We start from the raw sequence: 57671 nt of genomic DNA, 5'->3' as shown, positions 1-57671 counted from the left end.
GCGTAGCCACAAACGGCGGCGATCACCGGTTTGGGGCAGTGCTGGATCGGTGCCCAGACACGCTCGGTGTGGCGCTGGAGAATCTCGATGGGACCGACGCCGGCCATGCTGGAAATATCGCCGCCGGCAGCGAACACCCGCTCGCCGCCGGTGAGCAGGATGCACCGCACCGCGGAGTCCTGCGCCAGTTCGCTGAAATGCCGCGCCAGCGATGTCTGCAGTTCCAGGCTCAGGGCATTGTTGACCGCAGGGCGGTTCAGGCGCAGGCGGGCCACGCCCTCGGAGGGCCAATCCGCAAGGACCGTTGGTTGTTCTGCTTGGCTCATGCGTGCAGCGCTCCTCGGGCGCAGGAAGATGCAGCGATTGTTGGGGCCGGCAATGCCCGACTCATCGTCCATTCAGACGACGAGCTGCTTGTGCCGGCTCAATACAGTGGGGCCATTGCTCGAACGAGGACACAGTGATGAATGCCCTTAGCAGCCTGAATTTTTCCGATAAGACCGTGCTGGTGACTGGCGGCACCAAAGGGATCGGCGCGGCCATCGCCAGCCGCTTCCTTGAGGCTGGTGCGGACGTGGTGGTCTGCGGGCGACAGGCCCCGGAGCGCCTGCCGGAGGCCGGTGGCCGCGCGGCCGAATTCATCCCGGCCGATGTGCGCGACGTTGATTCGCTGGTGGCTCTGTTCGCTGCTATCGAAGACCGTTATGGGCGTCTGGACGTGCTGATCAATAACGCCGGCGGCAGCCCGGCGGCCGAAGCTGCGACCGCCTCCCCGCGCTTTCACGAAGGCATCATCCGCCTGAATCTGATCGCCCCGCTGAATGTTGCCCAGCAGGCCAACCGGCTCATGCAGCGCCAGACAGAGGGCGGAGTGATCCTGTTCATTGGCAGCGTTGCCGCGCTGCGCCCTTCGCCCGGCACCGCCGCCTACGGCGCGGCCAAGGCCGGTGTGCTGGCACTGGTCAGCTCGCTGGCGGTGGAGTGGGCGCCCAGGGTGCGTGTGGCCGCCATCAGCCCCGGACTGATCCGTACCGAGCAATCACATCTGCATTACGGCGACGAAGCCGGCATCGACGCGGTGGGCCGGACCATTCCGGCCGGGCGTATGGGCGAGCCGGACGACATCGCCAATGCCTGTCTTTATGCCGCCTCGCCGCTGGCGGCCTATTTCAGTGGAACCAACCTGCTGCTGCATGGCGGTGGCGAGAAGCCTGCGTTTCTCGCTGCCGCCAACGCCGACCAGCATTGATGCAACCCCGGTGACGCCACCAGCGGTGGCGTCCAGACAGATCCATCAGGAGGCGAACTTGGCTGATCAAGAGCTGATAGAAAAACTGCGGGCCACGGTCGGACGCGAGTACGGCCGGGTGTACGCCTGGGACCAGGTGAATGCCCCGATGATTCGCCACTGGTGCGAACTCATGGGCATCGACAACCCGCTCTACACCGACCCGGCCTTTGCCCGTGATGCCGGCTACCCCGATGTGGTGGCGCCACCTGCGATGTTGCAGGTATGGGGCATGGCCGGACCGGACCTGGATAACTTCGCGCCGGGTTCCACCGACGCCAACGTGTTCGAGATCCTCAAGGATATCGAGGCCTGCGGCTACCCCGGCGTTGTGGCGGTGAACTCGGAACTGACCTTCGACCGCTACCTGCATGTCGGCGAGCGCATCTACTACAGCAGCCGCATCGACGCCATCAGCGAAGAGAAGACCACCGCGCTGGGCACGGGCTTCTTCGTCACGGCGATCATGACCTATTTCATCGAGCAGCCCGACGGCCAGGACGACGAGCGGGTCGGCGAACTGCTGTTCCGGGTGTTCAAGTTCAAGCCGGCCGAGCGGCCACAGCCGGCCGAGCCGGCAAAGGCGAGCCAGGAAGCACCCAAGCCAATGCGCCCGCTGCCGGGCATCAGCGATGACACTCGTTTCTTCTGGGACGGCTGCAAGGAAGGCAAGCTGCTGATCCAGCGCTGCACCGCCTGCCAGACCCTCCAGCACCCGCCGGCTCCAGTGTGCAGCACCTGCCATAGCTTCGAGCTGGACCACGTCCAGGCCAGCGGGCAGGGCGAGCTGTATTCCTTCGTGGTCATGCATTACCCCGAGGTGGCGCCGTTCGACCATCCCAACCCCATCGGCCTGATCGAACTGGACGAAGGCGTGCGCCTGATTGCCGGACTGGTCGGTGTCGAGCCGGGTGAACTGAATATCGGCCAGCGTCTGCAAGTGGAGTTCGCCACGTTCGACGACCGCCTGACGCTTCCCCAGTTTCGGCCGGTGGCCGGGTAAGGAGGCCGCATGGATTTCTCATTCAGCGACGAGCAGCGCGCCATCGCCGAGATGGCGGACGGGCTGTTCCGCGATTACTGCACCGATGAGCGCCATCGCGCCTGGGAACTGACCGGCGAGCCCTTCATGGGCGAACTCTGGCGGACCTGCGTCGAGACCGGCCTGCATGCCCTGGCGATCCCCGAAGACGTCGGCGGCAGTGGGCTGGGCATGACCGAATTGCTCTGCGTGCTGCAGGCCCAGGGCGCGAGCCTCGCCTTGGTGCCGCTGTGGCAGCACCAGCTGGCAGCCGCAACCCTGGCACGCTGGGGTGGCGATGCTCATGCCGAGCAAGTGGCCCGGGCGGCCGAGGGCGGCGTGATGCTTTCGCTGTCGCTCGCCGGCCTTGCCGCGGGGCGGGGTATCGGCTTGCAACTGGAGCCCGTCGAGGGCGGATTCTCACTATCCGGCGAGGTAGGCGCGGTGCCGCTGGCGGCGCAGGCCGACCGGCTGCTGCTGGTAGCCGAGGGCACGGACGGACCGCGTCTGGTGCTGTTGGACCCACGCGCCGAAGGCGTCGAACGCGTCGGGGGCATCGCCAACCACGGTCTGGCGGTAGCAGACCTGCACTGCCACAACGTGCTGCTGACCGCCGAACAGCTGTTGCCAGAGGCCGCGCTGGCGTGGCTGGAAACACGCGCCATCGCCGCCACCGCCGCGCTGCAGCTGGGGGTGAGCGACGAGCAGATACGCCGCACCGTGGACTATGTCAGCGAGCGGCGCCAGTTCGACCGCGCCATCGGCTCGTTTCAGGCGGTGCAGATGACCATGGCCGACGCTCGGATCGCCGCAGAGGCCCTGCGATCGTCGCTGTACCAGCTCTGTTATCGGCTGGACCAAGGACTGGGCTGCGAATCCGAAGCCCTGGCGACCCGCTACCTGGCCTGCGAGGCAGGGCACCTGATCGGCCACAAGACGCAACACGTGCACGGCGGTATCGGCGTCGACCTGACGTACCCGATCCATCGTTACCTGTACTGGAGCCGTGACCTGGGCCTGAGCTTGGGCGGACCTGCCGTCACACTCGATCGACTCGGACTGTGGCTTGCCAACAACGACACGCTGGGATGGAAATATGACCTCGAAGAAAACCAAGGCATTCGCTGACATCACCCTCGGCGAAAAGCTGCCGGAGCAGCAACTACCAATCACCGTGACGCTGGTTGCAGGGGGCGCCATCGCCACTCGCGATTACGTGCCCGTGCACCACGACGTGGAAGCGGCGCGGGCCCAAGGTGCACCGAACGTGTTCATGAACATCCTGACCACCAGTGCCTTGGTGCAAGGCTTCATCGAGCAGTGGAGCGGGCCTCAGGCGCGATTCTCCGATCTCAAGATCAAGCTCGGCGCGCCTAATTATCCGGGCGACAGCATGACCTTCAGCGGTGAGGTGAGCGAGCGCGACGAGACGACCAAACGCATCGTCGTCACGCTCAAGGGCAGGAATTCCATGGGCAACCACGTGACCGGCTCGGTCACCGTGGCCCTGCCGTGATCAACCGGAGGCAGTGTTCATGACCCAATCGAATCTTTCCGCCCAGGCGGCCATCGTCGGCCTTGGTGCCACCGAATTTTCCAAGAACTCCGGACGCACCGAGCTGCGCATGGTGATGGAGGCGACCCTTGCGGCGCTCGAAGAGGCCGGCATCGATCCCAAAGAGGTTGATGGTTTCAGCAGCTATACGCTGGACAAGGTCCCTGAATTCGAAATCGCTCGGCTACTCGGCAGTGAGCAGGTGCGTTTCTTCTCGCAGATCCCGCACGGTGGCGGCGCCGCTTGCGCGCCGATCATGCACGCCGCCATGGCCGTGGCGACGGGCGTTGCGAAAACCGTGGTGGTCTATCGCGCGATGAACGAGCGTTCCTGGTACCGCTTCGGCAACGGCAGCTACGGCTTCGGCAATACGCCGATCTTCGAGAACGTCAACTACGGCTGGTACATGCCGCACGGCTTCCACACCCCGGCAGCCTGGATCGGCATGTTCGCCCAGCGTTATATGCATACCTATGGCGCGACCTCCGAGGATTTCGGGCGTGTAGCGGTAGCGGCGCGCGACTTCGCCTCGACGAATCCGAACGCCTTCTTCTATGGCAAGCCGATCACACTGGAAGAGCACCAGGCCTCGCGCTGGATCTGCGAGCCGCTGCACCTGCTCGACTGCTGTCAGGAGTCCGACGGTGCGGTGGCGATGGTCATCACCTCAGTCGAGCGCGCCCGCGACCTCAAGCAGAAGCCAGTCATCATCAAAGGCGCCTCGCAGGGCATGGCGCCGGGGCAGCAGTCGATGACCTCGTTCTACCGCGAAGACATCACCGGCCTGCCGGAGATGGACGTGGTGGCGCGTGAGCTTTACGCCCAGGCCGGCATCGGCCCGGATGCGATCCAGACCGCCGTGATCTACGACCACTTCACGCCCTTCGTGCTGCCGCAGCTGGAGGCCTTCGGCTTTGCGCCGCGTGGCGAGGCGAAGGAGTTCGTACGCGCCGGCCATCACGCCCGTGGCGGCAAGCTACCGATCAATACCCATGGCGGGCAGATCGGCGAAGCCTACATTCACGGCATGAACGGCGTCGCCGAAGGTGTCCGTCAGGTGCGTGGCAACGCCGTCAACCAAGTGGAAAACGTCGAACACGTGCTGGTGACCGCCGGTACCGGTGTGCCAACCAGCGGCCTGATTCTCGGCGTGGCCTGAGGAGAGCGAAATGTTCGTTGATCTCACCGATGAGCAGAGAGCCCTGCGCCTGAAGGTGCGGGACTATTTCAATCAGCTGATAAGCCCCGAGCTGCGCATGCAGATGCGCGGCCGGGAAGGCGGCGAGGAATTCCGCGCACTGATCCGCCAGATGGGTCGGGACGGCTGGTTGGCCGTCGGCTGGCCGAAGGAGTACGGCGGGCAGGGCTATGCCGCCACCGAGCAGTTGATCTTCTTCGAGGAAGCCAACATTGCGGGCGCGCCGCTGCCATTCGTGACCATCAGTACCGTCGGGCCGGCACTGATGGAGCACGGGACCCCGATGCAGAAGGAGCGTTTCCTGCCCGGCATCGCGGCTGGCGAGATTCACTTTTCCATCGGCTACTCCGAACCTGATGCGGGTACCGATCTGGCTACGTTGAAGACGGCGGCGCGCCTTGAAGACGATCACTTCGTGGTCAACGGCAACAAGTTGTGGACCTCCGGGGCCGGCAATGCCGACTTCATCTGGCTGGCGGCGCGCACCAATCCCGAGGAGCTGCGCCATAAAGGCATCTCCATCCTGATCGTGGACGCCAAGAGCGAAGGTTTCTCCCACACGCGTATCCCCACTTGCAGCGTGGCTACGACTGCCACCTATTACGACAACGTAAAGGTGCCGGAGGAGATGCTCGTGGGTCAGCTGCACAAGGGCTGGAACCTGATCACCTCGCAGCTCAACCATGAACGGCTCGGCCTCGGCGCCTGGGGCGACAAGGTGGTCGGGCTGTTCCGCCGGGTCTATCTCTGGGCGCGCACGCCGGATGAGAGCGGCCGGCGGGCGATCGATCGGCCCTGGGTGCGTCAGCTGCTCGCCGAATGCTATGCGCGCACCGAGGCGATGCGGCTGATCAACTTCCGCATCGCTGCGGAGTTGGAGCAGGGCCATATGGACGTCGCGCTGGCCTCCACCACCAAAGTCTACGGTTCGGAGTCGGTCATCGAGATCCTCCGCAAGCTGACCGAGGTAGCCGGCGCCAACGGCCTGGTTCGTCCCGGCAGTTCCGCCGCCTTCCTGCTCGGCGAGCTGGAGTACGAGGTGCGCGAAGCGGTGACCCAGACCTTCGGTGGCGGGGTGAACGAGCTGCAACGCGAACTGATCGCCCAGTTCGGCCTGGGCATGCCACGCGCGGTTCGCTGAAACCTTAGGCGCCGGGCCTGTCCCGGCGCTGCTGCGTCCCGAGCGACGCTTTTCGCCGACGGGATTGCAGGCTTCTTCATAACAAGACAAACCTTCCGGAGCCTGTCATGAGCATTTCCTACACCCCTGCGCGGCCTTGCCGTGTCGAAGATGTGCCTGCCTGGGATATCGAGACCGACGTGGCCATCGTCGGCTTTGGCGCTGCCGGCAGTTGTGCGGCGATCGAGGCCTGCGCCGCCGGCGCCCAGGTGCATGTATTCGAAGTCGCCTCGGCCGCTGGCGGCAGCGCTGCGCTGTCCGGTGGCGAGGTCTATGTGGGCGGTAGCGGCGGGACGGATGTCCAGCGTGCGGCCGGTTTCAGCGACGACACCGAGGACTTCTACCGTTATCTGCTGATGTGCGGCGGGCCCGCAGCCGATGCCGAGCGCGTGCGCTTGTACGCCGAGCACGGCGTCGAGCATTTCGGCTGGCTGCGCGAACAGGGCGTGCCGTTCAAAGGCACCTACCTGCCAGGCAAGTGGATCGAGCCGACCACCGACGACACGCTGTTGTGGTCCGGCAGTGAAAAGGCCTGGCCGTTCAGCGAGGTTGCCCAACCGGCGCCGCGCGGGCATACCGCGCAATTCGTGGGCTGGGGCGGGGGCAAGGTGCTGATGGAGGTGCTGTGCGAGCGCGCCGTTACCCTCGGCGCCCAGGTGCATTACGGCAGCCGCGCACTGACCCTGGTGACCGACCGCAGCGGTGCGGTGTGCGGGCTGGTGGTGCGCCTGGACGGTCAGCCACGCTTCGTCCGGGCACGCAGGGGCGTGATCCTCTGTGCTGGCGGCTTCATCGCTAACCCGGAAATGGTGCGGCGCTTCGTGCCGGCGGCCGAGGCCTGCCAGCAGCAAGTGACGGCTGGCAACGACGACGGCAGTGGCATCCGCATGGGTATCGGCGTCGGCGCGGCGGCCCTGAACATGCAGGAATTCTTCGCCACGCTGCCGTTCTTCCCGCCGGAGTCCTTGGTCAAGGGCATCTTCGTCAACGCGCGTGGCGAACGCTTCATCAACGAAGACGCCTATCACGGGCGGGTCGCGCATTACGTGCTACGCCAGCCCGAGGGTCGCGCCTGGTTGCTGGTGGACAACGAAATCTTCGGCAGGCCAATGCTGCAGCCGGACATCCTGGTCGCTGCGGTGGGGGAGAGCTGGGAGGAGGTCGAGGCGGAGCTGGGCCTGCCCGCCGGTGCGCTGACGCATACGGTAGCGACCTTCAACCGTGAAGCTGCAGAGGGTCGCGACCCACTGCTGCACAAGGCCGCCGATTGGCTGCGCCCACTCACCGAACCACCGTTTGCCGCGCTGAGCTATTGCGCCGGGGATTTCAGCGGCCACGCCTTCACCCTCGGCGGGCTGGCCACCCGGCCGACCGGCGAAGTACTTGACGTCGACGGCCAGTCCATCGCCGGGCTCTTTGCGGCCGGGCGCACCGCCTGCGGTCTGCCGCGCTGGGGTGAGGGTTACAGCTCCGGTCTGTCGTTGGGCGACTCCACCTTCTTTGGCCGGCAGGCGGGGCTCAGGGCCGCGATGGTTTGAACGTGCCTGGGCGGGCTCGTCCATCCGGACGACGCGCCGCCTGCTAGCCGGCCCTTAGATTCGATCCACCCGTTCGACGACTCTCAGTTTTCAAGGACATGCGATGAGCACTATCGAGCAGTTCCGCGACGAGACAAGGGCCTGGCTGGAAGCCAACTGCCCCCCATCCATGCGCACCCCGATGCCGGAAGACGAGCTGATCTGGGGTGGTCGCGACATCCATTTCAAGACCGATGACCAGCGCCTGTGGTTCGAGCGCATGCGCGACAAGGGCTGGTTCGCTCCCGATTGGCCGACCGAGTTCGGCGGCGGCGGGCTCGACCCCGAGCGCCAGGCGGTGCTGACCGGCGAGATGCGTCGTCTCGGTTGCCGTCCGCCCCAGATCAACCTCGGCATCTGGATGCTTGGCCCGGTGCTGCTGGAGTTCGGCAGCGAAGCGCAGAAGCGCGAACTGCTGCCGCCTATGGTGCACGGCGAGATTCGCTGGTGCCAAGGCTTCTCCGAGCCCAACGCCGGTTCCGACCTGGCCAGCCTCAAGACCAGCGCCCGCGAGGACGGCGATGACTTCGTCATCAACGGCACCAAGATCTGGACCTCCTACGGCAACAAGTCCGACTGGATGTACGCGCTGGTGCGCACCGGCCCGCAGCAGCCCAAGCACGCCGGCATCAGCCTGATCGTGCTGGATATGAAATCGCCGGGCGTGACCGTCACGCCGATCGACCTGATCAGCGGCAAGTCGTCGTTCTGCCAGGTGTTCTTCGACGAGGTACGAGTCCCGAAGAAGAACCTGATCGGCCCGCTCAACGGCGGTTGGACGCTGGCAAAAGCGCTGTTGCAGCACGAGCGCAAGGCGATGTCCAAGTTCAGCGAGTCGGCTCTGCCGACCCATTTCGACCTGCTGCCGCACCTGCGCCAGTACCTGCCTGAGCCCGCTACGCCTGGCGAACATGCCCTGCGTCAGCGTGCTCTGGCCTGCTTGATGGACGAGCACGCCTTCCGCCTGACCACGCGGAGAATGATGGAAGGCATGCGCGCTCGCGAAGACGTGTCCGGAATCATGGCCATTTCCAAGCTGGTGCATTCCGAGCAGGAGCGCGACAAGTTCGAACTGATGCTGGACCTGATGGGACACCGCGGGCTGGGGTTTTCCACCGAAGGCCACGGCGAGCGCGAGGTAGCGATGACCCATGCATGGCTCGGCAGCTTCGCCCAGACCATTGCCGGAGGTTCTTCGGAAGTACAACTGAACGTCATCGCCAAGCGCGTGCTCGGCCTGCCGGATAGCAAGTAGAAGGAGTCTGCCGTGAGCCTGGTATACAACGAAGAACAACGACAGCTGCAGGACAGCGCCCGCGACTTCCTCGCCGCCCGCGCACCGGTCGCCCAGCAGCGCCGCTTGCGCGATGAAGGCGTGGCGCTCGGATTCGACGAGGCCGCTTGGCGCGGGATGCTTGAACTTGGCTGGAGCGCGGTGGCGTTTCCCGAGGAGCAGGGCGGCCTGGCCTTCGGTTTTGCCGGCTTCGCCCCGCTGTTCGAGGAGCTCGGCCGCCATCTGAGCCCCTCGCCGCTGCTGTCGAGCATCGTGCTCTGCGGCAGTTTGATTGAGGAGTTGGGTAGCGAGGCGCAGCGCCAGGCGCTGATACCGGCCTTGATCAGCGGTGAGCAGCGCCTGGCCCTGGCCCTGGAAGAAAGCCATCGGCACGCCCCCGAGCGGGTCGCGCTGCGAGCTGTTGCCGATGCGGACGACTACCTGCTCGCCGGCACCAAATCATGGGTACTGGATGCACGCGAGGCTGATGCTTTTCTGACCGTTGCCCGTCTCGAAGACGGCCAGACGGCGCTGTTCCTGGTGCCTGCTGTTAGCGAGGGGCTGCACGTCACGCCCCAGACGCTGGTGGATGCACGCAACCACGGGGCGCTGGCCTTCGATAGCGTGCGCGTGCCGTGCTCGGCACGCCTCGGCGAGAGTGATGCCGCGGCGGTCCTGGAACGGGCGCAGGATCGCGGTCGTGCCTGCCTGGCGGCGGAGCTGCTCGGTATGTCCGAGCGGATCTTCGAGATGACGCTGGAATACCTGCGCACGCGGGTGCAGTTCGATGCGCCCATCGGTTCGTTCCAGGCATTGCAGCATCGGGCGGCGCGGTTGTATGTCGACCTGCAGCTGGCGCGCAGCGTGGTCATGGCGGCCTTCGAGGCGTTGGATGACACCAAGCTGGATGCCAGCGAGCGGGCCCGCTTGGTCAGCCTGGGCAAGTGGAAGATCAACGAGGCCGCGCAGCGGATTTCCAACGAGGCGGTGCAGATGCACGGCGGTATTGGCGTAACCGACGAATACGACCTTGGCCTGTACCTCAAGCGCATTCGTGTGGCCCAGGCCTGCCTTGGCGATTCGGACTTCCATTGCGAACGTTATGGCGCGATTCTGAGCTGAGGCGTTGCGCGCAATGGCTAGCCGGCCCGCATAGCACGCGCCAAACAACAACAATAATGATGAGGGTCGCAGGCCGGGCAAAGGTCGCCCGGCCATGGCCCGGTAACAGGAGACGGCAAATGAAGGAGCAGATCCAGCAGTGGCAGGGTGCATGGCAGCAGCTCATCGCGCCGGGAGCGTCTTTCGAGGTGGTAGCGTCGGAGGAGGGCACGCGTCAGTTCCGCAACGCTCCGGCTAATCTGGTCGAAGCGGTGCAGGCCGGTCGGGCGTTCGCCGAGCGGCCTTTCCTGGTATGGCAGGACCTGCGCCTGAGTTATGCCGAGTTCTACCAGGCGGTCGATCGGCTGACCGCGCACCTGGTGCGCACCCTCGACGTACAGCCGGGCCAGCGGGTCGCCATTGCCATGCGCAACCGGCCCGAATGGCTGGTCGGCTTCGTCGCGGTGGTGCAGGCCGGAGCGGTGCCGGTCCCGCTCAACAGCTGGGCGCTGCGCGACGAGTTGCTGAATGCGCTGGAGGACATCGACCCGGTGCTGCTGATCTGCGATCCGGCGCGCCTGGATCTAGTGGCTGATCGACTGGCGGCACTGGATGTACGCGCACTGGCTGTGGACGTCGAGGCGGCCGAAGGCATACTGGCCTATGCGGACTTGCTCCGCGAGTCGGTAGAGGCGGTGGAACCGCACAGTCCCGCTGCCGACGATCCGGCGTTGATCCTTTTCACCTCCGGCACCACCCATCGTGCCAAGGGTGCGGTGTCATCCCATCGTGCCATTGCCCAGGCCCTGTTCGCGCTGGAATTCCAAAGCGCCTTCGCCGGCATGACCTCCTACGAGCGCATCCGCCCACTGCTGGAATCCGGCTTGCAGCCCACGGTGCTGCTGGCGGTGCCGTTGTTCCACGTCAGCGGCCTGCACGCGATGTTCCTCAACGCGCTGCGCGGCGGCCGGCGGCTGGTGATGATGTACAAATGGGACGTCGACCAGGCGCTCGAACTGGTCGCGCGCGAGCGTTGCACCCAATTCAGCGGCGCGCCGGTCATGATGCAGCAGGTGCTGGCTCATCCACGCTTTGGCAGTACCGAGACCGACTGTCTGATGGGCTTGGGCTTGGGCGGTGGTGCGGCCTCGACGGCCTTGCTGGACCAACTGATCGAGCTCAGGCCGAACGCCTTGGCCGGAGCAGGTTATGGCCTTACCGAAAGCAACGGCATCGGCGCGGCCTATGCGGGTAACCAGTTCGTTGCTCGCCCCGGCTGCGCCGGTTGGGCGCTACCGATCGTCGACATCCGCATCGGCGAGGACCCAGGGCAGGCGCTGCCACCCGGCCAACCGGGACCGATCTGGCTCAGGACGCCGACCCTGATGCAGGGCTATCGCAACCGCCCGGACGAGACTGCCGAGACGCTGCGCGAGGGCTGGCTGTTCACCGGCGATGTCGGCGTCCTCGATGAGGATGGCTTCCTACGTATCACCGACCGCATCAAGGACATGATCATCCGTGGTGGCGAGAACATCTCGGCTCTGGAGATAGAACACTGCGCCTGTAGCCATCCTGACGTGAGCGAGGCGGCGGCATTTGCCCTGCCTGACGAGGCGATGGGTGAGTGCGTCGGGCTGGTGGCCTGCCTGCGCCCTGGTGCGCGGCTGGATGAAGCACAGCTGCAACGCCACCTGGCCGAGCGACTGTCCGCCTACAAGTTGCCGTCGCGCCTCTGCTTGCGCGACGAACCGCTGCCGCGCAACGCCATGGGCAAGCTGGTGAAACAGGAGCTCAAAGCACTGCTGTAGCCTTCCTGCCGTGCCGGTCGAGCCTATGTGCTGACTTGGGCTCCGGCACGTCTTCCCGTCCCCGCGCAGCGGCGAGTTCTCGCTGTTGCGCGGTCGCTCGTCCTCGTTTTCATCACGCAATCGTCTCTGCGTAACCGCTGCGTTCAAGCGCGCGCGAACGGGTGCGCGCCAATCGATCCAGCGAATACGGCGGGTAGTCTTTACAGACGATGTAAGGGCTTGGGTCTCTGGAAAGAATCGGTACCAGATCCGATAGGCAACCGATGGAGACAATAACAATGAAAAAATCTGTAGCTCTTCTCTCAATGGCGCTGGCGGTGAAACTGATGTCGCTGGACGCGTATGCCAAGGTGAGCGAGGAAGAGGCGGCCCGCCTCGGCAATGACCTCACCTGTACGGGTGCCGAGCGTGCCGGCAATGCCGACGGTTCGATCCCCGAGTTCACAGGCAAATACCTCGGCGAGGTGCCAGGTTGGGATCACGTACTTCACTCCGGTGGGAAGGCGGTCGATCCGTATGCCGATGAGAAACCGGTCGTGGTCATCACCGCGGCGAACTTCGAGGAGCATGGCGAGCGCCTGACGGAAGGCCAGAAGGCGATGTTCCGCAAGTACCCCGACACCTTTCGTATGAACGTTTACCCTGGCCACCGCGACTACCGCTACCCGGATTACATATGCGAGCGGGCCAAGTGGAATGCGCTGAACGCCGAGGTGGTCGATGAAGGCATGGGTGTGGAAGGTATCGGCCAGGTGATGTTCCCAATTCCCAAGAACGGGTACGAACTGCTGTGGAACCATCAGCTTCCGGCGCGGGCCTGGACCGAGGATTTCGTACGTGATCTGGCTTCGGTGATGCCCGACGGCAACATCGGTTGGGGCCGCACCCATATGAAGGGGCTGTCGCCAGCCAACCACCCGACCGAGACGCCTTATACCAAGGCTGGTGTACAGGCCTACTCCTACAACTACACCATCCTGCCGACCCGGGATCGCGGCACTGCCATTGCCGCTCACGAACCCTACAACTTCGCCACCAATCCCCGGACCGCCTGGTCCTACAACCCTGGCACCCGCCGTGTTCGTCAGTCGCCGGGCTATGGTTACGACCAGCCAATGGCTGGGAGCAACGGCACCATGATCGTCGACGAGGACCGCCTGTTTAACGGTGGGCCGGAGCGGTTTGACTGGAAGATGCTTGGCAAACGAGAAATCTACATCCCGGCCAACGCCTATAAGGTCAATAGCGGCGAAGTGACGTACGCAGACCTGCTCACCCCCAAACATCCGAACCCCGAGCATCTGCGTTACGAGCTGCGCCGCGTGTGGGTGCTGGAGGCGACGCTGAAGGAGGGTTACCGCCACGTGTACGGCAAGCGGGTGATGTTCCTTGACGAGGACACCTGGCACGGCGTGCTGGCCGACAACTACGACACACGCGGCCAGCTGTGGAAATACGCTTCCACGAACTACTACTACCACCCTGACATGAGCGCCTGGCAGTCGGGCGTGGCGTTCTACCACGACCTGAGCACCGGTCAGTACCTGGCCTACTCGTTGACCAACGAATCGAAAAAAGGGCCGATCCTGAACGCTGGAAACCTGTCCCCGAGCATGTACACGCCTGACGCCCTTCGCGCCGCAGGGCGCTGACCGGTTGCATGTAGAGAGCCGGTGCGATCGATGATGGCGCCGGCTTTTAACATGGGTGAAGTGCCATTCGAGCGCTTCGAGCCCTACCGCCAATTCTTCGAACCAGATGCAAGAACGACCTTCGCACACCGCTGGCGACCAGCCGAGCGCGCCCGGGGGCGGGCGATTGCTGCCTCGGTCCGCATGCGGCCGGGGGGTTGAATCGGAACGGTAGCGAGACGACAACAAGAACGGAGCAAGCCATGAGCAACAAGAAATCAGGTTTTGCATTGCACGTGCTGGGCGTGGCGATAGCGATGGGCAGCGGAGCGGCGCTGGCCGGGCCGACTTTCGAAATCGGTGAAAAGACCACCATCGATACGATGCTGACCGTGAACTACACCGCCTCGGTACGGACCGGCAAGCCCGCCAGGCAGTACCTCGAAAGCCTCAACAACGACGACGGTACGCGCAACTTCGATCGCGGCTCGCTGATCACCAACCGCGTCAGCCTTTTCGGCGAAGTGCTGGTGCGCCACGAGAATCTCGGTGCGGTCCTGCGTGCCAGCCACTTCTATGACGAGGCCTACCACGGTCGCAACGACAATGATTCGCCGGACACCGTGAACAAGGGCGGCCGCCACGACACCTTCACCAGCGACACGCGCCGCGACAGCGGTGGTCGGGCGCGCCTGCTCGATGCGTACGTGTACGGCAATTTCGACGTTCTCGAGGGCCAGTACCTGTCGCTCAAGGCTGGCCGTCATCTGGTGGCCTGGGGCGAGAGCATGTTCTGGCCGAACATCAGTCAGGGACAGGCACCAGTGGATTCGACCAAGTTCAACGTGCCGGGCACCGAGGCGAAGGACGCCTACCTGCCGGTGGGGCAGTTCTCCGCCTCCTGGTCGCTCAACGAAGACCTCGCGCTGCTGGGCTTCTACCAGTACGAGTGGGAAGAGACCCAGCTCAATCCGGTGGGCGATTACTTCAACAGCAGCGATATCTTCGGCCCCGGTGCCGAGTATTTTCGCTTCGCCACCGGCAATCCGGAGTTCGCCGCGATGTCCTACGGTGGCGAAGAAGAACCGCGAGACAGCGGGCAATGGGGCGTGGGCCTGCGCTACCGGCTGACCGACAGCACCGAGGTGGGCCTGTTTCACTACCGCTACCACGAGCGCGTCGGTGCGCTGTTCTTCAACTTCGGTGGCGACACCCGCTATTCCTCGATGTCCGGCAGCGTGGCGCCCGGGTCCTTCAAACTGGGTTATTTCGAGGACGTGAAGCTGACTGGCCTGAGCTTCAGCTCGAAGATCGGCGATGCGGTGCAGTTCGCTGGCGATCTCAGTTACCGCGACGGCTCGGCGGTCTATCTGGACAACGGCACGCCGGCACGCGGCGAGGTCTGGCAGGCCAACCTCAACGCACAGTATCTGATCGGCCCGAGCTGGCTTGCGCATCAGACGTCGGTCTTCGGCGAGGTGATGCACCAGTACATCGATTCGGTCGACCCGGTAGGCATCACCGTCGATGGCGTCGACATCGGCAACTTCGACAGTTTCGTCTACGACGGCCAGACCCGCGGTTCGACCCTGCTCGGGCTTGGGACGCAGCTGGAGTACCCGAACGTCTTCAGTGGCTGGGACCTGGTGACCAAGGTCAATTGGCAGCAGAACCTCGACGGCAGCGCCCTGCAGGGCATCGGCCGCGCAGAGAAGCGCCTGACCCTCGGCGCGGATTTGAAGTATCTGGGCAACTTCCAGGTCGGGATGACCTATGTCGATTACCTCAGCTCGCCGAACATCGGTAAGGGACGGATGCTGGCCGACCGCGACTACCTGTCGTTCAACGCTAAATACAGCTTCTGACCATCGCTCCGGACGATGAATCGGCTATCCAGTCTGGCCGTCATTTTCAATGTGCATTCCTTTCAATAACAACAATGAGGTAGCCATGAATTTCAACGACAAAACAGTGTTGGTCACGGGTGGCGGCGCCGGTATCGGACGCGATGTGGCGGAGCGTTTTGCTAAAGCTGGCGCGCGAGTGATCGTGCTCGAAATAGACCCGGTGCGTGCGGACCAGGTGCGCCAGTCTCTGGGCGACGGAGGCCATCTGGTGCTGGAGGCCGATGTGACTTCGCAGGCAGCGCTGGATAGCGCGTTCGCCACGGTTGCAGAGCGCTACCCGGCGCTGGATGTATTGGTGAACAACGTGGGCGACGCCCTGCAGGTGTTCAAGCCACTCGAGCAATACAGCGACGAGGATTTCGAGCGGCTTTACGCGGTGAACCTGCGCCAGGTCTTTCAGGTCACGCGAGCAGCCATTCCGCTGCTCCGTCGCCGTACCGGGGCGCAGGCCAGCATCGTCAACGTGGCGAGCATCGAAGGCTACCGCGGAATCCCGTTTCTCTCTGTCTATGCAGCTTTCAAGTCAGCGCTGGGAGGTTTCACGCGCAGCCTGGCGCTGGAGCTGGCTGGCGACCGCATCCGCGTCAACCAGATCGCACCCGAAACCACCGAAACGCCGCAAATGCCGGTCAGCGCAGTGATCAAACCCGAATACCGCGAGCGGGTCTCGGACTGGATTCCGCTCGGGCGTTTCGGCGAACCAGAGGATATGAGCAACGCCGTGTTGTTCCTGGCCAGCGATCTGGCCGGTTGGATCACCGGCACCACGTTGCATGTCGACGGCGGCGCGCTGGCCGCCGCCGGCTGGTATCGCACCCCGCAGGGCGGTTGGACCAATACGCCGGTGGTCGAGAGCGGTGGCTTTATCTACTGAGCCGCGCGCGATTGGTGCTGACACTTTGTACTGACTAATAGGGCAAAAAATGAACGTATTGGTAGTGGGCGGTAGCGGTCTGCTGGGCGGTCACGCGGCGTTATACCTGCAGCAGCAGGGTTGGAACGCCACCATAGCTTCGCGCAACGCACCGACAGCGCCGTCGCTGGCGGCATTGCCCTTCGTGGCGTTGGATTACACCAGCCAGAAGCTCGATGCTTCGTTGCTCCAAGGCTTCGACGCGCTGCTGTTCTGCGCTGGCCACGACATTCGCCATGTCGATATGGCAGGCGATCTGGCAGCTCAATGGCATGCCAACAATTCGCTGGCGATTCCGAATTTCTTCGCTCAGGCGCGCAATGCCGGCATCCGCCGCGCCGTCATGCTCGGCAGCTTCTACCCGCAGATTGCGCCGGAGTTGATCGATAGCAACCCCTACGTGCGCTCGCGCCATGAGTCATGCATGGGCGTTCGCGCACTGAATACGCCGGAGTTCGAGGTGATGTCGGTCAATGCGCCGTTCATGGTCGGTCACGTACCTGGCCTGCCGAACGCGATGTTCGAGGCCTACACCCGGTATGCCATGGGGCAGTTGGAGGGGATCCCGCCGTTCGGTCCCAAGGGCGGTACCAACTTCATGTCGGTGCAGTCGCTGTCCGAGGCGCTGTACAACGCACTGGTGCGTGGTGAGCCGGGCAAAGCGTATCTGGTCGGGGACGAAAATCTGTCCTTCACAGAGTATTTCCAGCTGTTCTTCGATGCGGCAGGCAATCGGCAGCAACTGCCGGAGCTGGATCAGGAGCACCCATTGCTACCCGATTCGGCGATCTATACCGGTCGCGGTAACTATGCGCGTTATGAGCCGGACGACAGCCTTGGTTATCGTCGTGGCGACGTGCGCAACGCGGTCGAGGCATTGGTGAAGACTTACCTGTAGCTCCGCACGCGCACATGCAAAGCCCGCTTCGCCGCCAGTGAGGCGGGCTTTTTGTCGTTCATTGAGTGCACCCGAGCACCTTCACGCTGGGCCCGCCAGATAGTCCGTTCCGAGGATGCCGGCAATCCATTTCGAGCCGAGGCTGGCGCCACCAGCACAGGAGCCTCGCATGAGCCAGCATCTGCACGATCAGCTTGAAATTCAGCAACTCCTCTATCGCTACGCCGATGCCGCCGACCGGCGCGACGCCGATGCTTTCTGCGCGTGCTTTCTCAACGGCCAGGTGCGAGTCAGCGGGCCGGGCTACGACCTCGACGACGGCCATTACCTCATTGGCCTGCTGCGCGAGCGCTTCGAGTGGACGATGCACAACGTGCACAACCATCTGTATCGGATCGAGGGTGACCGCGCTGCGGGGTTCACCTACTGCGTGGCCAGCCATCTGGTAGCAGCGCAGAACCAGCGTCTGGACATGTACATCCGCTACGAAGACGTCCTGCAGCGTAGCGATGATGGTTGGCGCTTCGTTTCCCGCCGCCTGCACGTCGGCTCCCAGCACGCCGTGGCTCTGGCTACAGATGAGTGACTGATTGCATAGCGTGCGCGGTGATTTACCAGCTGCAGACCCTGCGGGGCAGAGCCTCTCTTTGGTCAGGCGCTCCGCCTGATATTCCGGTAGTCCGAGCGGACGATGCTGCGTTCAGCCGCCGCTATCGATACTCGTCTCATTGCCTCAGGGACAGGTATGAACCGGAGCGCGTCGCCTCACTTGTTCTCCAAGCCCCGGCATTTCGCCGGTATCTGCCTTCTGAGCTTTGTCTCGTTGCAGCCCACAGGCTGCGCAAAAAGTCGTCGATTCAATAAGGAGAACAATATGCGACGTAAACAGTCCCTGTGCCTCGGGCTTACCGGTGTGCTCGCCTTACAGCTTTATTCCGGTCCGAGCCTGGCACAGCTGCCTGAAGATCAGATTGCCCGACTGGGCACCGAACTGACTTGCCTCGGCGCCATCAAGGCCGGGAATGCGGAAGGCACCATCCCCGAGTTCAGCGGCAAATGGTCCGGCGCGCCGGATGGCATCGACCCGAAAGCCAGCACCCATCCGCAAGACCCGTACGCTAACGAGCAGCCGCTTTTCGTGATCACCGCCGAGACGATGGATCGCTACGCCGAGCATCTGTCGGCTGGCCAAAAAGCGCTGTTCAAGCAGTACCCCGACACCTTCCGCATGCCGGTCTACCCGACACATCGCGACTTCTCTTACAACAAGGGCGTCTGCGACGCGACGCTGGAAAATGCGCGCATCGCTAAGCTGGTGAATAACGGCGAAGGCATCGAGGGTCGTGCGGGCGGGGTGATGTTCCCCATCCCTCAGTCAGCCGAAGAAATCCGCATGAACGCCACCATGGGTGGCCGCTACGCCTGGACGGAGGACTACATTTCGGACAATGCCTACGTCCTCAAGGACGGCAACGTCAACTGGGGGCGCGTGCATTCCCGCAACTCGGCGCCGGGCAACGAACCCAACAAAGTGATTTACACCAAAGATCTGGCCGCCTCGTCCTATTACAGCAACCTGACGTTGCTTCCGCTGCGCGACAAAGGTGAGGTGAACAACGGCATTCACACCTGGGATTACGTCGCCAAACCTTCGCAGAGCTGGCGCTACGATCCTGGCACCCGACGCGTGCGCCAGTCGCCGGGCTATGGCTATGACATGTCGTTCCCCGGTACCGGCGGCTCGATCACCGTGGACGAAGTGCGCATTTTCAACGGCTCCGGCCAACGCTACGACTGGAAGATCATTGGCAAGCAGGAGCTTTTCATCCCTGCGAATAACTACAAGATCCACGCCAAAACCCAGAAATATGCCGACATGCTGACACCGAACCACATCAACCCCGACGTGATGCGCTATGAGCTGCGACGGGTCTGGGTGATACAGGCGACGCTCAAGGAAGGTTACCGACACCTCTACGCCAAGCGCGACCTGTACATCGACGAAGACAGCTGGATGCCAGTGATGGGCGACAACTACGACACCCGTGGCGGCCTGTGGCGGACCTCCATGCTCAACACCATTCATCTTCCAGAGCTGGAAGGGTGGCAGGCGGGTGTCGGCCTTTACCATGACCTGGAGGCCGGAACCTATCTCGCGTTCAACCTCATCAACGAACAGCGCCGCGGCTACTGGCTCAACCGCGGCGATGTCTCTCCAGGCGATTTCGGCCCCGAAGCCGCCCGGCGCGCTGGCCAGTAACTCTCGGCACGAGGCGATGCCTTCTCGGTCAACCGGGTTGGTATTGCCTTCGGCGATGTGGCTGGAGTCTTTCGGTGAGTTACCTGGGCTGATTCGCTGGCATGGATGCCATGGACTGCCGACAACCATTTATTCGGTGGCTTCGCTCGTTTTGGCGCATGTTCCCGGCGGCAATTCATTAAGTTCGAAGAATGACGAAGGCCGGCCTACTAATCGCACATGATTAGATATAGAAGCTGCCGATGCTTATCATCCGGGAGTCTCGGCAGCTAACGGCCAAGAGCGGTCTTCGTTGGTTGCCCCGATAGACTGAACACGCAACCCCAATCCACATCCGATCTCGACAGTCGATGTAGTAGGTGCGCCTGCTGTTCGTCTATTCCTGATTTAAAAGACGGGGAGGTTCCCCTCTAGTGGAGGAATAACCTCCCGATACACCGTGATAGGCAGTCGGTCTCTCGCCAGCAGAGCTTCAATTGCTGCTAAGAAGCGATCAGGCCTTAACTTCAATATGTATGTGACGTTTTCTTCCGAGACTCACATGCCAGCGTGACTGGGCGGGGTCCAACACCTCGTCCCCGGACTGAAGCGTTTCCCCGTTCAGCCTCAAGCCACGACCTTGGGCCAAACGCCTCACGGCGCTCAGCGATCGTTCCATACCGCACTCCACCAAGGCGGCGGCGACGGTGAGGCCTCCGGTCAGTTTTGAGCGCTCGATGAAATGGACAGGCAAGTCGCTCGCCTGCGCACCGCCCGCGAACAGCCCTTGAGCAGCGGCGTTGGCTTGCTCGGCAGCTTGTTGGCCGTGGGCCAGCGCCGTCACGTGGTTGGCGAGAACGATCTTCGCTTCATTGATCGCGGCGCCTTCTACGTTGGCGAGGCGGTCCACTTCATCGAGGGGCAGCTCGGTGAAGAGCGCGAGGAAGCGGCGGACATCGCGGTCATCGCAATTGCGCCAGAACTGCCAGAAGTCGAAGGGCGACAGACGATTGCCGTCCAGCCACACGGCTCCGTTCAAGGATTTGCCCATCTTCTTGCCGTCGGCGGTGGCCAGCAGCGGCATGGTCAGGCCAAAGAGCTCACGCCCGTCGCGGCGCCGGCCGAGTTCTACGCCGTTGATGATGTTGGCCCATTGATCGGCGCCGCCCAGCTGCACGGTGCAGTCGTGACGCTTGGCCAGCTCGGTGAAGTCATGCGCCTGGAGCAGGGTGTAGCCGAACTCCAGGAACGACAAAGAGTTCTCGCGATCGAGGCGCTGGCGCACCGCATCAAAGGTCAGCAGACGGTTGATCGAAAAGTAGCGGCCGACGTCATTGAGGAACTGTAGGTAGCCGATCTGATCCAGCCATTCGGCGTTATCCACGACCTGACCGGCTGCATCGCCAAGGGTGAGGTAGCGTTCGAAGGTACGGGTGATGCCGAGGATATTCGCGTCGATCTGCTCGTTCGTGAGCACGGGGCGGCTCTCATCACGAAAGCTCGGGTCGCCGATACGTGTGGTCGCGCCACCAATCAACAGGATCGGGCGGTGTCCGGCCTTTTGCAGCCAGCGCATGAGCATCAAGCCCTGAAGATGGCCGACGTGCAGGCTATCTGCCGTGGCATCGAAGCCCAGGTAAACCGTGCGCGAGCCGCTTGCCAGGTGCGCGCGCAGCCCTTCGAGGTCGGTGGACTGGTGAATGAAACCGCGACTGGAGAGTGTCTCGATCAAATCAGTGTGAGAGGTCATCGTATAAACCCAAAGCCAGGCGCAATGCGGGTTGAGTATTGCAACCAGAAAATCATGAAAGCGATCCGAGAGGCCGTCCCCGTTCGGCTGGCACCTATTTAGATGTAGTGCCTTCTAACGGCAGGCCAATGATGCTGATCAGTTGGCGTAACGCATCGAGACGGCGGGAATAAGCAGCCTCGTTTCCATAGATAAGCTCGACGTGAAGGCTGTCAATCAACGCCAGGTAGATCTCGGTCAGCAAGCCCGTATGCCCTGATCCGATAGCCGGATATCGGCTTTCTAGTGAAGCCTGAAAACGCCCATGAATGTCTTTCAGGTAATACTCAAAGCCCGATTTCACTTTTTGTTCGATGGCGGCAGGGGGGTAGAAGGCTGCCCGCAGCAGAAAGCGTAACGCGGCGCTTTCGGCGTATCGGCTCTGAAGGTTCAGGACGTAACGCTCGCCAGGCGCCTGGCCGGTTTTTTCCGTCGAGAACTGAGCGTCGACGTAGTCCCGTTCGCTTTGCAGCGCGAGATTTAGGACCGAGGTGTACAGCTCATCTTTGCCTGTGAAATGGGCGTAGAGCGAGGCCTTCTTGATTCCAGCGCTGACGGCGATGTCGTGCAGCGACGCGGCGTCGTAACCTCGATCAGCAAAGTGCTGCAGGGCAAGCTGAACGATTCGCTCAGCGGCCGGAGTTAGGGTAGTCGAAGTCATAAGTTGCTCTTCTAGTGGCCAGCGAGGCTAAAGGTAGCATCGCCCCCTTTAGGCAGGCTTATCCATGTCAGTGCGCAAACCATTATCGCGCTGAGTGTCAGCAGTCCGGTCCATGCGATGGCTCCGTGCCCCAGCACTATGGCCGAAATGGGTGTAGCGCTGGATGAAACGGATAGCTGAAAGGCACCCAACAGGGCTGCTGTCGAACCCAGCGCACGCTCCTGGGAGGCCATGACGAGCGACATTAATGTCGACTCGGCAATGCCCAGCCCGAATAGCGCCAGTGCCATACCGGCGACAATGGCGGGCAGTCCGATCTGCGTGGTAGTAGCCACTAACGTCGTAAAGGCGCCCAGCGCGATGCAAATCACGCCGATCCAGGTCAGGCGATTGAGGCCCAGCGTCGCGACGAGCCTGCCAGCAAACATCGCACCACACAGAATGGCGATACCTGTCAAGCCAAACAGCACGCCGAAGGCTTGCGGGGTCAGTCCGTAGACTTCCTGGTACACCAGCGTCGCGCCGCCGATGTAAGCAAAGAGGAAGAAGAAGACCGCGGCGACCGCCAGCGTTGGCAGGAGAAAACGACGGTCATTGAAAATCGCAAGGTAAGTGCGGCATGCAGCACCGAGGCGCAGGGGCTCGCGCTTGTCAGCTGCTAACGTTTCGGGGAGGTTCAGCCAGCTGTTGATTAGCACGCCCACACCAAATAGAGCGAGCGTGAGCATCACGGCCCGCTAGCCGAAATATGAGTCGATGAAGCCACCCAGCGCCGGGGCCAGGATTGGCGCCACACCTTCAATGGTCATCAACAGCGCGAACAGCTTGGTGGCGGTTGCACCCCTGCTCACATCCCGAACGGTGCTCATGATCACTACGAGCGTCAGCGCGCTGCCCAAGCCTTGCACAAAGCGGAAACCAAGCAGTGTCGGAAGGGTCGGCGCCCATGCACAGCCCAGTGAGCATAGGGTAAACACGATTAGGCCAATCAAGAGCGGCCGACGGCGCCCATAGGCATCAACGAAGGGCCCGAACAGCAACTGCCCGGCACCCATGGCCAGCAGGAAGAACGTCAACGTTAGCTGGACACTGGCGAAACTCGCATCGTAATCCCGAGCAATTTCGGGAAGGCTCGAAAGGTACATGTCGACGGCAGACGGGCCCAAAGCTCCGATTATGCCCAAGCCGATAGCCAGCTTTAGCGGCACTCGTTCTTGTTGCACGGTATTCATCATCCAGTCTCGAAATAGTTTACAACCTACCGGTCGGTAGTGTTCGCGCATAATAGGTTTGGTTTCGTTGGGCGTCAATTGCATTTGAATGGCTTGAAGGTCGCGACTAGCGGAGCCTGGTGGCTAAACATGCCACCGGACTCGATAGTTTCCTGCGCACGAAGCTGCAACAACTGAAGAATGGTGAATATATTGAATCTGTCTTCTGAGAGGCCGCTTTTGGCCCAGAGTGTGTAAAAACACTTTTCTTATCGTGCGTGCTTCAGCCCATTGCTCTTGGGCGTGGCAATTTCCCGATTATTTACCGCGATCAGCGCCGGTAACGCTTCAGAGCGCATATGAAGCGCTTTGGCACCTCTTTGGGGCAGTAAAAGCCGGGCTTTTACGCCGCCATCGCCTTCAACAAGCCTTCGGTGCCGATGATTTTCATCACCCGCTTCAAGTTATAGGCGAGCACATTCAAGCTCATTTCAGCGCTCACCCCGTTCAGTTTTCGAGTCAGGAAGTGCGTTGCTCCCATCCATTGCTTGAGCGTCCCGAAGGGATGCTCAACAGTCCGCTTTCGAACCCGCATCATCTCCGGTGCTTGGTTCAGCCGGCGTTGCATTTTCTCCAGCACAGCTTCATGTTCCCAGCGCCTTACTCGACGATTTGTGCTTGGCGTGCACTGGGTTTTCAGCGTGCAACTCTGGCACTTTGAACTCCAGTAGCAGTGCATATTCATGCCTTTCTCAACGCTGGAGAATCGCCAGATCAGTGCCTCTCCCGCCGGGCAGGTGTATTCGTTTTTCGTCGGGTCATACACGAAGGCATCTTTGTTGAATCGGCCATCAGCCTTGGCGCTTGAAGTCATTGGCTTAGGCACGTAGGCCGTGATGTTTGCGTCGTGACAGGCAAGGATTTCTTCACCCTTGAAGTAGCCTCGGTCAGCCACCACGGACAGCGTTTCTGCGCCGACAGCTTCACGAGCCTGCTTCGCCATTGAACTGAGTTGGTCACGGTCGGAACCGCTGTTGGTGACCTCATGAGCAACTATTAAATGGTGCTGCGTATCGACAGCCGTCTGCACGTTGTAGCCGACGATACCGCTGCCGCGCGTCATCATCGAACGGGCATCCGGGTCGGTCAGCGAAACCTGTTTGTCAGGGGAATCGTTGAGCTGAGTTTCGATCCCCTGAAGCTCTTTCATCTGCGCTTTGAGCTTGGCGATTTTATCTTCCAGGCTGGCAGTGTCTGGCACGGAGGCGCTAGGAGTCTGTCGATCAGCCGCATCGAGCGCAGCCAAATAACGGCTGATGCTCGCCTCGATTTCTTCCATGCGCCGCTTCAGTTTGGCGCTGGTGAAATTGCGGTCACGGTTGTTCACTGCCTTGAATTTGCTGCCGTCGATGGCAACCAGATTTTCGCCAAACAACCCCAACTGTTGGCACAGCACAACGAACTGGCGGCACACGCCGCGAATGGCTTTGCTGTTGTCTTTTCGGAAGTTGGCGATGGTTTTGAAGTCGGGCATCAAGCGCCCGGTTAACCACATCAATTCGATGTTGCGCTGGGCTTCTCGCTCAAGACGTCGACTAGATTGGATGCGGTTGAGATAGCCGTAGATATAGATCTTCAGCAAAATCGCAGGGTGGTACGCAGGTCTGCCGGTTTCGGCTGGAATGACGCCATCAAAACCCAGCGTGACCAAGTCGAGTTCATCGACGAAGACATCAACCACCCGTACCGGGTTGGTATCGCTGACGTAGTCGTCGAGGCTCTCGGGAAGTAAGGTGCTTTGCCCTCGGTGCTCACCCTGGATAAACCGTTTCATGGGCTTCCCTTGCGATGAAATTCTCAGAAATCATAGCAAGGATATGTCCGGGCGTTTTTACACACTCTGGGCCGGAAGCGGACGCTCTGGTGATGTCTAGACGAAAGCTTGTCCAGATGCACCACGCGGCAGACGGCTTCGGCCTGGCAGTTGCGCCAGACGCTGCTGCCACTCGACTCGAGGTGACTGGGCGGGGTTGGCCTTTGCAGCCTCGGTCGCGGTCGCCGCGGTTTTCTCAGCCTTTGCAGCCGCTCTCAATTCAGCGAGGCTTGGCGTTTTGCGTACAGGTTCGCTGGCTGTCTTCTCGACAGAGCGGAGGCAGAGTTTGCATGTGACCTGGGTGATTTCCCGTGTGTTATCCAAGCTCGTCCCAGTGCGTCCACATGCAACATTTTCCTCGGACGCGAAAAAGTGAATGGCCAACGTATCGTCTCCTGCATTTTCGGGCGCGGGATTCTACACGGTCAGTCGAGTAAAGATCGAAATACCTAGATGCGAGCATGACCGGTAGGTCGAACAGACGATGTTGCGAATATCACGGCACGTTAGGTTCGGAGAAATCAACGCAGCTACAACCGCAGCGCCACCGTCGTGGCGCTGTGGATGGCGCCGTCAATGTAGCCCAGATCGCCGCAGTCGCCGATCCGCAGCACCTTGAGGCCGACGTTCTGCAGGCTGTCGGCCAGTGTGTCGTCGGGTTCGGCGCCGATGGCCAGGATCACCGAGTCGGCCGGCAATTGCTGGCTTTCGCCGTTGGCGTCGCGGTAGTCGACGCTGCTGTCGCGGATGCGCTCGATAGTGATGCCGGTCTTGAGCGGCACCTCGTGGCTGCGCAGGTTATCCAGCACCCGCCAGCGCCGCACGATGGCCAGTTCGCGGCCCAGGTGGCTTCCGGGTTCCAGTACGGCAACCTGGCGACCGCGCTCGACGAGGAATTCGGCCAGTTCCAGGCCGACCAGACCGCCACCGACGATGACGACGCGTTTGCCCAGCGGCATCCACAGGCGCGACAGCGTCTGGATGGCCTCGGTGCTGTTGGTGGCGCCGGTCAGGCTGCCGGCTTTCATCAGCGTGCGCTGGGTGAGCGACAGCTTCTGTTTGGCGATCTCCTCGGCGCGGTCGCCGGTCATCAGCCGGCGCAGCTCGTCGCCGCTCCAAACATGTTTAAGGTCAGCGCCGGGGATCGCCGGGGCGGCGCGGCGGGCGCCGTTGGCGACCAGCACTTCGTCAACCTCTAGCGACTTCAGCAGTTCAGGCGTCGCGGCGGTGCCGAGGCGGATATCGATCGGCAGGGCGCGGACCTGGTGCACCAGGTTGTCCAGCAGCCGGCCGTTTTCGTGATAGGCGAGGGCGGCGAAGAACAGGGTGCCGCCGAGGCGTTCGCTGCGCTCGAGCAGTGTGACCTTGTGCCCGCGCAGGCTGGCGATGCGTGCCGCTTCCAGGCCTGCCGGGCCGCCGCCGACCACGGCGATGTGGCGCGGCCGCTCGGCCGGCATGATGACCGCCTCGTGCTCGTGTCCGGTGAAGGCGTTGACCGCGCACTTGACCCGCCGGTTGATGAAGATCTGGCTGACGCAGGTGTAGCAATAGATGCACGGCCGGATGCTGTCCGGGTCGCCGGCGGCGAGCTTGTTGGGCAGCTCCGGGTCGGCCAGGAGCTTGCGTGCCATGGCAATGAAATCGCATTTGCCCTCGGCGATAGCGCGGTCGGCGACGTCCGGTTCCAAGCGGCCCACGGCGATCACCGGAATCCCCACGGCCCCACGCACTTCGGCTGCCCAGCCGAGATAGCCGGCCGGTTTGTGCAGGAGCGGCGCGTCGGTGAAAGCGGTGCCGGTGGTGACCCGCGCATAGGCTGAAACCGACACCGCATCGGCGCCGGCGTGTTCGGCCATCCGGGCCACCTGGCGGGTTTCCTCCAGCGTGATGCCACCGGGCGTGTGCAGCTCGTAGGCATCCAGCCGTAGCCAGACACCAAAGGTATCGCCAACGCGCCGGCGGGTCTCGGCGAGCACCTCGCGCAGCAGGCGCGAGCGATTCTCCAGGCTGCCGCCATATTCGTCGTCGCGCTGGTTGTGATAGGGCGAGAGGAAGCCGGCGATGATGTAGTTGTGCGCGGCGTGAATTTCCACACCGTCGAAGCCGGCCTGCTGGGCACGTACGGCTGCGGCGGCGAACCATTCGACCATCTGCGCGATGTCGTCGCGGTCCATCACGCGGATGCGCGGGCCGGAGCCGATGCCCCGCGATGAGCTGACGAAATTGGCTATTTCCTCCGAGGTCAGCGCGTCCATGATGTCGCTCTTGACCGGTGTCGGCATGGACGGCACCCAGAGTTCGCGGCCTTCGGCCATGTCACGCACCGACACCTTGCCGGCGTGCTGCAACTGCATGGCGATTTTCGCACCATGCTTGTGGACCCGTTCGGCCAGTTGCGCGAGGCCGGGGATGAAGTCGTCACGCGAAACGCCGACCTGCCAGGGTTCAGCGGTGCCGGCCGGGTAGGCCACGGCACACACACCCATGATCAGAAGGCCGGCGCCACCGGCGGCACGGGCCTCGTAATAGGCCTGGATGCGCTCGCCGCAGTGGCCGGTTTGCTCGGCGAAGTTCGAGCCCATCGGCGCCATGACGATGCGGTTGCGCAACGCGAGGTTGCCCAACCTGCCGGGTGAAAGCAGGTGCGAATAGCGAGTCATTTGAATGTCCTTTCCCGTGGCGGCGGTTCAGTCTTCCTGGAGGAATTCGAGGCACTGGCGGTTGAACAGCTCCGGATGTTCGACCTGAACCCAATGGCCGCAGCGGTTGAGCAGCGTGAAGCGGGCGTTGCGCGCATGTTCGAGCAGCTTGAATACGCCGCTCGGCGGGTTGAATACATCGTCGCTGCCCCAAAAGCCGAAGATCGGGCAGTTCAGCTCGCCGAGGCGCTCGGTCATGTTCGGCACCAGCATGGTGGAGAACAGATTGGCCGGTTGGCTGGGTGCTACCGCGGCGCGTTCGGCGAGGATGGCCTCGGTCAGGTTGGACGGATCGAATACCTGCAGCTGCATCACGTGGCGCATCTGTTCGATGCCCATGGGGCCGGCGGCAAAGGTTTCCACCATGCGCTGGATGCCCTTCATCTTGAAATAGGTCTCGCGTTCCTCGACGCCGCCTGGCGCCAGCAGGATCAGCTTCTCGACCCGCTCCGGGTGGGCCAGGGCGGTGCCCAGGGCGATGGCGCCGCCGAGGGAGTTACCCAGCAGGGTGCAGCGGTCGATGCCGAGCGAATCGAGCAGCGCGTGCAGGTGGGTGATGAAGAAGTCGAGATGGTATTGGGCATCCGCTGGTTTGTCGGAGCGGCCAAAGCCGGGCAGGTCGACGATGATGTTGCGGTAGCCGGCCTGTTCGAAGACCGGGTAGTTGCCCTTGAAGTTGCTATAGCCGCTGGCACCCGGCCCGCTGCCGTGCAGCCAGACCACGATCGGTCCTTCACCGATATCCAGATAGTGCAGGGTCAGGCCGGTTTTCAGGGGGACGTACTTGCCGGTGGGCAGCGGCAGGTCATGGCTTTGCTCGGTCATTGAGTAGTCCTCGTCTCAGGCGGTAACGGCTTCGGCTTTGGCCTTGGGGTCAGGGGAGGCGTCGAGGGTCTGGCGCCGGTAGCGGGGTACCGCCAGGGACAGGCAGATCACTGGAACCAGCAGAAGTGCAATGGTGCTGGCCATGGCGTAACGCAGGGCTTCGTCGCCGATGGCGGCGCGGAAAAGGTCGCTCAGCACCCCGACCACCAGCGGACCGAGCCCAACGCCCACGAGAGTGACGCCCATCAGGAACAGCGCTGTGGCCTGGGCCACCTTGGCCGGTGGGAACAGGCCGCTCATGGCGCCGAAACAAGGCACCGTCCACCAGGTGGCAAAGAAGGCGAAGCCTATATAGAAGAAGAAAGCAGTCGGTACGCTGTTGCCCGCGATGGTGAGGGCGACGCCGTCGGGCCAGAAGAAAAACAACAGGCCGAAGGGCACGCTGATGAGCGTGCCAAGCGCCGCCACACCGACCTGCCAGCCGGCATCGCGAGCCGTCAAACGGTCGGTAACGATCCCGCAGGCAAGCGTGCCGAGGGCTGCGGCTGAACCGCCGACGATGCCGATCAGAAAGCCGGCTTCCTGAATGCCTAAGCCGTGGGAGCGGATCAAAAAGCTTGGGTTCCATGTGCCGATGGCATTGCCAGCGACAGCGGCCAAGCTACCCGCGATCAGAATCAGCCGATAAGACGACAGGCCGAGCATGCTCCGCACGGTTTTCAGGAATGACTCCTGGCGAATCTGCGTCGACACCGGTGCGGGGCGCGGCGCTCTCACCGTGAAGGCCAGCAACAGGCCGATCAGGATGCCCGGCGCGCCGATGATGATGAACGCCGCGCGCCAGCCGTAGTGCTCGGCTACCCAGCCGCCAGCACCGAGGCCCAGCGCCAGGCCGAGCGGCGGCCCCATCATGAAGATCGACAGCGCCCGCGAGCGCAGCCGCGCCGGGTAGAGATCGGCCACCATCGCCACCGAAGGCGCCGAGCCGCCGGCCTCGCCGACCGCCACCAAAATGCGGAACGCCAGCAGCATGGCGAAGCTGGTGGCCACGCCGCAAAGCATGGTCATCAGGCTCCAGGCAATGCACGACAGCGCCACTACAGGCTTGCGTCCGATGCGGTCGGCGAGGCGCCCCATGGGCAGGCCGAACACGGTGTAGAACAGCGCGAAGGCAACGCCGGTTAGCAGGCCGATGAGGGTGTCGGACACGCCAAATTCGAGCTTGATCGGCTCGATGAGGATCGACACGAGATAGCGGTCAATGTAGTTGCAGACGTAGATAAGGGCCAGCACGCATAGGGCGTAGTGGCTATGCCAGGTGACTCTCGGGGAGCTGCTCACGATAGGCGTTCCTGTCTTGTTCTTGTCATTGTTGCCGGGATCATCGGCGGGGTAGTCGGCGCGCCACATCGTCCATTCAGACCAGTGCCGAGCTCGTCTCCCGGCCCTGCGAGTCGGCTGCCGGCCTTTAGTCTCAACGGACGATGTTTCGCTTGCTGGTGGCATGAATCATCCGCTCCAACGCAACTGGCTCGTCAGGCCCGAAAGCCGACGACCCATACAGGAGGAGCAGGCATGAGACTCGAAGGCAGAATTGCATTTGTGACCGGCGCCGGGCAGGGAATGGGGCGGGCCATCGTCCGGCACTTTGCCGAGCAGGGCGCCACTGTGTACGCCGCGGACATCAACGTCGAGGCACTGGAAGAAACCGTTGCCGGGTTGGGCGAGCGAGGCCGTGTACAGCGCTGCGACGTGACCGACGAAGCTTCGGTGAACGCAGCGTTCGAGCGCGTCGTCAGCGAGTCGGGTCGCCTGGACATCCTGGTCAACAACGCCGGCATCGGTTCCCACGACGCCTTTCTCGACACACCGTTGGAGCACTGGAATCGGGTGATCGGGGTGAACCTGACCGGCGCCTTCCTCTGCAGCCGCGAGGCGGCCCGGCTGATGAGTCAGGCCGGCGCTGGCGCCATCGTCAACCTGGCCAGTACCGCTGCCATGACGGGCGAGGGGCCCAGCCATTACTGCGCCAGCAAGGCTGGGATCATGGGGCTGACGCGCAGCACCGCCCGTGAGCTGGCCGCCAATGGCATCCGCATCAACACCCTGGTTCCCGGCCCGACCGACACGCCGATGATGGCCGGCATTCCCGCCGAATGGATGGAGGCGATGGTTAAGGCCATTCCTCTGGCTCGCCTCTGCCTGCCGGAGGAAATCGCTCGGGTCGCGGCCTTCCTCGCCAGCGACGACGCCAGCTTCATCACCGGACAGAACGTCGCCGTCAACGGCGGCATGGCCTTCCTCTGAGGACACGCACATGACATCTCGCATGACAGGAAAGATCGCATTTATCACCGGCGGCGGCTCCGGCATCGGCGCGGCCACGGCTCACCGCCTGGCCGAGGAGGGCGCCACGGTGATCGTCTGTGGTCGCCGCGAAGCGCCGTTGGCTGAAGTGGTCGAAAGCATCCGCAAGAATGGCGGACGCGCCGAATTCAAGGTGGCCGACGTCAGTGACGAGCAGGCCTTCGTCGGTGCCATCGAAGCGGTGGCGGCCGAACACGGGCGCCTCGACGTGATGGTCAACAACGCCATGGCTTTCACCTGGGGTGCGGTGGACAGCATGTCCACCGAGGATTGGCGCGCCAACTTCGCGACTACCGTGGACGGCACCTTCTGGGGCACGCGCACCGCCATGCGCCTGATGAAGGACAGCGGCGGCGGTTCCATCGTCAACATCGCCTCCATTTGCGGCCTGTTCGGGACCGCCTGGATGTCCGGCTATTCGGCGGCCAAGGCCGCGGTGATCAACTTCAGCCGCGCGGTGGCCTCCGAAGGCGCAGCGGTCGGGGTGCGCTGCAACGTGGTGGTGCCCGGTGTGGTGGCGACGCCGTCGACGGCCGGCATGCTCTCCGACGACCAGACGCGCATCAACACCGAAAAGCTGATCCCCATGCGCCGCGTTGCCCGGCCCGAAGAGCTGGCCAACGCCGTGCTGTTCCTCGCTTCTGACGAGTCCTCCTACATCACCGGCGCCAGCCTGCCTGTCGATGGCGGGCGCAGTTCGGATCTCTACACGGTGCTGGAGTGATTCCCGGCCCCGCCGTGCAACCGACCCGACAGCAAGGTGAAACCATGGACCAGCAGGCACTTGTGCAACGCATCGACCGGCTCGAGTCGATCGAAGCCATCCGGCAACTGGCGGGCAGGTACTCCCTGTCCCTGGACATGCGCGACCTCGATGCGCACGTCAATCTGTTCGCCCCGGACATCCGCGTCGGGCGCGAGCGGGTCGGCCGGGCGCACCTTAAAGCCTGGGTGGACGACACCCTGCGCCACCAGTTCAGCGGGACCTCGCACCACCTGGGCCAGCACATCATCGAGTTCGCCGATGCCGACCATGCAACCGGCGTGGTGTATTCCAAGAACGAGCATGAGGCCGGCGCCGAGTGGGTGATCATGCAGATGCTCTATTGGGACGACTATGAGCGCATCGACGGGCAGTGGTACTTCCGCCGCCGCCTGCCTTGCTACTGGTACGCCACCGACCTGAACAAGCCACCGATTGGCGACATGAAGATGCGCTGGCCGGGACGCGAGCCCTACCACGGCACCTTTCACGACCTGTTTCCTTCCTGGAAAGCGTTCTGGGCAGAGATGCCCGGCAAGGAGGAGCTGCCAGAAGTGGCGGCACCTGCTCCGCTGGAAGGCTTCCTGCGGCAGATGCGCGGCGACACGCCGGCGCCGCGCATCCGGGTCCGCTGAGGAGGCATGCCATGAATACGCTTTTCGCACCCGTACGCTTCGGTGACCTGGAGCTGGCCAACCGCATCGTCATGGCGCCGATGACCCGCAGCCGAGCCGGCAGCGACCATGTACCCACCGCCGTTATGGTGGACTACTACGCCCAGCGGGCCAGCGCCGGGCTGATCGTCGCCGAGGGCACATCGCCTTCGGCCGACGGCATTGGTTACTGCCGCACACCGGGCATCTACAACGACGAGCAGATCCAGGCCTGGCGCCAAGTGACCGAAGCGGTACATGCGCGCGGTGGGCGGATCGTTCTGCAACTGATGCACTGCGGCCGTGTCGCTGCTCGGGCCAACAAGCCGGCCGGTAGCCGCAGTGTTGCGCCCTCGTCAGTGGCGGCTAACGCCAAACTGTTCACCGACACCGAAGGCATGGCTGACACCGACCTGCCGCATGCGCTCACACTGGACGAGATCGCCGAGGTGATTGGCGACTATCGCCAGGCGGCGCTCAATGCCCGCGCCGCCGGCTTCGACGGGGTCGAGCTGCATGGCACCAGCGGCTATCTGCCGATGCAGTTCATCGCCACCAACAGCAACCACCGTGAGGACCGCTACGGCGGCCCGCTGGCGAATCGTGTCCGCTTCACTTTGGAGGTCTTGGAGGCCATGGCCGGCGCCATCGGAGCCGGGCGCGTCGGCCTGCGCCTGTGTCCGGGCAACCCATACAACGATGTCGAAGACCCCAATCCCCAAGCCACCCTCGAGGCGCTGCTGGCCGGTATCGACGGCCTGGGCCTGGCCTACCTGCACATCATGCGCTCACCGGTTCCGGGCCTGGATGCCTTCGCCATTGCCCGCCAAGGCTTTAGCGGCGCGCTGATCGTCAATGACGGCTTCGATGGCGACAGCGCCGCACGCCAGCTCGAGGCCGGCGCGGCGGAGGCGGTGTCGTTCGCCCGCCATTACATCGCCAACCCTGATCTGGTGGAGCGCCTTCGTGAGGGGCAGGCACTGGCCCGCTTTGACCGCCACACCCTTTATTCACCCGGACCCGCTGGCTACAGCGACTACCCGAACCGGGCCCTGGAATCTGTCCTGGAGTAAGCATGAGCACGACCGGCATGGCATACGCACAAGAACAACAAAACCTGCAATCGGACGTGGTCCCGCGCGAGCAGACCCAGCAGATGCTGGACCGGCGTTCGGCCGCCGCTGGGGCGATCAAGCCGGCGGATCTTTACACCCTGGCCGACCGTCTGGAGGCGCAGGCTGCACGCTTCGCCACGCGCGATTTTCTGATCTATCAGGGCCGTCGATACAGCTACGCCGAGGTCGATGCGCGGGCCAACGCCTTCGCCCATGCGCTACGCCAGCAGGGCTTGTCGCGCGGTGACGTCTGCGCGCTGGCGATGGAGAACCGCCCCGAGTTTTTCTTCGCCTGGTTCGGCATGGCCAAGCTCGGTGTGGTGGCCGCGCTGATCAACCACAACGCGACTGGCGCGCCGCTGCTGCATGCGCTGCAGACTACCGCTGCCAAGGCCGTGGTGGTCGGCGAGGAATGCCTGCAGCCTTTCGCCGATACGCCGGACGCCGCGCGCTACCCCTTGCTGCTGGTGCGTGACGAGGAAAAGCCGGCCGCCGCCGAGCTGCTGCGCCTGGCCGATGTCGGGTTCGACGATGCCTTGGCGCAGGCCTCAGAGCAGCAGGTCGATCCGGCCTTGCGTGCCGGTATCCGCGCCGAAGAGACCATGCTGCTGATCTTCACCTCCGGCACTACCGGGCTGCCCAAGGCGGCCCGCTACAGCCACATGCGCTGGATGTCCTCGGGTGACGTGATGGAAGTCACCCTCGGTGTCGAGCCAGCAGACGTCTTCTACTGTTGCCTGCCGCTCTATCACGGCGCGGCGGCCACCTCGGTGACATCCACCGCGCTCAAATCTGGCGCCTCCATTGTGTTGCGGCGCAAGTTCAGCGCCAGCGCCTTCTGGCAAGACGTACGTACGCACGGCGTCACCGTATTCCAGTACATCGGCGAGATCTGCCGCTATTTGCTCAACCGCCCGGTGCAGGCCGATGATCGTCAGCACAGCTTGCGTTGCATGCTCGGCGCCGGGCTGTCGCCCGAGACGTGGCAGCGCTGGGTGGAACGCTTCGGCGAGGTTCCCATTTTCGAGGGCTGGGGCTCCACCGAGGCCAACTGCGCCATCATCAACCTCGATAACCGCGCAGGTTCCTGCGGCCGGGTGCCGTTCTGGGACAAAACCAACGTGCGGCTGATCCGTTACGACAACGAGACCGGCCACCTGCGTGACGAGCGCGGATTCTGCATTCCCTGCCAGCCGGGGGAGGCGGGCGAGGCGGTTGCGTTCATCGTCGACCATCCGGAAATCGGCGGCGGGCGTTTCGAGGGCTACACCTGTGCAAAGGCCACCGAAAGCAAGATATTGCGAGGGGTCTTCCAGGACGGCGACGCCTGGTGGAGTTCGGGCGACCTGTTGCGCTACGACGAGGACGGCTACTGCTACTTCGTCGATCGCATCGGCGATACCTTCCGCTGGAAGAGCGAGAACGTTTCGACCCAGGAAGTCGCCGATGCGCTCGGTGACTACCCGGGGCTGGAGCTGATTAACGTTTATGGCGTGAAGGTGCCTGGCCACGAAGGCCGCGCCGGGATGGCCTCGGTCCTCATGCAGCCGGGACAGGCGTTCGACCCGAAGGCGTTCTTCGAGCTCACCGCCACCCGCTTGCCGCGCTACGCCGCGCCGGTGTTCGTGCGGGTCTGCGCCAGTGCCGACATGACCAGTACCTTCAAGTTGCGCAAAATTGACCTGCAGCGCCAGGGCTATGACCCGCGCCAGTTTGAAGACCCGCTGTACATACGCGACGAAGCCAGCGGCAGCTACCAGCCTTACAGCGTCGAGCTGCTGGCCGCCAACGATCTCGTGCCTTTCGTCAGTGAGCGCAGCTCATGAGCGCGCCATCGCTGGAACACGAGCTGCGCTTTCCCTGGGCGGAACCGCCGGCGCCGGGCGAGGTGCAGGAAGTTGCCGAGGGCGTGCTCTGGCTGCGCATGCCGCTGCCGTTCGGCCTGGATCACATCAACCTCTACCTGCTGCGTCACGGCGATGGCTGGGTTGTGGTGGACACGGGACTGGGCATCGCGCGCAGCCGGGAAGTCTGGGAGCGTGTATTCGTCGAGGTGATGGGCGGCTTGCCGGTGCTGTCGGTGATCTGCACGCATTGTCATTTCGATCACACAGGGCTGGCGGCCTGGCTGACCGAGCGGTTCCGCTGCCCGTTGTACATGACCCGCGGTGAGTTCCAGGCGATGCACGTCTCGCCCGAGGGCAGCGAGCCGGGCTGGGAATTTCACGACTTCTATCGCCGCGCAGGCCTGAACGACGAAGAGATCGCCGGGTTGATGCCGACCATCGAGAGCCTGCGCTTCGATGCAGGGCATCCGCGCAGCTATCGCCGCCTGCGTGAAGGGACGCTGCTGAAGATTGGCACGCGCCACTGGCGAGTCGTAATCGGCGCCGGCCATTCGCCCGAGCATGCCTGCCTTTTGAGCGAGGACGACCAGCTGCTGATCTCCGGCGATCAGGTGCTGCCGCGCATCACTTCCAGCGTGCTGGTCGGGGCGGGCGAACCCTGTGCCAATCCCCTGGGCGACTGGCTCGACTCGCTCCACCGGCTGCGCGCGGTGCCCGATGAGGTGCTGGTGCTGCCGGCCCATGAGCGGCCGTTCTTCGGTCTGCACCGGCGCCTGTATCAACTACAGCAGCACCACGAGCGGCATCTGGCCGAACTGGTGGAGCGCATCGAGGGAGTCATGACGGCAGCCGAGCTACGGCCGCTGTTATTCCCCCGCATCAAGGGCGCATTCGATCTGCTGATGTCGCTGGGCGAGACCCTGGCGCATATCCATTACCTGGTCGAGAAGGGAACGCTGACGCGCGAGCAGGCGGACGGGACCTGGCGGTTTCGCCGGACCGACGCGAGCTCCCAGGGGTTAGACCTGCCGGAAGACATTCACATCTGAGCAGGGCGGACATTTGTAGGAAAGCACCTAACGGTCTGTGACCAAAAATCGGGAGATCCAACAATGAAAAACAATAAGAAGACCTGTCCTGACAATCAGCGGTGCGAATTCCGGCTCGCGGGATTGGCGGTGGCCGTCTGTCTGGCTTCGCAGGCGCCCGCGGCGCTGGCTGGCGACACGGTGTATTTCGACAATGGCGTGACGATGGATTGGAGCCTGACCACCAGCTACGGGATCGGCATGCGGACCGAGAGTGCCGATGACGATCTGCTGGGAGACATCAATGCCGACGATGGCAACCGCAACTTCGATCGCGGCAGTCTGGTTACCCATCGGGTCAGTGCGCTGGGCGAGATGATCTTGCGCAAAGACAATTACGGTGCCGTGGTGCGCGCCAACGCTTTCTACGACGACGCCTATCAAGGCACGAATGACCACGACGCGCCGGCCCGGGCAAATAAATTCGGCGACCATGACGAGTTCACCAGCGGCACCGAATACTACAGCGGTGCGCGCGCGCGTTTTCTCGATGCCTATGTATTCGGCGGCTGGCGCTTCGACAACGGCCAGAGCCTGGACGTGAACGCGGGCCGTCACGTGGTCGCCTGGGGCGAGAGTCTGTTTTACCCCGGCGTATCCGGCGCCCAGTCTCCGGCGGACGCGGTCAAGGGCTCGCTGCCGGGCGTGGAGGTCAAGGAGATCATCCTGCCGGTGGGGCAGGTCTCGGCGCTGTGGAACATCAACCCCAACTTCAGCTTGGGCGGTTACGTGCAGTACGAATGGAAGGGCACCGAATTGCCGCCGGTGGGTAGTTACCTGTCCACGTCCGACATCATCGGGCCAGGACGCGACTTCATGAATGTGGGAATCCCGCTGGGCGGCGGAAACGTGTTCAACCAGCGGGTGCTCTATGCTGGCGCCGATGAGCCTCGTGACAGCGGCCAGTGGGGTGTGCAGGTGCGCTACCGGCCGAACTTCGATTGGGAGCTTTCCGCCTTCCACATTCGTTACCACGACAAGAGTCCGGCTGGCTTGACCACCTATAACGGCATGGTGGAAGTTGCGCCGGGCCTGGTGTTACCGCTGCCGACCGAATACCGCATCAATTACTACGAAGACATCAAGCTCACCGGCCTAAGCTTCTCCACCCGCCTAGGCGACACTCAGGTCAGTGGTGAGTGGAGCTATCGCGACGGCGCACCGGTCAACGTCCTCAGCCCGCAAGGCGCCCCTCAGCACACCCGAGGCAGCGGTCAGCAGATGCAGTTGTCGTTCATCCACATCCTGGGTGACCGTCCTTGGGCCAACCAGACGACCCTGACCGGGGAAGTCGTTCATGTGCGGGCCGATAGCGTGCGGGACCACCGGCAGAGCGGAAGCGACGACTTCACCTACCGGACCGCCACCGCCTGGCAAAGCAAGACCGCGTCGGCATACCAACTCGGCGTAGAACTGAGCTACCCAGGTGTCGCCAATGGTTGGGACATGATCGTACCGGTTCGCTTCTCTCACGTGGTCGAGGGCGCAACACCGCTGCAAGGCGCCATCCAGGGCGCGAAGGGCGACATGCGGCTGACCTTTGGCACCACGTTCCGCCGACTTGGCAACTTCGAGGTCGCCGTGAACTACAACACCTTCCTCGGTGAACCCGATCCGATCCGCCGCAAGCTGGCCGACCGTGATTACGTCACCCTGGCGGCGAAATATTCGTTCTGATCAAGTCTCTTGTTAGAGCAAGCCCCGGAAAACCGCCGGGGCTTGCTCGTTTCTGGGGAAGACGTTTGCCAATGACCGATGGATGCGTCGGTTCGCTTTGAACTCAAGGCTTGATGTCGGACGCGCTCAGCGTGATGCGTTGCAGGTAAAGATCACCGATTGCGAAAGATGCGCAGTCACTGCCGGTGCATGTTTGCAGAGGCTGGACAGCAGAGCCAGGCGTGGTTTCCCAAGGCATGTTGGGTGAGGCAAGCCAAAGGACTATGCCGGCGATGGCCACAAAACGAAGAGAGTCGAGCATGGTTCGGCCTGCTATTGGCTAAGGGGGCGGCGCTGGATCAGTTCTTCGTGTCCATCGCGCTTTGGATGACGTAAGCGCGAATGGCCTCGACGCCCGCCTCATCGAGGCTGCTGGAGAACGACGGCATGCCACGCGTTTCGAGTAGCCCATCGAGCGGCGGTCGACGGAATGCGTCGGCGCTCTGCAAATAGGGCGAGCGACGCAGATCAGGCACGCCGGCGCCCGCCACTGCGGCGGCGCCGTGGCAGACCATGCAGTAACGCGTATACAGCTGTGCTCCGTGTTGCAGGGTAGAAGCATCCGCCGTCAGCTTCGGCAGCGGCGGCATTGGCGGGCGGGAATCAGGTTCGGGCATGGGTGCGTTGCCGCCGAGCTTCCAGACAAAGACGCCACCGTGGGCCGGCATGCCCTGGCGCGGCAGGAGTGCGCTGGCCGACAGGTGCATCGAGCTGCCAAATCCGGCCGCTGCGGCGATGTACTGCACGCCGCCGAGGCTGTAGCTGATCGGGCCACCCAGAATGTCCAGCCATGTATCGCTTTGCCAAAGGCGCTTGCCGGTTTCGGCGTCATAGGCGTGCAAGCCGCCCCCACCTTGTCCTTGAAACACCAACTGGCCGGCCGTGGCCAGCACACCACCGTTCCACAGACCGGGGTGTTCACTGCGCCAGACCTCGCGGCGCTTGGCCGGGTCCCACGCCAGCAGATGCCCGCTCATGCCTTCGCGAGCCTGTGCCAGGCTCTTCGCATCGGCCGGCAGCGGGTGGTCCTGTATTCCGGTGTTCCAGCGCCCCGACTCAACGCGAAACGGCTGCGCTTTCATCATGAATGCCTGGCTTTGCTGCGCGGGGATATAGACCAGGCCGGTCAGCTGGCTCCAGGCCATCGGCTGCCAGTTGTGTCCGCCGATCTGCGAGGGCATCACCAGCGCTGGTTGCCCGGCGGGATAGCGGGCGCCAGGTATTTCCACCGGGCGTCCGGTGGCCATATCCACATGGCTAGCCCAACTGGTGGGGACGTAGTTGGTTGCGCTGAGCAGCTCACCCGTCTCGCGGTCGAGCACATAGAAGAAGCCATTTTTCGGCGCTTGCATCAGCACCTTGCGCATGCGCCCATCGAGCTTGAGCTCGGTGAGGATCAACTGTTGCGTGGCGGTGTAATCCCAGCTGTCGCCGGGCGTGGTCTGGTAGTGCCAGACGTACTCGCCTGTCTGCGCGCGCACCGCGACGATGGAAGAGAGGAACAGGTTATCGCCGCCGCCAGGGCTGCGCAGGTCGCGATCATGCGGGGAGCCGTTGCCGACCCCGAAGTAAAGCAGGTCCAGCTGCGGGTCATAGGCCATCGAGTCCCACACCGTTCCGCCGCCGCCCAGCGCCCACCATTCGCCGCTCCAGGTGGGTTCGGCCAAGGCCTTGAGCGGCTTGTCGGAAATCTGCCCGTCGGGTCCATCGGCGGGATTGCCGGGCACCGTGTAGAAGCGCCAGCGCAACGCGCCGCTGGCCGCATCGTAGGCCGACAGGTAGCCGCGCACGCCATACTCGGCGCCGCCGTTGCCGATCATGACCAGATCGCCAATCACCCGAGGTGCGCCGGTAATGGTGTAGGGGCGCTCCGGATTGGTGGTCTGTTCCGACCAGAGCAGGGCCCCGGTTTTGGCGTCGAGTGCCTGAAGGCGACCGTCGATCGTGCCGACGAATACGCGACCGTCCTCCACGGCTACCCCGCGATTGACCACGTCGCAGCAAGCCACTGCGGCCTTGCTCGCTGGCACCTGAGGGTCATGCTGCCAGCGCAGCGCGCCGCTTCTGGCATCCATGGCGTACACCACGCCCCAAGGGCCACTGACGTAAAGCGTGCCGTCGACCATGAGCGGCGTCGCCTGCACGCCGCGCGGGCGGTCGAAGCGAAACTGCCAGGCCAGACCCAGCGTGCCGACGTTGTCGCGGTCGATCTGCGCCAGCGGCGAGTAGCGGGTTTCACCGGCGTCGCGGCCGTGCTGCGGCCAGTCATGGTCGGGCAACGCGGCGCCGAAACCTGCTGGTAGATAAAGCGCCAAGGCGAACGGCAGCAGATGGCGAAACAGGCGGGTTTGCATGGCCCATCCTTATTGTTGTTTTCAGGAACTCTGATGATCGTTCCGCTCGGTGTTGGCGGCCTCGTCCATATGGCGTACGGCGTGCCGGTCGACGTCCAGGGGTTCCCCATAGGCCTTATGGACGATGCCGACAGCCTCCCTGCGCTGGCACTTTGGGCTCGAACAACAACAACCGAGCGGCCGCGCACCACCGGCCAGAGCTCACCGAGCGTTCGAGACGAGGTAGCGAAGCATGGGACTCAAAGGACAGGCGGCTATCGTCGGCGCCGCACAGTACAAGCCCGAGAAATACGCCACGGCACCGCGCATGTTCCATCTGGAGCAGGTGGCGGATCTGGCCGCGCGCGCCCTAGCCGATGCCGGTCTGAAAGCCGAGGATCTCGACGGGCTGGTCATCAACGGCCCGCATTTTCATGAAGCCTCGGTATTCGTGCCGGCGATGGCAGCCGAATACTTGGGCTTGGCAGTGAATTTCGCCGAGGTGGTGGACCTGGGCGGCTGCACCGGTATGGGTATGGTCTGGCGTGCGGCGGCGGCGATCGAGCTGGGGCTCTGTCAGGCAGTGCTCTGCGTGTTGCCGGCGCGGATGGCCCCGATGGGGCCGGACGAGGACCCCAGCGCGATGATGCGCGCCATGCGCTTCGGCGGTCACAGCACGAACTACGGCGCGCCCGAGGCGGAATTCGACCTGCCCTACGGACACATGGGGCAGAACACCGGCTACGCGATGATTGCCCAGCGCTACGCGGCGCGCTACGGCTACGACCCGGTGGCCATGGCGAAGATCGCCGTGGATCAGCGCACCAATGCCCAGGCCAATCCAGAGGCAATCTTCTGTGGTCAGCCGCTGACCATCGAGGACGTGCTCAACAGCCGTATGGTGGCAGACCCGCTGCGAATTCTGGAAATCGTCATGCCGGTGGCCGGCGGCGCGGCGGTGATCGTCGCCTCGAAAGAAGTGATGGCGCGTGCGCGCAACCGTGGCGCGGTGGTGACCGGCGTCGGCGAGCGACTGGGTTACAAATCGCCGAGCTACTCGCCGGACATGACCGAGACGCCAGTCGGCCCGGCTGCCCGCAGCGCCTTTGCCATGGCCGGGCTGAAGCCTGCCGACATGCATGCCGCGCAGATCTACGACTGCTACACCATCACCGTGCTGCTCAGCCTGGAAGATGCCGGTTTCTGCGCCAAGGGCGAGGGCATGCGCTTCATCCGCGAGAACGACCTGACCTGGCGCGGCAGCTTTCCGATGAATACCCATGGCGGCCAGCTCAGCTTCGGCCAATCCGGCGCGGCGGGCGGCATGTCCCAAGTGATCGAGGCGTTCCACCAGATAGCCGGACGCGCCGGCGACCGCCAGCTGAAAACCTGCGACAACGTATTCGTGACTGGCACCGGCGGTGTCATGAGCGAGCAGGGCGCATTGATTCTCCAGGGAGCCTGACCATGACGAACAAACCCATGCCGGTGATGACCGACATTTCCGCCCCGTTCTGGAACGCGCTGAAGGAGGGTCGGATCCAGTTGCAGCAGTGCAACGCCTGTCAGGCCTGGACCTTCTACCCGCGCCGGCACTGCTCTAGCTGCCTGGCCCACGACCTGTCCTGGAAGGAGGTCAGCGGTCGCGGCACGCTCTACACCTTCACTGTCGCGCGCATTCCGACCTTGCCGGAGTTCGCCGGTCCCGATGCGCAGATTCTCGCGGTGGTGGAGCTTGAGCAGGGCGTGCGCATCAACACCACGCTGGTTGGCTTGCAACCGGAGGCGATCGAGATCGGCATGCCGGTCAAACCGGTGCGCGCTCGGGTGAAGGAAGATGGCACCGTGCTGCTGCGCTACACCGGCGCGCAGGTCGAGCTGGATGACATCGACGAGGTGGTTCGTGCACCGGAACCGCCGAAAACCGAGAACCTGGCGCCTCGCCGAAAGATCGACGTAGCCGACGAAGCGGCGCTCAAGACGCTGGTGTCTGATCAATTCACTGCCTGGAGCAATCAGGTGCTGGTGGATCAGACGCTGATCGATGCCTTCGCTGCACTGTCAGGCGATGATTACTGGATACACACCGACCCCGAGCGGGCGCGCAAGGAAGGCCCCTTCGGCGGCACCATCGCCCACGGCGCGCTGGTGCAAGTGATCATGTCGCGCATGCAGGTGCCGCTGGATTTCGAGATCACCGGGTTCACCAACATGGTCAATTACGGCTCCGACCGCCTGCGCTTCCCCTCACCGGTCCCAGCCGGCTCGCTGGTTCATTCGCGTTGCCGAGTCAAGGCGGCGGAACGCAACAAGCGCGGCACCCAGCTGACCCTGGAATTCAACGTGCACGTGGTGGGGCAGGAGCGCCCGGCGGTGATTAACGATTTGGTCATCCTCTATATGTAGTGTGTGGGGCTGTGCTCCTTTGGGCCGTCTCATGAATTGGCATGGGACGGTCTTTTTTTGGTTGTTTGCATTTCCTTATTAGAGCTGTCTGATAGCTTGGTTTCGCCCTGCTGGGCGAGTCACTTTTTCCAAACGCCGAAAAAGTAACCAAAAACGCTTGCCCCTGCATCCGGCCCTGCGCTTCGCTCCGGGTTCGTTACTCGCTTCGCTCGCCCTTCGGGCCAGCCTTCGGCTGTTACTACGCTGCGCTCCGTTTCACTCCATCGCCGCTCCGAGGGTCGCCGTACAAGGGCCATCCATGGCCCTTTACGGCTCTCGCCGCATCCCTGCGGCTCGCCCCTCTGCGCAACGATTCCGCTCACCCTCCTGAAGGGGCGTTTCATGTGGCCTGGCAGTCCGTGCAAAAAAACAAGCCAAAGCCAGCCTAAGCGAGCTGGCAGTACCACCCAAACTTGCCAGCCCTGCTGCGGGTTTATCAGGCAGCCGGCGCCTCTTCACACGTCAGCTCGTAGTCCTCCAGGTTCGGGCAGGCCATGGCTTGCTCGAAGGCCGCGTAGTCCCATGGCCAGGTGGAGGGCACGCCCTCGGCGTCCAGATACCAGCTGGTGCAGCCGGAGCCGAACACGGTGGTTCTGGCCTTTTCCAGCCGGCGCTGTTCGTAGGCGTGCATGGCTTCGCGGCGCACGCTGATCTCGCGGCAGCGGCCGCTTTTCAGCAGGTCGAGCAATTGGCTGATGTACGTCCATTCCATCTCGGCGATCTCGATCAGCGAGAAGTTGCCCACCGGTCCGGTCGGGCCGTTGAGCATGAACAGGTTGGGGAATTCCGGAATGGCGATGGACAGGTAGGCGCTCGGCCGTTTTGCCCAGACATCGTCGAGACTCACACCGCCACGGCCGATGACCTGCGTGGGGCGCATGAACAGGTGGGCGTTGAAGCCGGTGGCCAGCGCCAGCACGTCGAGCTCGTGCAGCTTGCCATCACGGGTGCGCACGCCGGTCGGTTCGATGCGTTCGATGCCATCGTTGACCAGCTCGGCGTTGGGCTGCTGGATCGCCTGGTAGTAGTCGGGAGAAAAGATCAGGCGCTTGCAGGCGGCGCGGTAGGTGGGGCGCAGCTTCTCGCGCAGCACGGGGTCGACGATGCTTTGCTCCAGATGCGTGGCGCAGACCGCCTCGATCTGTGCCGCCTCGGGGGACGCGGCATCCGCCACGGCGGTGGTGAAGTGGCGCACCTTGGCCATGTAGGTCGGATCGTATTTGAGATCGTGCAGCAGCTGCGGGTCGCTGCGGAATGCCGTCCGCTGCGCCTCGGTGAACAAATCATTGGTCACCGGCATGACCCATTGGGCGGTGCGCTGGAAGTGCTTGACCTGCGCCCGCTTCACCAGTGCCGCGACCAGCTGGGTGCCTGTCGAACCGTTGCCAATGATGCCGATGCGCTTGCCGTCCAGCGGCAGGCTGTGGTCCCAGCGAGCGCTGTGAAAGCATGCGCCCTCGAAGGTTTCCAGCCCGGGAAGGCTGGGGTAGCTCGGGTGGTGCAATACGCCGGTTGCTGCGATCAATACGTCGGCCTTGTCGTGTTGGCCGGTGCGGGTTTGCAGATACCACTGGCCGTCCCGGTACTCGCAGTGGACGATTTCCTCATTGAAGCGAATCAATTCGCGGATGCGGTAGTCGGCCACTACCCGGCGGAAATAGGCCTGGATTTCCGCGCCGGGTGGCAGTTGTCGGGTCCACTCCGGGTTCGGCGCGAAGCTGTAGGTGTAGTTGTGCGAGGGGGTGTCGCAGGTCAGGCCGGGGTAGGTGTTTTCCCGCCAGGTGCCGCCCACATCGTCTCCTTTCTCGTAGACGGTGAGGTCGAGGTAGCCCGCTTCGCGCAGCTTGATCGCCGCGAGGATGCCGGCCATGCCTGCGCCGATGACCACGACGCGCAGATTCCTATCGCTGTTCATTGTGCTGTTCTCCGAAAATGGCGTGCGACTTCAGGATTCGCCCAGCAGCGGGGCCGGCTCGCGCCGCGCAAGGATGGCGTCGGTGCGTAGACGCAGGGCGTCATCGATGGCTTCCGGCTGCGGCAGCAGCCAGTACTGGCCGTCGCGGATGCCAGCGAATACGCGTTCGGCGAAGGTCGCCGCGTCAAGGCCGTTGGCTGTCAGCAGCTCGCGCATGGCGCCGACGAATTGCTGTGTCGCCGGATGAATCTCGCTGCCTCCAAAGGGATCGTCGAAGATCGCGCTGCGCACCGGTCCCGGTGCCAGCAGCGACACCTCGACCGGCGCGCCGAGCAGCCTCAGTTCACCGTGTAGTGACTCGGTCAGCGCCACCACGGCGAACTTGGTCGCCGAGTAGGGCGCCATCAGCGGGCTTGGCAAAAAGCCGCCGACCGAGGCGGTATTGACGATCCGTGCCGGGCGGCCCGCTTCCAGCAGGCGCGGCACGAAACTGCGGATGCCGTTGAGCACGCCACCCAGATTGACGGCCAGGTCCCGCTGCCAGCGTTCAGGCGGGATCTCCCAGCTGAAGCCGGTGCTCATCACGCCGGCGTTGTTGAACAGCAGATCGACCTCGCCGAAGTGTTGCCAGGCCGCTTGCGCCAATGCCTCCACGGCAGCCGGATCGGTGACATCGGTCGGCACCGCCAAGACCTCTGCATCCAGACTCGCGGCAAGCGATTGCAACTGATCGGCATCGATATCCGCCGCGACGATACGCATGCCGAGCGTGGCGGCATGGCGAGCCAGCCCTAGGCCGATGCCGCTGGCCGCGCCAGTGATGACGACGGTGCCACCCTCGAGGCGAAGTGGGTTTTTGTTCATTGTTTTTGTTCTCCTGGACGCTGTGTCCGGATCGGACAGGACGATCATCCGCAGCGGCGCACGGCAGGGGCATCGTTGAAATCGACTAAACGTCGGGGCCGGCGGCGATTCCGTTGCGAACGGGGCGAGTAGTCGATTTCAACGAGGCGCGAACGCCGCCAGCGCCTCGATACTCGCCTGCAGGAGGGCGTGGATTCAGCCGAGGCTGGCCACGCTCTTGAGGATCAGATGCACCAGCTGTGGCTGGCGCGTGACCCCGAGCTTGGAAAAGATCGAGCGCAGGTGCGCGCGGGTGGTGTGGACGCTGATGTGTAGCTCGGTGGAGGCCTCTTCGACGCTGGCGCCGTTTGCCAGCAGGACGGAAAGCTTGGCCTCGGCTGGCGTCAGCTGGAACAGCTCCATCAGCAGGCTGGCTGATGACTCGGCCTGTTGGCCGGGGTCGCTGACGAAGATGGCGAGCACCGGAACGCTGGCGCCTTGGGAATACTGCCCCGGCGGGACCGGGCGAATCACCAGACTGAGCGGCGCGCCACGTGTGCCGACCTCCACCAGCATTGCGCGGGCGAGGCTTGCAGTTCCGCTTGTTTGCGCCGTGGTGACCTGAGCGAGGAGCTGGCGCAGCCGGGCGTCCTGGCGCTCGTCGGGCAGCTTCAGGCGCCCGCCGCGCAGGTGCAGCCCGCTGCCGTCGCCGAGTAGCCGGTCCGCCAGCGGATTGGTGCGCACCACCTGCTGTTGTTCGTCGAGCAGGAAGGTGGCGACGGCCAGCTGCGACATGGCGCCGGCATAGATCTCGCGCTCGGTGTCGCTCTCGCCGAGGCGCGCATGGATGCGCAGGGCGCGGCAGAAATGCGTGACGAGCAGTGCGCACAGCGCCTTCTCGTCATCGCCGAACGGCGGCTGGGTAGCGCTGCGGGTAAAGCGCAGGCTGGCTGCGGGGCCGCTTGGGTCATGCAAGTCGACACCGAGGATGTGGGCGATGTCGTACGGCTGCAGGACTAGACGGAAGAATTCGTCTTCCGGAGCGCTGGCGCCATCGAGCAGTTCGCTGAGCAGCATCGGCTGGTTCGGCGGCAGGTTGACGAAGGGGTCCAACGCATAGAGGCGCCGCGCGAAATAGGGCGCATCGGACCAGCCGGTCGGCGTGTTGTCCGCGCTGAGGGTGATGCCCAGCCCCGTATCGGAAGGGCGACGCAGGATCAGAAAGGCGTCGGTAGCGCCCATGGCGTCGCGCAGGCCGGCGAGCTGGTGCTGCCACGGTGGGTCTTCGAGGGCGCCCTCGTAGATCGAACCGACCAGTGCATTGACGGTGTGAAGCGACGTGCTGATTTCCATGGTGCTTCGGTTTCCGGCCTTGGGACCGAACGCAACATAGCGCAGCGAGACAAGAACAATCGAGCCGAGAAAAGGAAGAAAGACAATGAGCCTGGACCCACAGATCGCTGCGCTGATGCAGCAGCTTCATAGTCAGCCGATGCCACCCTGGAGCGAGATGACCCCCGAGGGGCTGCGCGTGGGCTACAAGATGGCATCGGCAGAAAACCCCGAGCCGGTGGCCGAGGTGCGGGAGCACAGGATTCCCGGTCCCGGCGGTGAACTGCCGCTGCGCATCTACCGACCGGAGCGCGAAGGGCCATTGCCGGTGCTGGTGTTCTTTCACGGCGGTGGTTTCGTCATGGGCGATCTGGACAGCCATGACAACCTGGCGCGGGCCTTCTGTAATGCGCTGCCCGCGGTGGTGGTGGCGGTGGACTACCGCCTGGCGCCGGAGCACCGTTTTCCCGCTGCGGTGGAGGACGCCTGGGCCGCGACCTGCTGGGTGGCGCTACATGCCGAAGCGCTCGGTGCGGACGTCAGTCGCCTCATCGTGGGTGGCGACAGCGCCGGCGGTAATCTGGCTGCGGTGATCGCCCAGCTCGCCTGCGCCCGGCAAGGCCCGGCCATTGCGCATCAGATGCTGCTCTACCCGGTGTGCGACACCAATCTTGAGCGCGAAAGCTACCGCCGCTACGGCCAGGGATATTTCCTTGAAACCGAGATGATGCGCTGGATGCTCGGGCACTACCTGGGCGATCCGCAGACCCGCGATACACGCGTCTGTCCGTTGCATACGCCGGATCTGCGACAACTGCCGCCCGCTACGCTGATGACGGCCGAATACGATCCGCTGCGCGAGGAGGGCGAAGAATATGCCGAGCGTTTGCGGCAGGCCGGCGTGCCCGTCCACGGCCATTGTTATCCGGGGGCGATCCACGGCTTCATGAGTTTCCTCGGTATGGTCGGCCTGGCCGACCGCGCCTTCGCCGACACGGTGGTGGCGGTGCGCACGGCGTTGTCGGGGCCGTCCAGCAAGTAGCCTTTCGGGCCGGCAGGCGGCGCTCTGCCGGCTTCCCCGCTGTTAGTCTCAACGGACGATGAGTCCCCCGAACATCGGCATGACAATCCTCACAAGCCCAAAACAGGCGCATGAGGAGTTGCACCCATGACCGATATCCGCTCACTGAGCTATTTCGTCGCTCAGATCGAAAACCTGGATGCCTGGCGTCAGTACGCTGAAGATGTGCTGGGCATGATGACCAGCCCGGCGCCCGGCGGCGGCCTCTATCTGAAGATGGATGAACGCCCGTTCCGCATGCTGATCGTCGAGGGGCCGCAAGCCTGCTACCTCGCTTCAGGGTGGGAGCTGTCCGGAGAGCGCGCATTCGAGGCGTTGCTGGCTCGCCTGACCAAGGCCGACGTACCTTATGAACTGGGCGATGCGGCGATCTGCGAACAGCGCGGTGTGCAGGCGCTGGCCATCGTTCGCGATCCGGCGGGCAACCGCCACGAGCTGACATGGGGTCATCGTTCCGACTGCCAGCCCTTCGTCTCGCCCCAGGGCGTGCCGCGCTTTCTCACCGGCGACATGGGCCTGGGTCACACCGTATTGCCGGCGCCGCGTTTCGATGAATGCCGGGCGTTCTACCGCGACCTGCTTGGGTTCGAGGTCTCGGACGTCTTCAATTTCCGCGCTGCGCCTGACGCGCCGCCGGTGCGCATCCACTTCCTGCACTGCGCCAACCCCCGTCACCACAGCCTCGCCATTGCCGAATACGACGTGCCCAGCAAGTGCGTACACGTGATGGTGGAGGTGGAGAACATGACCGAAGTGGGTCGTGCCCTCGATCGCGTGACTGCCCATGGGGTGCCGCTGTCGGCGACCCTCGGCCAGCACCTCAATGACCGCATGACCTCCTTTTACGTGAAGACCCCGTCCGGCTTCGACCTGGAGTACGGCTGCGGTGGCCTGCAGGTGGACTGGGACGAGCACAGCGCCTTCGAATTCACCCGCGTGAGCCTGTGGGGTCATGACTTTTCGGTAGGCCGCCAGGCCGCTGCGCAAGGAGAGGTTCAATGAACAAGTTGATGACCCTGAGCGATGTGGTCGGCCAGCTGCACGATGGTATGACCGTCGGCTTCGGCGGTTGGGGCCCTCGGCGCAAGCCCATGGCGATTGTTCGCGAGATCCTGCGTAGCGACGTCAAGGATCTCACCGTGGTCGCCTACGGTGGGCCGGAAGTCGGCATGCTGCTCGCTGCCGGCAAGGTGAAGAAGCTGGTGTTCGGCTTCGCCACCCTCGATGCGATCCCGCTCGAACCCTATTTCCGCAAGGCTCGCGAGGCGGGCACGCTGAACGTGATGGAGTTGGACGAAGGGTTGTTCCAGTGGGGCTTGCGTGCCGCCGGAATGCGCGTGCCGTTTCTGCCCGCGCGCGCCGGCCTGGCCACTGACGTGCTGACCCATAACCCGGACCTGCGCACCATCACCTCGCCCTATGACGATGGTGAAGTGCTGCTGGCGATGCCGGCGTTGGAGCTGGACGTGGCGTTCGTCCACGTCAACCGCGCCGACCGCCTGGGCAACACCCTGGTGACCGGTGGCGATGCCTATTTCGATCACCTGTTCGCCCGTGCGGCGAAGCAGTGCTTCGTCTCTGCTGAACAGGTGGAAGAACGCCTGGCGCTGGACGCCGACAGTGCGCGTTTCAACACCTTCGAGCGCTCGCTGGTGGCCGGTGTGGTGGAGGCCCCGCAGGGCGCTCACCCGACCACCTGCGCGCCGGACTACGGCTGGGACATGCAACACCTCAAGGATTACGTCGCCAGCGCAGGTGAGGAGGGTGGCTGGCAGCGTTACCTGGACAGCTACGTCAACGGCGATGAAGCCGCCTATCGCGAGCGCAACGGTGGCGCCGCACGCATGGCCAGCCTGCCGCTGCCGATCTTCTGAAGGAGCAACCCATGTCCGAGAACACTTTCAGCCTGGCCGAACTGATGATCGTGGCCGCTTCCGACGCCTGGCGTGACGACGGCGAACTGCTCGCTTCGGGGCTCGGCATCATCCCGCGTCTCGGCGCCAGCCTGGCCAAGTCGAGCCACAGCCCCGAGCTGCTGATGACCGACAGCGAGGCCTTTCTGGTGGAGGAACCGGTGCCGGTCGGCCCGCGTGGCGACTACCAGCCGAAATACGCTGGCTACATGCCCTTCGAGCGCATTTTCGAATGCGTCTGGCATGGGCGTCGCCACGCCATGATCGGCCCGACGCAGGTGGATCGCTGGGCGCAGACCAACCTGTCGGTGGTCGGCGATTACGCCCGGCCCAAGGTGGCGATGCTGGGCGCGCGCGGCCTGCCGGGCAACAGCATCAATCACAAGAATTCGTTCTTCATTCCCAACCACAGCACCAGGGCCTTCGTCGCCGGTGAGGTGGACATGGTCTCCGGCGTTGGTTTCAAAGAGGAGCGCTGGGGGCCGGGCATGCGCCGCGACCTGATGAGCATCGGCCGGGTCGTCACCGATCTCTGCGTGATGGACTTCAACGGCCCGGACCACGCGTGCCAGGTGCTCTCGCTGCATCCAGGGGTGGATTTCGACACTGTGCAGGCGCGCACCGGCTTCCCGCTGCTGAAGGCCGAAGGAATGGGCGAGACGCCGCACCCGACTGCCGAACAGCTGGCACTTATCCGCCGACTCGACCCGCACGATCTGCGCAGCAAGCAGCTCAAGGGCAACCCGGCGGGTGTGCGGACCGCCGAGGAGATCGCTGGATGAACCACGACAACGCCTTCGTTGAGCGACCGGATACGGCCGTTTACGAGACTGACGAACCGGTGCTGTACCGCGTCGAGGATGGCGTGGCGATCCTCACTCTGAGCCGGCCGCAGTTCAATAATGTGCAGAACTCGCAGATGACTTATGCGCTGGATGCCGCTTTCCGCCGTGCGGTGGATGACGACGGCGTCAAGGTCATCGTCCTGGCGGGCACCGGCAAGCACTTCTCCGCCGGCCACGACATCGGCACGCCGGGGCGCGACGTCAACAAGCCGTTCGAGCGCGCCCATTTGTGGTGGGACCACACCAACAAGCCAGGCGGTGAGTTCCTCTACGCCCGTGAGCAGGAGGTGTACCTGAACATGTGCCGGCGCTGGCGGGAGATTCCCAAACCGACCATCGCCATGGTGCAGGGCGCTTGTGTCGCTGGCGGGCTGATGCTGGCCTGGGTCTGCGACCTGATCGTCGCCAGTGACGATGCCTTCTTTCAGGACCCGGTTGTGCGCATGGGGATTCCGGGGGTGGAGTATTTCGCACACGCCTTCGAGATGCACCCGCGCATCGCCAAGGAATTCCTCTTCCTTGGCGAGCGCATGCCGGCGGCCCGTGCCTACGAGCTGGGCATGGTCAACCGGGTGGTGCCGCGTGAGGCGCTGGCCGCCGAGACGCTGGAAATCGCCCGGCGCATCGCCGCTCAACCACGCATGGGCCTGGCGCTGACCAAGCAGGCGGTGAACCACATCGAGGATTTGCAGGGCAAGCGCAGCGGGATGGAAGCGGCCTTCGCCTGGCACCACTTCGCCCATGTCCACAACGAGATGGTTTCCGGCGACAAGCTGGGCGGCTACGACGGCAAGGCCATGGCCGAGGCGAACAAGAAGCAGGCGGGCCGGGGGGAGTCGTCATGACCCTGCTCCAGACCCGCCTGACCGAGGCGCTCGGCTGTCGTTACCCCATCGTGCAGACGGCCATGGGCTGGGTGGCCGACGCCAACCTGGTGATCGCCACCACCCGTGCTGGCGGCTTTGGCTTCCTCGCCGGCGCGACCATTCCGGCCGAGGCGCTGGAAGGCGAGATCCAGAAAGTGATCGCTGCCACCGGCGGCAGCCAGTTCGGCTTGAATTTCCACATGTTCCAGGACAACGCCGCGCAATGCGTGGACCTGGCCATCCAGTACCGCCTGCGCGCGGTCAGCTACGGGCGCGGCCCGGACAAGGCCACCATCCGCCGCTTCAAGGACGCCGGGGTGCTCTGCATTCCTACGGTCGGCGCGCTCAAACATGCGCTCAAAGCCGTGGAACTGGGCGCCGACATGATCACCATTCAAGGCGGTGAGGGCGGTGGCCACACCGGCGGCGTGCCAACCACCATCCTGTTGCCGCAGGTGCTTGACGCGGTGACGGTGCCGGTGATCGCCGCTGGCGGCTATTCCACCGGACGTGGCCTGGCGTCGGCGCTGGCCGCTGGCGCCGAGGGCATCGCGATGGGCACGCGCTTTCTGATGACATCCGACTCGCCGACCCCACGCGCCACCCTGGAGCGCTACCTGGCGGTGCGCGACACCCAGCAGATTCGCGTCACCCTGGCGGTCGACGGCATGCGCCACCGGATGATCGACAATCCCTTTATCCGCCGCCTGGAGCAAGCCAGCCCGATGGGCCGGCTGTGGATCGCCCTGAAAAGCGCGCGCACCTGGCAGGCGCAGACCGGCATGAGCAGTGCGCACATGCTCAGAACCTTTTTAAAGGCCATCAAGGAAGACCCTTCGGCGCTTTCGCAGGTGGTCATGGCGGCCAACCAACCGGTGCTGCTGGAGCGCTCGATGGTCGACGGCATGCCCGACGAAGGCATTTTGCCCAGCGGCCAAGTGGCCGCCGCCATCGACAGCCTGCCGAGCTGTCAGGAACTCATCGAACAGATCGCCGGCGAAGCCGAACAGTGCCTGCAACGCCTGAACACGCGTTTGCAGCAGGCAGGCACGCCGATTAACGAACAACAGAGGGCTCACGCATGAGCAGTGCATTCAAGGTCGAGATCAACCAGGGCGTCGCCGAACTGGTGCTGGCGAAGCCGCCTGTCAACGCGCTGGACAGCGAGGAATGGCTGGCACTGGCCGCTCGCATCGACGAGCTGGGCGCCAACGCCGAGGTACGCGTGCTGATCATCCGCGCCGAGGGGCGCGGCTTCTGTGCCGGCGTCGACATCAAGGAACTGGATGCGCATCCCGAGCGAATCGTCAAAGTCAACGCGGGCAACTACGCGACCTTCAAGGCCATCCATCGCTGCAAGGTGCCCGTGATCGTCGCGGTGCACGGCTTCGTACTGGGTGGCGGCATCGGCATGACCGGCGCGGCCGACATCGTGCTCGCCTCGCGCTGCGCCACCTTTGCGCTGCCGGAAGTGGACCGCGGCGCCATGGGCGGCGGCGCGCACCTGCAACGGCTGTTTCCGGTGCAGAAGGTCCGCTACATGTTCTTCACCGGCGAGACGGTTACCGCGCCGGATGCGATGCGCTACGGCTTCATCGAGAAGCTGGTCGAGCGCGAGGAACTGCCGGCCGCCGCCCGCGAAATTGCCGTGAAGATCGCCGCCAAGAGCCCAGCGATGATCGGGATCGCCAAGGAAGCGCTCAACGGCATCGAGGACGGCAACCTCGAAGACAAATACCGCTGGGAGCAGGGCTTCACGCTGGAGGCCTACACCCTGCCGGATTCGGCCGAGACGCGCCGTGCCTTCGTGGAAAAAAGAGACACCCAGTTCTGAGGCCGCAACCATGCAATTGACCTACACCGACAAGCAAAAGGCCTTCCGCACCGAGGTGCGCGCCTGGTTGCAAGACAACGTGCCGAGTGAGCCCCTGGCCAGTTACGACACCCGGGAGGGCTTCGAACAGCACCGTGAATGGGAGGCCAAGCTGTATGCCAGTCGCCTGTCCATGGTGATGTGGCCGCAACACCTCGGCGGCATGGGCTGCGACCTGATCGAGTGGCTGATCTTTGAAGAGGAGTATTACGCCGCTGGCGCACCTATGCGGGTCAACCAGAACGGTCAGCTGTTGCTCGGCCCGACGCTGATGGAATTCGGCACCGAGGAGCAGAAGCGTCATTTCCTGCCGCGTATCGCGTCGAGCGAAGACATGTGGGCGCAGGGCTGGTCGGAGCCCAATGCTGGGTCCGACATGGCGGCCATTCGCAGCAAGGCCACCCTGGACGGCGACCATTACGTGATCAACGGCCAGAAGACCTGGTCGACCCGCGCCAGTTTTGCCGATTGGATCTTCGGCCTGTTCCGCACCGACCCGACCAGCAGCCGGCATCACGGGCTGAGCTATCTCATGGTCGAGCTGAACACGCCCGGGGTGACCATTCGCCCGATCAAGGCGCTCAACGGCAAAGACGCCTTCGCCGAAGTGTTCTTCGATGACGTCAGGGTCCCGGTAAAGAACCTGATCGGCGGTGAAGGGCAGGGCTGGAACGTGGCGATGGCCACCGCCGGCTTCGAGCGAGGGCTGTTGCTGCGCTCACCCGCACGCTTCCAGCAGACCGCGCGACGGCTGGTCGATCTCTACAAACGCTATCCGCAGGCCGCCGAGCGCGATCCGGGCCTGCGTGATGCGGTGATCGAAAGCTGGATGGGTGCCCAGGCCTATGCCTATTCGGCCTATCACACGGTAGGCCTGGTCGATAAGGGCGCCAAGATCGGGGCCGAAGCCAGCATCAACAAGATCGTCTGGTCGGAGCTGGATCTGAAGATGCACGAAACGGCCATGCGCATCCTCGGCGCTCGCGGGGAGCTGCTCGGCAGCGCGCCCGAAGCCGTCGACGAGGGCAGCTGGCTGGAAGGATTTCTCTTCGCGCAGGCCGGGCCCATCTATGCCGGCACGAATGAAATCCAGCGAAACATCGTCGCCGAGCGGCTGCTCGGTCTGCCTAAATCCTGAAGGGGGCGACCATGGACTTCACCTTTACCGAAGATCAGCTCGCCTTCCGCGAAGCGATCAGCCGCTTCCTGATGACCGAAGCGCCGCCCGAGATGCTGCGTGAGATCTGGGAAACCGACGATGGCCGATCTGCCGAGTTGCGCTCGAAGATGGCGGAGCAGGGGCTCACAGCGCTTTGCATACCCGAAGCCCAAGGCGGGCTGGGCATGGATGATATTGCCTGGGCGCTGCTGACTCAGGAGCTGGGTTATTACGCCATCCCTGATTCGCTGGCCGATACGGCCTACGTTGCCGCCAGCCTGTTGAGAGACATGCAGGACGACAGTCCGCTGCGCAGCGTGCTGCTCGAGGGCATCGCTGCCGGCGGATCGCGTATCGCAGTCGGCCACTCGGTCAATCACTTCGTTGCCGATGCCCATATGGCCGACGTGCTGCTTCTCGAACGCGGCGGTTCGATTTACGCCGTGGAGCGCTCTGCCATCGATCTCGAACACAACCGGAGCATCGACAGCTCACGCCGCCTGTGTCGGGTCAGCTGGAGCCCCGACGCTGCAACGTGCCTGGCAGACGCCGAACAGGCGCGCCGGCTTTGGGCGGCAACCCTCAACCGCGGTGCGCTGGCTGTTGCCGGGCAGAGCCTTGGCCTGGCCCAGCGCATGCTCGACCTCTCGGTCGACTACGTGGTGCAGCGCAAGCAGTTCGGCAAGCCGATCGGCAGCTTTCAAGCCATCAAGCATCATCTGGCGGATGTCGCCAGCAAGATCGAGTTCGCCAAACCGGTGCTCTATCGCGCCGCTCACGCCGTGGCGCACGGTGACGAGCGAGCCGCTGTGCATGTTTCCCACGCCAAGCTGGCCTGCTGCGAGGCGGCCGCGCTCGCTGCACGGCACGGCATTCAGGTGCACGGTGCCATGGGCTACACGTGGGAAGTCGATCTGCAGATGTTCATGAAGCGCGCCTGGGCTCTGGATTCTTCATGGGGCGACCGCGCCTTTCACAATTCCCGGGTGGCGGCTGCCATCCTCGCCGACGGCGCGCCTGTCGGCCCTCAATACACCTTCGAGGACTAAGCCGTGCCTGAAGCCTATATTGTCGACGCCCTGCGCAGCCCTACCGGCAAACGCAAGGGTGGTCTTGCCCATGTCCATGCCATCGACCTCGGGGCGCATGCGCTCAAGGCGCTGGTGGAGCGCAACGTGGTTCCCGCAGCTGAATATGACGATGTGATCTTCGGCTGCGTTGACACCATCGGTTCGCAAGCCGGGGATATTGCCCGCACCGCCTGGTTGGCGGCGGGCCTTCCACTGAATGTGCCGGGCACTACAGTGGATCGCCAGTGCGGCTCGTCGCAGCAGGCGCTGCACTTCGCCGCGCAGGCGGTGATGAGCGGAACTCAGGATGTGATTGCGGTCGGCGGCGTGCAGACCATGACCCAGATTCCGATTTCCTCGGCGATGCTTGCCGGGCAGCCGCTGGGCTTCACCGATCCGTTTTCCGGCAGCCGTGGATGGCAGGCGCGCTTCGGTAATCAACCGGTGAACCAGTTCCACGCCGCTCAGCGCATTGCCAGTCACTGGGACATCAGCCGTGCGCAGATGGAGTGCTTTGCGCTGGAAAGCCATCGCCGCGCCTTGGCGGCCATCGAGGGCGGGCGCTTCACGCGTGAAATCGTCCCGCTCGAAGGTGTTTGGGCCGACGAAACGCCGCGCCAGACGACGCTGGACAAAATGGCATCGCTGGAACCGGTCGACCCGACGTACCCGGATATCACCGCCGCGGTCTCCAGCCAGACGTGCGACGCCTCGGCGGCGCTGCTGGTGGTTTCCGAGGCCGCGCTCGCACGCTACGGGCTGACCCCGCGGGCGCGCATTCATCACCTGTCGGTCCGAGGCGACGATCCCATCTGGCATCTCACCGCGCCGATCGAAGCGACTCGTCATGCCCTGAAAAAGGCCGGGATGACAATGGCGGATATCGATCTTGTGGAGATCAATGAGGCCTTCGCATCGGTGGTTATGGCGTGGCAAAAGGAGCTGGATTACGACCCCGCCAAGACCAACGTCAACGGCGGGGCCATCGCCCTCGGCCACCCGCTGGGTGCCACGGGCGCCAGGCTGATGACCACGCTGCTCCATGAACTGGAGCGCAGCGGCGGACGCTTCGGCTTGCAGACGATGTGCGAGGGCGGCGGGCAGGCGAACGTCACTATCATCGAACGTCTTTAGATCGACAGGCCCTGGGCGCGGCAGACGCTGCTGCGCTTGGTCAAGCCGCGTTGAAATCGATCGTGGAATGCTCATTGGCCTCGGCAAACTCCGCTTCCCCAGCCGATTTCGCCTTGCCTGACCTGCGCTAGCGACGCGTCTGCAGGCGCCTTCGACCGACCGTCACATATTGAAAAAGGAACGAAGCATGGGAATTCTCAACGATAGAGTCGTCATCATCACGGGCGCAGGTGGCGGCCTGGGCGCCGCGCATGCCCGTGTATTCGCCGCCGAAGGCGCCTGTGTGCTGGTCAATGACATCAACCAGGCTGCTGCACAGGCGGTGGTCGACCAGATAACGGCTGATGGTGGCCGTGCGGTGGTGAACACCTCCGACATCACCCACTACGCCGACAGCGAGAACGCGGTGCGTCAGGCCATCGAAACCTTTGGTGATCTGCACGTGGTGTTGAACAACGCCGGCATCAACCGCGACCGCATGTTCGCTTCCATGACCGAGGCTGACTGGGACGCCATCATGGCGGTGCATCTGAAGGGCCATTTCTGCATCAGTTCGCACGCCGTGCATTACTGGCGCGACCAGAGCAAGGCGGGGCGGAAAGTCGATGCACGGATCCTCAACACGACGTCCGGCGCGGGGCTGCAAGGCTCCATCGGTCAGTC

Annotated in this window: 48 protein-coding genes and 1 pseudogene (2 of these 49 cut by a window edge); 36 read left to right on the top strand and 13 right to left on the bottom strand. The window is 63.7% G+C overall.

Annotated features, from left to right (window positions below; all coding sequences use genetic code 11):
• On the bottom strand, positions 1-326 hold the 5' portion of the coding sequence (locus tag GYM54_RS06405; RefSeq protein WP_197446083.1) for an enoyl-CoA hydratase. Its footprint begins 460 nt before the window's first position; 326 of the gene's 786 nt are visible here — the first part of the coding sequence; the start codon lies at positions 324-326; the stop codon falls past the left edge of the window.
• A gap of 137 nt (positions 327-463) precedes the next feature.
• On the opposite strand from GYM54_RS06405, the gene GYM54_RS06400 reads away from it, so the two are divergent.
• The 16 genes from GYM54_RS06400 (at position 464) to GYM54_RS06325 (ending at position 19613) form a co-directional block, all read left to right on the top strand.
• The gene (locus GYM54_RS06400) at positions 464-1249 is read left to right on the top strand and encodes an SDR family oxidoreductase (protein ID WP_197446084.1); all 786 of its coding nucleotides are present in this window, start codon (positions 464-466) and stop codon (positions 1247-1249) included.
• A gap of 58 nt (positions 1250-1307) precedes the next feature.
• A complete protein-coding gene (locus GYM54_RS06395; RefSeq protein WP_197446085.1) occupies positions 1308-2291 on the top strand; it encodes a bifunctional MaoC family dehydratase N-terminal/OB-fold nucleic acid binding domain-containing protein in 984 nt (327 codons plus the stop codon).
• A gap of 9 nt (positions 2292-2300) precedes the next feature.
• Positions 2301-3437, top strand: a complete 1137-nt coding sequence (locus GYM54_RS06390; RefSeq protein ID WP_197446086.1) for an acyl-CoA dehydrogenase family protein — start codon at positions 2301-2303, stop codon at positions 3435-3437.
• Complete coding sequence (locus tag GYM54_RS06385) at positions 3406-3825, top strand: MaoC family dehydratase (protein ID WP_197446087.1); 420 nt, start codon at positions 3406-3408, stop codon at positions 3823-3825. The genes GYM54_RS06390 and GYM54_RS06385 overlap by 32 nt, the downstream gene beginning before the upstream one ends.
• Positions 3826-3844: 19 nt before the next feature.
• Entirely contained in the window at positions 3845-5023 is a 1179-nt protein-coding gene (locus GYM54_RS06380; protein WP_131650262.1) for a lipid-transfer protein, read from the top strand.
• Positions 5024-5033: 10 nt separating this feature from the next.
• Entirely contained in the window at positions 5034-6203 is a 1170-nt protein-coding gene (locus tag GYM54_RS06375; RefSeq protein WP_181101101.1) for an acyl-CoA dehydrogenase family protein, read from the top strand.
• Positions 6204-6310: 107 nt separating this feature from the next.
• Complete coding sequence (locus GYM54_RS06370; protein WP_131650264.1) at positions 6311-7780, top strand: FAD-dependent oxidoreductase; 1470 nt, start codon at positions 6311-6313, stop codon at positions 7778-7780.
• A gap of 103 nt (positions 7781-7883) precedes the next feature.
• The gene (locus GYM54_RS06365) at positions 7884-9074 is read left to right on the top strand and encodes an acyl-CoA dehydrogenase family protein (RefSeq protein WP_131650265.1); all 1191 of its coding nucleotides are present in this window, start codon (positions 7884-7886) and stop codon (positions 9072-9074) included.
• Positions 9075-9086: 12 nt separating this feature from the next.
• The gene (locus GYM54_RS06360; protein WP_131650266.1) at positions 9087-10214 is read left to right on the top strand and encodes an acyl-CoA dehydrogenase family protein; all 1128 of its coding nucleotides are present in this window, start codon (positions 9087-9089) and stop codon (positions 10212-10214) included.
• 119 nt (positions 10215-10333) lie between these two features.
• Positions 10334-12004 (top strand): class I adenylate-forming enzyme family protein, encoded by a 1671-nt coding sequence (locus GYM54_RS06355; RefSeq protein ID WP_131650267.1) that lies wholly within the window; start codon positions 10334-10336, stop codon positions 12002-12004.
• A gap of 278 nt (positions 12005-12282) precedes the next feature.
• Positions 12283-13656: a DUF1329 domain-containing protein gene (locus GYM54_RS06350; protein WP_197446088.1), complete on the top strand. Its 1374-nt coding sequence runs from the start codon at positions 12283-12285 to the stop codon at positions 13654-13656.
• Positions 13657-13898: 242 nt separating this feature from the next.
• Positions 13899-15500: a DUF1302 domain-containing protein gene (locus GYM54_RS06345; protein ID WP_197446089.1), complete on the top strand. Its 1602-nt coding sequence runs from the start codon at positions 13899-13901 to the stop codon at positions 15498-15500.
• Positions 15501-15585: 85 nt separating this feature from the next.
• Entirely contained in the window at positions 15586-16416 is an 831-nt protein-coding gene (locus tag GYM54_RS06340; protein ID WP_131650270.1) for an SDR family NAD(P)-dependent oxidoreductase, read from the top strand.
• Between the two features lie 49 nt (positions 16417-16465).
• Positions 16466-17353: an NAD(P)-dependent oxidoreductase gene (locus GYM54_RS06335; RefSeq protein WP_197446090.1), complete on the top strand. Its 888-nt coding sequence runs from the start codon at positions 16466-16468 to the stop codon at positions 17351-17353.
• Positions 17354-17522: 169 nt separating this feature from the next.
• The gene (locus tag GYM54_RS06330) at positions 17523-17939 is read left to right on the top strand and encodes a nuclear transport factor 2 family protein (protein ID WP_181101121.1); all 417 of its coding nucleotides are present in this window, start codon (positions 17523-17525) and stop codon (positions 17937-17939) included.
• Between the two features lie 288 nt (positions 17940-18227).
• Positions 18228-19613 carry a DUF1329 domain-containing protein gene (locus GYM54_RS06325; RefSeq protein ID WP_197446091.1) on the top strand — a complete coding sequence of 462 codons (1386 nt, stop codon included), beginning with the start codon at positions 18228-18230 and terminating at the stop codon, positions 19611-19613.
• A gap of 493 nt (positions 19614-20106) precedes the next feature.
• Here GYM54_RS06325 and tyrS read toward each other — a convergent pair whose 3' ends face one another.
• The 8 genes and pseudogenes from tyrS to GYM54_RS06290 form a co-directional block, all read right to left on the bottom strand.
• Positions 20107-21342: a tyrosine--tRNA ligase gene (gene tyrS / locus GYM54_RS06320; protein WP_197446092.1), complete on the bottom strand. Its 1236-nt coding sequence runs from the start codon at positions 21340-21342 to the stop codon at positions 20107-20109.
• 94 nt (positions 21343-21436) lie between these two features.
• Positions 21437-22042: a TetR/AcrR family transcriptional regulator gene (locus tag GYM54_RS06315; protein ID WP_197446093.1), complete on the bottom strand. Its 606-nt coding sequence runs from the start codon at positions 22040-22042 to the stop codon at positions 21437-21439.
• An 11-nt stretch (positions 22043-22053) separates the two neighbouring features.
• Positions 22054-23274 (bottom strand): annotated as a pseudogene (locus GYM54_RS06310) (multidrug effflux MFS transporter).
• 382 nt (positions 23275-23656) lie between these two features.
• Positions 23657-25087, bottom strand: a complete 1431-nt coding sequence (locus GYM54_RS06305) for an IS1182 family transposase (protein WP_046622663.1) — start codon at positions 25085-25087, stop codon at positions 23657-23659.
• Between the two features lie 96 nt (positions 25088-25183).
• Complete coding sequence (locus GYM54_RS21695; protein WP_231752229.1) at positions 25184-25510, bottom strand: hypothetical protein; 327 nt, start codon at positions 25508-25510, stop codon at positions 25184-25186.
• 146 nt (positions 25511-25656) lie between these two features.
• Positions 25657-27786, bottom strand: a complete 2130-nt coding sequence (locus tag GYM54_RS06300) for an FAD-dependent oxidoreductase (RefSeq protein ID WP_197445655.1) — start codon at positions 27784-27786, stop codon at positions 25657-25659.
• Positions 27787-27813: 27 nt separating this feature from the next.
• The gene (locus GYM54_RS06295; RefSeq protein WP_197445656.1) at positions 27814-28650 is read right to left on the bottom strand and encodes an alpha/beta fold hydrolase; all 837 of its coding nucleotides are present in this window, start codon (positions 28648-28650) and stop codon (positions 27814-27816) included.
• Positions 28651-28665: 15 nt separating this feature from the next.
• Positions 28666-29991 (bottom strand): MFS transporter, encoded by a 1326-nt coding sequence (locus tag GYM54_RS06290; RefSeq protein WP_197445657.1) that lies wholly within the window; start codon positions 29989-29991, stop codon positions 28666-28668.
• 234 nt (positions 29992-30225) lie between these two features.
• On the opposite strand from GYM54_RS06290, the gene GYM54_RS06285 reads away from it, so the two are divergent.
• The 7 genes from GYM54_RS06285 to GYM54_RS06255 all read left to right on the top strand — a co-directional run bounded on the left by GYM54_RS06285 (position 30226) and on the right by GYM54_RS06255 (position 38160).
• Complete coding sequence (locus GYM54_RS06285) at positions 30226-30957, top strand: SDR family NAD(P)-dependent oxidoreductase (protein WP_197445658.1); 732 nt, start codon at positions 30226-30228, stop codon at positions 30955-30957.
• Between the two features lie 10 nt (positions 30958-30967).
• A complete protein-coding gene (locus GYM54_RS06280; protein ID WP_181101135.1) occupies positions 30968-31741 on the top strand; it encodes an SDR family NAD(P)-dependent oxidoreductase in 774 nt (257 codons plus the stop codon).
• A 44-nt stretch (positions 31742-31785) separates the two neighbouring features.
• Positions 31786-32415 (top strand): nuclear transport factor 2 family protein, encoded by a 630-nt coding sequence (locus GYM54_RS06275; RefSeq protein WP_181101136.1) that lies wholly within the window; start codon positions 31786-31788, stop codon positions 32413-32415.
• 11 nt (positions 32416-32426) lie between these two features.
• On the top strand, positions 32427-33506 hold the full coding sequence (locus GYM54_RS06270) for an alkene reductase (RefSeq protein WP_197445659.1): 1080 nt from the start codon (positions 32427-32429) through the stop codon (positions 33504-33506).
• Positions 33507-33508: 2 nt separating this feature from the next.
• Positions 33509-35374 carry a long-chain-acyl-CoA synthetase gene (locus GYM54_RS06265; RefSeq protein ID WP_197445660.1) on the top strand — a complete coding sequence of 622 codons (1866 nt, stop codon included), beginning with the start codon at positions 33509-33511 and terminating at the stop codon, positions 35372-35374.
• Positions 35371-36444 carry an MBL fold metallo-hydrolase gene (locus tag GYM54_RS06260; protein WP_197445661.1) on the top strand — a complete coding sequence of 358 codons (1074 nt, stop codon included), beginning with the start codon at positions 35371-35373 and terminating at the stop codon, positions 36442-36444. Before GYM54_RS06265 ends, GYM54_RS06260 begins: the two co-directional genes overlap by 4 nt.
• A 63-nt stretch (positions 36445-36507) precedes the next feature.
• On the top strand, positions 36508-38160 hold the full coding sequence (locus GYM54_RS06255; protein WP_131650285.1) for a DUF1302 domain-containing protein: 1653 nt from the start codon (positions 36508-36510) through the stop codon (positions 38158-38160).
• A 338-nt stretch (positions 38161-38498) separates the two neighbouring features.
• Here the strand turns inward: GYM54_RS06255 and GYM54_RS06250 are convergent, their stop codons facing one another.
• Complete coding sequence (locus GYM54_RS06250; RefSeq protein ID WP_197445662.1) at positions 38499-40553, bottom strand: PQQ-dependent dehydrogenase, methanol/ethanol family; 2055 nt, start codon at positions 40551-40553, stop codon at positions 38499-38501.
• A gap of 232 nt (positions 40554-40785) precedes the next feature.
• Here GYM54_RS06250 and GYM54_RS06245 point away from each other — a divergent pair, with 232 nt between their 5' ends.
• Entirely contained in the window at positions 40786-41997 is a 1212-nt protein-coding gene (locus tag GYM54_RS06245) for a thiolase family protein (RefSeq protein ID WP_131650288.1), read from the top strand.
• 2 nt (positions 41998-41999) lie between these two features.
• Positions 42000-42938, top strand: coding sequence for an OB-fold domain-containing protein (locus GYM54_RS06240; RefSeq protein WP_197445663.1), 939 nt, complete (start codon positions 42000-42002; stop codon positions 42936-42938).
• 475 nt (positions 42939-43413) lie between these two features.
• Here the strand turns inward: GYM54_RS06240 and GYM54_RS06235 are convergent, their stop codons facing one another.
• The 3 genes from GYM54_RS06235 to GYM54_RS06225 form a co-directional block, all read right to left on the bottom strand.
• Entirely contained in the window at positions 43414-44892 is a 1479-nt protein-coding gene (locus tag GYM54_RS06235; RefSeq protein ID WP_197445664.1) for an NAD(P)/FAD-dependent oxidoreductase, read from the bottom strand.
• A 30-nt stretch (positions 44893-44922) separates the two neighbouring features.
• Positions 44923-45756, bottom strand: coding sequence for an SDR family NAD(P)-dependent oxidoreductase (locus GYM54_RS06230; RefSeq protein ID WP_197445665.1), 834 nt, complete (start codon positions 45754-45756; stop codon positions 44923-44925).
• A gap of 195 nt (positions 45757-45951) precedes the next feature.
• A complete protein-coding gene (locus GYM54_RS06225; protein WP_197445666.1) occupies positions 45952-47088 on the bottom strand; it encodes a LuxR family transcriptional regulator in 1137 nt (378 codons plus the stop codon).
• 85 nt (positions 47089-47173) lie between these two features.
• Between GYM54_RS06225 and GYM54_RS06220 the strand changes: the two genes are divergently transcribed.
• From GYM54_RS06220 to GYM54_RS06170, 11 genes are all read left to right on the top strand, one after another.
• On the top strand, positions 47174-48109 hold the full coding sequence (locus GYM54_RS06220) for an alpha/beta hydrolase (protein WP_197445667.1): 936 nt from the start codon (positions 47174-47176) through the stop codon (positions 48107-48109).
• Positions 48110-48235: 126 nt separating this feature from the next.
• The gene (locus GYM54_RS06215) at positions 48236-49150 is read left to right on the top strand and encodes a VOC family protein (RefSeq protein ID WP_181101154.1); all 915 of its coding nucleotides are present in this window, start codon (positions 48236-48238) and stop codon (positions 49148-49150) included.
• Positions 49147-50022, top strand: coding sequence for a CoA transferase subunit A (locus tag GYM54_RS06210; protein WP_197445668.1), 876 nt, complete (start codon positions 49147-49149; stop codon positions 50020-50022). The genes GYM54_RS06215 and GYM54_RS06210 overlap by 4 nt, the downstream gene beginning before the upstream one ends.
• Positions 50023-50033: 11 nt before the next feature.
• Positions 50034-50843, top strand: a complete 810-nt coding sequence (locus GYM54_RS06205; RefSeq protein WP_197445669.1) for a CoA-transferase subunit beta — start codon at positions 50034-50036, stop codon at positions 50841-50843.
• Positions 50840-51751 carry an enoyl-CoA hydratase gene (locus GYM54_RS06200; protein ID WP_131650297.1) on the top strand — a complete coding sequence of 304 codons (912 nt, stop codon included), beginning with the start codon at positions 50840-50842 and terminating at the stop codon, positions 51749-51751. The genes GYM54_RS06205 and GYM54_RS06200 overlap by 4 nt, the downstream gene beginning before the upstream one ends.
• Positions 51748-52857, top strand: coding sequence for a nitronate monooxygenase family protein (locus GYM54_RS06195; protein ID WP_197445670.1), 1110 nt, complete (start codon positions 51748-51750; stop codon positions 52855-52857). Before GYM54_RS06200 ends, GYM54_RS06195 begins: the two co-directional genes overlap by 4 nt.
• Positions 52854-53606 (top strand): enoyl-CoA hydratase family protein, encoded by a 753-nt coding sequence (locus GYM54_RS06190; protein WP_181101161.1) that lies wholly within the window; start codon positions 52854-52856, stop codon positions 53604-53606. The genes GYM54_RS06195 and GYM54_RS06190 overlap by 4 nt, the downstream gene beginning before the upstream one ends.
• 10 nt (positions 53607-53616) lie before the next feature.
• A complete protein-coding gene (locus GYM54_RS06185; RefSeq protein WP_197445671.1) occupies positions 53617-54783 on the top strand; it encodes an acyl-CoA dehydrogenase family protein in 1167 nt (388 codons plus the stop codon).
• An 11-nt stretch (positions 54784-54794) separates the two neighbouring features.
• Entirely contained in the window at positions 54795-55853 is a 1059-nt protein-coding gene (locus GYM54_RS06180; RefSeq protein ID WP_197445672.1) for an acyl-CoA dehydrogenase family protein, read from the top strand.
• Between the two features lie 3 nt (positions 55854-55856).
• Positions 55857-57008, top strand: coding sequence for an acetyl-CoA C-acetyltransferase (locus GYM54_RS06175; protein WP_197445673.1), 1152 nt, complete (start codon positions 55857-55859; stop codon positions 57006-57008).
• 187 nt (positions 57009-57195) lie between these two features.
• Positions 57196-57671 carry the 5' portion of an SDR family oxidoreductase gene (locus GYM54_RS06170; RefSeq protein ID WP_197445674.1) on the top strand. Its footprint extends 409 nt past the window's final position, so only the first 476 of its 885 coding nucleotides appear in the window; it begins with the start codon at positions 57196-57198; its stop codon lies off the right edge, out of view.

This window comes from Pseudomonas sp. MTM4, from assembly GCF_019355055.1.
GTDB lineage: Bacteria > Pseudomonadota > Gammaproteobacteria > Pseudomonadales > Pseudomonadaceae > Stutzerimonas.
This window is presented reverse-complemented; position numbering and strand designations above follow the sequence as displayed.

Bases quoted from the DNA above. Each gene is read 5' to 3' on its own strand.
- GYM54_RS06400 (WP_197446084.1), top strand. From the start codon at position 464: ATGAATGCCCTTAGCAGCCTGAATTTTTCCGATAAGACCGTGCTGGTG.
- GYM54_RS06390 (WP_197446086.1), top strand. From the start codon at position 2,301: ATGGATTTCTCATTCAGCGACGAGCAGCGCGCCATCGCCGAGATGGCG.
- GYM54_RS06385 (WP_197446087.1), top strand. From the start codon at position 3,406: ATGACCTCGAAGAAAACCAAGGCATTCGCTGACATCACCCTCGGCGAA.
- GYM54_RS06380 (WP_131650262.1), top strand. From the start codon at position 3,845: ATGACCCAATCGAATCTTTCCGCCCAGGCGGCCATCGTCGGCCTTGGT.
- GYM54_RS06375 (WP_181101101.1), top strand. From the start codon at position 5,034: ATGTTCGTTGATCTCACCGATGAGCAGAGAGCCCTGCGCCTGAAGGTG.
- GYM54_RS06370 (WP_131650264.1), top strand. From the start codon at position 6,311: ATGAGCATTTCCTACACCCCTGCGCGGCCTTGCCGTGTCGAAGATGTG.
- GYM54_RS06365 (WP_131650265.1), top strand. From the start codon at position 7,884: ATGAGCACTATCGAGCAGTTCCGCGACGAGACAAGGGCCTGGCTGGAA.
- GYM54_RS06355 (WP_131650267.1), top strand. From the start codon at position 10,334: ATGAAGGAGCAGATCCAGCAGTGGCAGGGTGCATGGCAGCAGCTCATC.
- GYM54_RS06350 (WP_197446088.1), top strand. From the start codon at position 12,283: ATGAAAAAATCTGTAGCTCTTCTCTCAATGGCGCTGGCGGTGAAACTG.
- GYM54_RS06345 (WP_197446089.1), top strand. From the start codon at position 13,899: ATGAGCAACAAGAAATCAGGTTTTGCATTGCACGTGCTGGGCGTGGCG.
- GYM54_RS06340 (WP_131650270.1), top strand. From the start codon at position 15,586: ATGAATTTCAACGACAAAACAGTGTTGGTCACGGGTGGCGGCGCCGGT.
- GYM54_RS06335 (WP_197446090.1), top strand. From the start codon at position 16,466: ATGAACGTATTGGTAGTGGGCGGTAGCGGTCTGCTGGGCGGTCACGCG.
- GYM54_RS06330 (WP_181101121.1), top strand. From the start codon at position 17,523: ATGAGCCAGCATCTGCACGATCAGCTTGAAATTCAGCAACTCCTCTAT.
- GYM54_RS06325 (WP_197446091.1), top strand. From the start codon at position 18,228: ATGCGACGTAAACAGTCCCTGTGCCTCGGGCTTACCGGTGTGCTCGCC.
- tyrS (WP_197446092.1), bottom strand. From the start codon at position 21,342: ATGACCTCTCACACTGATTTGATCGAGACACTCTCCAGTCGCGGTTTC.
- GYM54_RS06315 (WP_197446093.1), bottom strand. From the start codon at position 22,042: ATGACTTCGACTACCCTAACTCCGGCCGCTGAGCGAATCGTTCAGCTT.
- GYM54_RS06305 (WP_046622663.1), bottom strand. From the start codon at position 25,087: ATGAAACGGTTTATCCAGGGTGAGCACCGAGGGCAAAGCACCTTACTT.
- GYM54_RS06300 (WP_197445655.1), bottom strand. From the start codon at position 27,786: ATGACTCGCTATTCGCACCTGCTTTCACCCGGCAGGTTGGGCAACCTC.
- GYM54_RS06295 (WP_197445656.1), bottom strand. From the start codon at position 28,650: ATGACCGAGCAAAGCCATGACCTGCCGCTGCCCACCGGCAAGTACGTC.
- GYM54_RS06285 (WP_197445658.1), top strand. From the start codon at position 30,226: ATGAGACTCGAAGGCAGAATTGCATTTGTGACCGGCGCCGGGCAGGGA.
- GYM54_RS06280 (WP_181101135.1), top strand. From the start codon at position 30,968: ATGACATCTCGCATGACAGGAAAGATCGCATTTATCACCGGCGGCGGC.
- GYM54_RS06275 (WP_181101136.1), top strand. From the start codon at position 31,786: ATGGACCAGCAGGCACTTGTGCAACGCATCGACCGGCTCGAGTCGATC.
- GYM54_RS06270 (WP_197445659.1), top strand. From the start codon at position 32,427: ATGAATACGCTTTTCGCACCCGTACGCTTCGGTGACCTGGAGCTGGCC.
- GYM54_RS06265 (WP_197445660.1), top strand. From the start codon at position 33,509: ATGAGCACGACCGGCATGGCATACGCACAAGAACAACAAAACCTGCAA.
- GYM54_RS06260 (WP_197445661.1), top strand. From the start codon at position 35,371: ATGAGCGCGCCATCGCTGGAACACGAGCTGCGCTTTCCCTGGGCGGAA.
- GYM54_RS06255 (WP_131650285.1), top strand. From the start codon at position 36,508: ATGAAAAACAATAAGAAGACCTGTCCTGACAATCAGCGGTGCGAATTC.
- GYM54_RS06250 (WP_197445662.1), bottom strand. From the start codon at position 40,553: ATGCAAACCCGCCTGTTTCGCCATCTGCTGCCGTTCGCCTTGGCGCTT.
- GYM54_RS06245 (WP_131650288.1), top strand. From the start codon at position 40,786: ATGGGACTCAAAGGACAGGCGGCTATCGTCGGCGCCGCACAGTACAAG.
- GYM54_RS06240 (WP_197445663.1), top strand. From the start codon at position 42,000: ATGACGAACAAACCCATGCCGGTGATGACCGACATTTCCGCCCCGTTC.
- GYM54_RS06235 (WP_197445664.1), bottom strand. From the start codon at position 44,892: ATGAACAGCGATAGGAATCTGCGCGTCGTGGTCATCGGCGCAGGCATG.
- GYM54_RS06230 (WP_197445665.1), bottom strand. From the start codon at position 45,756: ATGAACAAAAACCCACTTCGCCTCGAGGGTGGCACCGTCGTCATCACT.
- GYM54_RS06225 (WP_197445666.1), bottom strand. From the start codon at position 47,088: ATGGAAATCAGCACGTCGCTTCACACCGTCAATGCACTGGTCGGTTCG.
- GYM54_RS06220 (WP_197445667.1), top strand. From the start codon at position 47,174: ATGAGCCTGGACCCACAGATCGCTGCGCTGATGCAGCAGCTTCATAGT.
- GYM54_RS06215 (WP_181101154.1), top strand. From the start codon at position 48,236: ATGACCGATATCCGCTCACTGAGCTATTTCGTCGCTCAGATCGAAAAC.
- GYM54_RS06210 (WP_197445668.1), top strand. From the start codon at position 49,147: ATGAACAAGTTGATGACCCTGAGCGATGTGGTCGGCCAGCTGCACGAT.
- GYM54_RS06205 (WP_197445669.1), top strand. From the start codon at position 50,034: ATGTCCGAGAACACTTTCAGCCTGGCCGAACTGATGATCGTGGCCGCT.
- GYM54_RS06200 (WP_131650297.1), top strand. From the start codon at position 50,840: ATGAACCACGACAACGCCTTCGTTGAGCGACCGGATACGGCCGTTTAC.
- GYM54_RS06195 (WP_197445670.1), top strand. From the start codon at position 51,748: ATGACCCTGCTCCAGACCCGCCTGACCGAGGCGCTCGGCTGTCGTTAC.
- GYM54_RS06190 (WP_181101161.1), top strand. From the start codon at position 52,854: ATGAGCAGTGCATTCAAGGTCGAGATCAACCAGGGCGTCGCCGAACTG.
- GYM54_RS06185 (WP_197445671.1), top strand. From the start codon at position 53,617: ATGCAATTGACCTACACCGACAAGCAAAAGGCCTTCCGCACCGAGGTG.
- GYM54_RS06180 (WP_197445672.1), top strand. From the start codon at position 54,795: ATGGACTTCACCTTTACCGAAGATCAGCTCGCCTTCCGCGAAGCGATC.